Annotated in this window: 51 protein-coding genes and 1 pseudogene (1 of these 52 only partly in view); 47 read left to right on the top strand and 5 right to left on the bottom strand. The window is 31.0% G+C overall.

What is annotated here, in order from left to right; genetic code table 11:
• The 12 genes and pseudogenes from B3N22_RS22750 to B3N22_RS22695 form a co-directional block, all read left to right on the top strand.
• A protein-coding gene (locus tag B3N22_RS22750; RefSeq protein ID WP_286910863.1) for a hypothetical protein crosses the window boundary here: on the top strand, nt 1-110 show its 3' portion. It extends 19 nt beyond the left edge of the window; 110 of the gene's 129 nt are visible here — the last part of the coding sequence; the start codon falls outside the window, past its left edge; its stop codon occupies nt 108-110.
• A 118-nt stretch (nt 111-228) separates the two neighbouring features.
• Complete coding sequence (locus B3N22_RS22745) at nt 229-1,107, top strand: hypothetical protein (protein ID WP_286910861.1); 879 nt, start codon at nt 229-231, stop codon at nt 1,105-1,107.
• Nucleotides 1,107-3,002 (top strand): BREX-1 system phosphatase PglZ type A, encoded by a 1,896-nt coding sequence (gene pglZ / locus B3N22_RS22740; RefSeq protein WP_286910859.1) that lies wholly within the window; start codon nt 1,107-1,109, stop codon nt 3,000-3,002. Before B3N22_RS22745 ends, pglZ begins: the two co-directional genes overlap by 1 nt.
• Nucleotides 3,003-3,012: 10 nt before the next feature.
• Nucleotides 3,013-3,660 carry a PglZ domain-containing protein gene (locus B3N22_RS22735; RefSeq protein ID WP_286910857.1) on the top strand — a complete coding sequence of 216 codons (648 nt, stop codon included), beginning with the start codon at nt 3,013-3,015 and terminating at the stop codon, nt 3,658-3,660.
• A 23-nt stretch (nt 3,661-3,683) separates the two neighbouring features.
• Nucleotides 3,684-4,172 (top strand): hypothetical protein, encoded by a 489-nt coding sequence (locus tag B3N22_RS22730; RefSeq protein ID WP_286910856.1) that lies wholly within the window; start codon nt 3,684-3,686, stop codon nt 4,170-4,172.
• A 15-nt stretch (nt 4,173-4,187) separates the two neighbouring features.
• A complete protein-coding gene (gene brxL / locus B3N22_RS22725; RefSeq protein WP_286910853.1) occupies nt 4,188-6,218 on the top strand; it encodes a protease Lon-related BREX system protein BrxL in 2,031 nt (676 codons plus the stop codon).
• A gap of 71 nt (nt 6,219-6,289) precedes the next feature.
• Entirely contained in the window at nt 6,290-6,481 is a 192-nt protein-coding gene (locus tag B3N22_RS22720; protein ID WP_286910851.1) for a hypothetical protein, read from the top strand.
• Nucleotides 6,482-6,491: 10 nt separating this feature from the next.
• Nucleotides 6,492-9,785, top strand: coding sequence for a tetratricopeptide repeat protein (locus tag B3N22_RS22715; RefSeq protein WP_286910849.1), 3,294 nt, complete (start codon nt 6,492-6,494; stop codon nt 9,783-9,785).
• A gap of 42 nt (nt 9,786-9,827) precedes the next feature.
• The gene (locus B3N22_RS22710; protein ID WP_286910847.1) at nt 9,828-10,871 is read left to right on the top strand and encodes a M42 family metallopeptidase; all 1,044 of its coding nucleotides are present in this window, start codon (nt 9,828-9,830) and stop codon (nt 10,869-10,871) included.
• A 44-nt stretch (nt 10,872-10,915) separates the two neighbouring features.
• Complete coding sequence (locus B3N22_RS22705) at nt 10,916-11,683, top strand: hypothetical protein (RefSeq protein ID WP_286910845.1); 768 nt, start codon at nt 10,916-10,918, stop codon at nt 11,681-11,683.
• An 84-nt stretch (nt 11,684-11,767) separates the two neighbouring features.
• Nucleotides 11,768-12,028, top strand: a pseudogene (locus B3N22_RS22700) (M42 family metallopeptidase); the annotation flags it as partial.
• A 215-nt stretch (nt 12,029-12,243) separates the two neighbouring features.
• On the top strand, nt 12,244-13,002 hold the full coding sequence (locus B3N22_RS22695) for a PBECR4 domain-containing protein (RefSeq protein WP_238902301.1): 759 nt from the start codon (nt 12,244-12,246) through the stop codon (nt 13,000-13,002).
• A 129-nt stretch (nt 13,003-13,131) separates the two neighbouring features.
• On the opposite strand, the gene B3N22_RS22690 is transcribed toward B3N22_RS22695, so the two are convergent.
• From B3N22_RS22690 to B3N22_RS22680, 3 genes are read right to left on the bottom strand one after another with little or no spacing between them, the layout of a single operon-like run.
• Entirely contained in the window at nt 13,132-15,408 is a 2,277-nt protein-coding gene (locus tag B3N22_RS22690; RefSeq protein ID WP_286910842.1) for a xanthine dehydrogenase family protein molybdopterin-binding subunit, read from the bottom strand.
• A 1-nt stretch (nt 15,409) separates the two neighbouring features.
• A complete protein-coding gene (locus B3N22_RS22685) occupies nt 15,410-15,859 on the bottom strand; it encodes a (2Fe-2S)-binding protein (RefSeq protein ID WP_286910840.1) in 450 nt (149 codons plus the stop codon).
• A complete protein-coding gene (locus tag B3N22_RS22680; protein WP_286910838.1) occupies nt 15,853-16,647 on the bottom strand; it encodes an FAD binding domain-containing protein in 795 nt (264 codons plus the stop codon). Before B3N22_RS22680 ends, B3N22_RS22685 begins: the two co-directional genes overlap by 7 nt.
• Before the next feature lie 690 nt (nt 16,648-17,337).
• Here B3N22_RS22680 and B3N22_RS22675 point away from each other — a divergent pair.
• The 33 genes from B3N22_RS22675 (at nt 17,338) to B3N22_RS22515 (ending at nt 53,575) form a co-directional block, all read left to right on the top strand.
• A complete protein-coding gene (locus tag B3N22_RS22675; protein ID WP_286910836.1) occupies nt 17,338-18,447 on the top strand; it encodes a BMP family ABC transporter substrate-binding protein in 1,110 nt (369 codons plus the stop codon).
• A gap of 20 nt (nt 18,448-18,467) precedes the next feature.
• Entirely contained in the window at nt 18,468-20,003 is a 1,536-nt protein-coding gene (locus tag B3N22_RS22670; RefSeq protein WP_286910835.1) for an ABC transporter ATP-binding protein, read from the top strand.
• Nucleotides 19,984-21,069 carry an ABC transporter permease gene (locus tag B3N22_RS22665; protein ID WP_286910834.1) on the top strand — a complete coding sequence of 362 codons (1,086 nt, stop codon included), beginning with the start codon at nt 19,984-19,986 and terminating at the stop codon, nt 21,067-21,069. The genes B3N22_RS22670 and B3N22_RS22665 overlap by 20 nt, the downstream gene beginning before the upstream one ends.
• Nucleotides 21,070-21,999, top strand: coding sequence for an ABC transporter permease (locus B3N22_RS22660; protein ID WP_021803617.1), 930 nt, complete (start codon nt 21,070-21,072; stop codon nt 21,997-21,999). It abuts the gene before it with no gap.
• Between the two features lie 110 nt (nt 22,000-22,109).
• Entirely contained in the window at nt 22,110-24,251 is a 2,142-nt protein-coding gene (locus B3N22_RS22655) for a xanthine dehydrogenase family protein molybdopterin-binding subunit (protein WP_286910831.1), read from the top strand.
• On the top strand, nt 24,238-24,711 hold the full coding sequence (locus tag B3N22_RS22650; RefSeq protein WP_286910829.1) for a (2Fe-2S)-binding protein: 474 nt from the start codon (nt 24,238-24,240) through the stop codon (nt 24,709-24,711). Before B3N22_RS22655 ends, B3N22_RS22650 begins: the two co-directional genes overlap by 14 nt.
• The gene (locus tag B3N22_RS22645; RefSeq protein WP_286910827.1) at nt 24,705-25,571 is read left to right on the top strand and encodes an FAD binding domain-containing protein; all 867 of its coding nucleotides are present in this window, start codon (nt 24,705-24,707) and stop codon (nt 25,569-25,571) included. The genes B3N22_RS22650 and B3N22_RS22645 overlap by 7 nt, the downstream gene beginning before the upstream one ends.
• Before the next feature lie 278 nt (nt 25,572-25,849).
• On the top strand, nt 25,850-27,001 hold the full coding sequence (locus tag B3N22_RS22640) for a double-cubane-cluster-containing anaerobic reductase (RefSeq protein ID WP_286910825.1): 1,152 nt from the start codon (nt 25,850-25,852) through the stop codon (nt 26,999-27,001).
• An 8-nt stretch (nt 27,002-27,009) separates the two neighbouring features.
• Entirely contained in the window at nt 27,010-27,777 is a 768-nt protein-coding gene (locus tag B3N22_RS22635) for an acyl-CoA dehydratase activase (protein WP_286910823.1), read from the top strand.
• Between the two features lie 6 nt (nt 27,778-27,783).
• Nucleotides 27,784-28,815 carry a selenide, water dikinase SelD gene (gene selD / locus B3N22_RS22630; protein WP_286910821.1) on the top strand — a complete coding sequence of 344 codons (1,032 nt, stop codon included), beginning with the start codon at nt 27,784-27,786 and terminating at the stop codon, nt 28,813-28,815.
• Nucleotides 28,816-28,828: 13 nt separating this feature from the next.
• Nucleotides 28,829-29,428 (top strand): sulfurtransferase-like selenium metabolism protein YedF, encoded by a 600-nt coding sequence (gene yedF, locus B3N22_RS22625; protein ID WP_286910819.1) that lies wholly within the window; start codon nt 28,829-28,831, stop codon nt 29,426-29,428.
• Between the two features lie 11 nt (nt 29,429-29,439).
• Nucleotides 29,440-29,706: a putative Se/S carrier protein gene (locus tag B3N22_RS22620; RefSeq protein WP_286910817.1), complete on the top strand. Its 267-nt coding sequence runs from the start codon at nt 29,440-29,442 to the stop codon at nt 29,704-29,706.
• Nucleotides 29,696-30,415, top strand: a complete 720-nt coding sequence (gene yqeC / locus B3N22_RS22615; RefSeq protein ID WP_286910815.1) for a selenium cofactor biosynthesis protein YqeC — start codon at nt 29,696-29,698, stop codon at nt 30,413-30,415. Before B3N22_RS22620 ends, yqeC begins: the two co-directional genes overlap by 11 nt.
• Nucleotides 30,408-30,995 carry a molybdenum cofactor cytidylyltransferase gene (gene mocA, locus B3N22_RS22610; protein ID WP_286910813.1) on the top strand — a complete coding sequence of 196 codons (588 nt, stop codon included), beginning with the start codon at nt 30,408-30,410 and terminating at the stop codon, nt 30,993-30,995. Before yqeC ends, mocA begins: the two co-directional genes overlap by 8 nt.
• On the top strand, nt 30,995-31,789 hold the full coding sequence (gene yqeB / locus B3N22_RS22605; protein WP_286910811.1) for a selenium-dependent molybdenum cofactor biosynthesis protein YqeB: 795 nt from the start codon (nt 30,995-30,997) through the stop codon (nt 31,787-31,789). The genes mocA and yqeB overlap by 1 nt, the downstream gene beginning before the upstream one ends.
• 127 nt (nt 31,790-31,916) lie before the next feature.
• A complete protein-coding gene (locus tag B3N22_RS22600; RefSeq protein WP_286910809.1) occupies nt 31,917-32,717 on the top strand; it encodes an XdhC family protein in 801 nt (266 codons plus the stop codon).
• A 2-nt stretch (nt 32,718-32,719) separates the two neighbouring features.
• On the top strand, nt 32,720-33,208 hold the full coding sequence (locus B3N22_RS22595) for a MogA/MoaB family molybdenum cofactor biosynthesis protein (protein ID WP_286910807.1): 489 nt from the start codon (nt 32,720-32,722) through the stop codon (nt 33,206-33,208).
• A 12-nt stretch (nt 33,209-33,220) separates the two neighbouring features.
• Entirely contained in the window at nt 33,221-34,237 is a 1,017-nt protein-coding gene (locus B3N22_RS22590) for a molybdopterin-binding protein (protein WP_286910805.1), read from the top strand.
• 13 nt (nt 34,238-34,250) lie between these two features.
• Nucleotides 34,251-34,745 (top strand): cyclic pyranopterin monophosphate synthase MoaC, encoded by a 495-nt coding sequence (moaC, locus tag B3N22_RS22585; protein ID WP_286910803.1) that lies wholly within the window; start codon nt 34,251-34,253, stop codon nt 34,743-34,745.
• 17 nt (nt 34,746-34,762) lie between these two features.
• On the top strand, nt 34,763-36,508 hold the full coding sequence (locus B3N22_RS22580; RefSeq protein ID WP_286910801.1) for a sigma-54 interaction domain-containing protein: 1,746 nt from the start codon (nt 34,763-34,765) through the stop codon (nt 36,506-36,508).
• A gap of 382 nt (nt 36,509-36,890) precedes the next feature.
• A complete protein-coding gene (xdh, locus tag B3N22_RS22575) occupies nt 36,891-39,446 on the top strand; it encodes a selenium-dependent xanthine dehydrogenase (protein WP_286910799.1) in 2,556 nt (851 codons plus the stop codon).
• Between the two features lie 18 nt (nt 39,447-39,464).
• Complete coding sequence (locus B3N22_RS22570; protein ID WP_286910798.1) at nt 39,465-40,058, top strand: nucleotidyltransferase family protein; 594 nt, start codon at nt 39,465-39,467, stop codon at nt 40,056-40,058.
• Between the two features lie 17 nt (nt 40,059-40,075).
• Entirely contained in the window at nt 40,076-41,044 is a 969-nt protein-coding gene (gene moaA / locus B3N22_RS22565) for a GTP 3',8-cyclase MoaA (protein ID WP_286910796.1), read from the top strand.
• A 2-nt stretch (nt 41,045-41,046) separates the two neighbouring features.
• Complete coding sequence (locus B3N22_RS22560) at nt 41,047-41,475, top strand: MOSC domain-containing protein (RefSeq protein WP_286910794.1); 429 nt, start codon at nt 41,047-41,049, stop codon at nt 41,473-41,475.
• Between the two features lie 351 nt (nt 41,476-41,826).
• The gene (gene dpaL / locus B3N22_RS22555; protein ID WP_286910792.1) at nt 41,827-43,044 is read left to right on the top strand and encodes a diaminopropionate ammonia-lyase; all 1,218 of its coding nucleotides are present in this window, start codon (nt 41,827-41,829) and stop codon (nt 43,042-43,044) included.
• A gap of 18 nt (nt 43,045-43,062) precedes the next feature.
• The gene (locus tag B3N22_RS22550; protein WP_286910790.1) at nt 43,063-44,250 is read left to right on the top strand and encodes a YgeY family selenium metabolism-linked hydrolase; all 1,188 of its coding nucleotides are present in this window, start codon (nt 43,063-43,065) and stop codon (nt 44,248-44,250) included.
• A gap of 12 nt (nt 44,251-44,262) precedes the next feature.
• Nucleotides 44,263-45,852 (top strand): N-acyl-D-amino-acid deacylase family protein, encoded by a 1,590-nt coding sequence (locus B3N22_RS22545; RefSeq protein WP_286910788.1) that lies wholly within the window; start codon nt 44,263-44,265, stop codon nt 45,850-45,852.
• A 21-nt stretch (nt 45,853-45,873) separates the two neighbouring features.
• Nucleotides 45,874-47,199: a putative aminohydrolase SsnA gene (ssnA, locus tag B3N22_RS22540; protein WP_286910786.1), complete on the top strand. Its 1,326-nt coding sequence runs from the start codon at nt 45,874-45,876 to the stop codon at nt 47,197-47,199.
• 26 nt (nt 47,200-47,225) lie between these two features.
• On the top strand, nt 47,226-48,314 hold the full coding sequence (locus B3N22_RS22535) for a 4Fe-4S binding protein (protein WP_286910783.1): 1,089 nt from the start codon (nt 47,226-47,228) through the stop codon (nt 48,312-48,314).
• Between the two features lie 23 nt (nt 48,315-48,337).
• Nucleotides 48,338-49,726, top strand: coding sequence for a dihydropyrimidinase (gene hydA, locus B3N22_RS22530; protein ID WP_286910781.1), 1,389 nt, complete (start codon nt 48,338-48,340; stop codon nt 49,724-49,726).
• Between the two features lie 12 nt (nt 49,727-49,738).
• Nucleotides 49,739-52,291 carry a selenium-dependent xanthine dehydrogenase gene (gene xdh / locus B3N22_RS22525; protein WP_286910779.1) on the top strand — a complete coding sequence of 851 codons (2,553 nt, stop codon included), beginning with the start codon at nt 49,739-49,741 and terminating at the stop codon, nt 52,289-52,291.
• A 123-nt stretch (nt 52,292-52,414) separates the two neighbouring features.
• The gene (locus B3N22_RS22520) at nt 52,415-52,597 is read left to right on the top strand and encodes a hypothetical protein (RefSeq protein WP_021803588.1); all 183 of its coding nucleotides are present in this window, start codon (nt 52,415-52,417) and stop codon (nt 52,595-52,597) included.
• 123 nt (nt 52,598-52,720) lie between these two features.
• Nucleotides 52,721-53,575, top strand: coding sequence for a hypothetical protein (locus B3N22_RS22515; RefSeq protein ID WP_286910776.1), 855 nt, complete (start codon nt 52,721-52,723; stop codon nt 53,573-53,575).
• 81 nt (nt 53,576-53,656) lie between these two features.
• On the opposite strand, the gene B3N22_RS22510 is transcribed toward B3N22_RS22515, so the two are convergent.
• The gene (locus B3N22_RS22510) at nt 53,657-54,295 is read right to left on the bottom strand and encodes an isochorismatase family protein (RefSeq protein ID WP_286910774.1); all 639 of its coding nucleotides are present in this window, start codon (nt 54,293-54,295) and stop codon (nt 53,657-53,659) included.
• Between the two features lie 489 nt (nt 54,296-54,784).
• Between B3N22_RS22510 and B3N22_RS22505 the strand changes: the two genes are divergently transcribed.
• Both B3N22_RS22505 and B3N22_RS22500 read left to right on the top strand, forming a co-directional pair.
• On the top strand, nt 54,785-55,675 hold the full coding sequence (locus B3N22_RS22505; RefSeq protein WP_286910772.1) for a hypothetical protein: 891 nt from the start codon (nt 54,785-54,787) through the stop codon (nt 55,673-55,675).
• Nucleotides 55,676-55,972: 297 nt separating this feature from the next.
• A complete protein-coding gene (locus B3N22_RS22500) occupies nt 55,973-57,268 on the top strand; it encodes an acetyl-CoA hydrolase/transferase family protein (protein ID WP_073019090.1) in 1,296 nt (431 codons plus the stop codon).
• A 99-nt stretch (nt 57,269-57,367) separates the two neighbouring features.
• Here B3N22_RS22500 and B3N22_RS22495 read toward each other — a convergent pair whose 3' ends face one another.
• The gene (locus B3N22_RS22495; protein ID WP_286910769.1) at nt 57,368-57,532 is read right to left on the bottom strand and encodes a hypothetical protein; all 165 of its coding nucleotides are present in this window, start codon (nt 57,530-57,532) and stop codon (nt 57,368-57,370) included.
• Nucleotides 57,533-57,671: the final 139 nt, after the last annotated feature.

Genomic DNA, 57,671 nt, shown 5'->3' with positions numbered 1-57,671 from the left:
CAAAAATGACTTCTGATGGAATTAGTTATATTGAAGAAAAATTAGGTATAGACAAGACATTAACTGGTGCTGAAAAGTTTAAGCATGTTTCTATAAAGGCTGCTGAATGAAATGGGATCAGTTTAAGGATATTGCAGCTAAGACATTAAGTGAAATTATTAAAAGTCAGTTTTAAAATAGAATATTACCTCTATAAAATTTATAGGTAATACTTAAAGGTGGGGAAATATGTTTAAAATATCAGAAGAGACAATTGAAGTTATGAGGAGATTCTCAGAATCAATGAGTGACATTTCTAAAAATATAGGTAAAGGACTAAGTATTTTTGTTGAAAGATTGCAAAAAATTGATTTTCAGAGAATATCAGAAAATTTAAGTTTATTTGTTCAAGCATTTGAAAAACTTCCTGAAAGGGAAAGACAGGTAGTTGATGAATTAACTAAGTGTGCATGGTATATGAATAGTAATACCAGTTTACATATGACTGGTCAAATTCTAAATTTAAATAAAGATGATCCAAAATATATTGAAAATATAGACAATATAATGCTTGGCGATTTGAAAGAAGATGAAGAAAAAAATTATGATTGGATTTTGAATTCTTTTGAGAATAGAAAATCAATACTAGAAGATGCATTAGAAGACCATAAAATAGGTAGATATAATTGTTGTATACCAGTTTTTCTAAATCAGATAGACGGAATAACAAGAGACTTGTTTGGAATAAATAAGAGAAATAATTTTTTTAAAAAAGTCGAAGAGTGGAAAAGTGACAGTAAAGGTAAAAAAACTAGAACCGGGTTAATATATCCATATACAAAAGAGATAGCAAGTGAGTTAAGCAAGAATATTGAAAATGATGAGGGGTTTCTATATTCCTTCGTAATATATCCATTAGAAAAGTTATCTTGTTTATGTTATGACTCTGATGATATTGATAAGCATATAGATAGTGGCGTGATATACTGTAATTTTAGCAGACATGGAATTATACATGGTAGAGATATATCATATGGAACAGAAGTAAATAGTTATAAATGTATCTCAATACTTCTATATTTATGTACGTTAAAAGAAATGTTAATAGATAAAAATGAGGTGAGTTAGTGAATTTACAGGAAATAAGAAACTTTCTAAAAGAGTTATTTTCCAAACCTTTAGGTGATGGAAAGACTCGTCATATTGTATTTTGGTATGATGAAAGTGAAGACTTTATCGAAGATATAGATACCTTTGATTTAGAAGGTATTAAGGTAATTAAATTAACAGAAAACAATGCCTTTTGGGCAAAGTATCATATAGAAAAAGAGGATGCAATAAGCAATTTATTAGTTTACTCTAACATGAAAAAGCCAATTCCACATGAGGATTGGCTATATGATATTTTTTGCTATAGTGAAGAGTTCTCTACTGATAGAGCAACAGTAATAATGAGAGAGTTAAAGGTACAGGATTCTTCATTAAAAGAAGAATTTAATCTTTATAATATTTTCTTTAAAAACAAAGAAAGAATTAATAACTTTAAAAATCTTAATATCCAAGGTTATACAAAAGAGAAGGTCCATTTAGGAGTACTTTCTGTTTTAACTAAGATAAAGATGATGGATATGGAAGAGATTATAAAGGCTATCCTTAAAGACTACTTAGATGGAAGTAATAAAATATATGAAGATATAAAGAAGTTTGGTAGCGTTGATGCATTATGGAGTTTACTTCAAAAATATTATGGATACAACTTTGAAGAGAAAAGTTTAGAAAGATTCATGGCTATGTTACTAGTTACTAACATGAATGAAACTATTAAGTTTGAACTACCAAAAGTTTTTGCACCATTTATATCAAAGAAAGATACTAACTGTATTGTATTTATAAACCACTTTATGAATAATGAAAAAGATAGTGAAGCCTATGGAAAGATGCAAGAGTTAGTTGCAAAGAAGTTAAAGATTGCACAGTTATTAGAAAAGCATGATTCTGAAACTTTTATAAACTGTGATGAATTTGAAGTTATGGATAGATTAATTTTATCAAGAATAACTAATCTATTAAAAGATGGAGTTGAGGAATACGATAAGTACTTAAGTCTTTTATCATCACGTAGAACATTACATTATTACAAGAAGTATGTAAGTGAATATAAGGCTATAAAGTGGGCTATAAATCTTTTAAATAAAAAGAAGGAGTTAGGTGGAACTATTAAAACAGAAAACTCTTATAACATGGTGAAATCATATATTAAGGATTATTTCTATATAGATAAAGCCTATAGAAAGTTCTACTACCACTATGATAATTCAGAAATAAAAGATGAATTAAATGAGTTAAAGGATACTATAGAAAATGTATATAATAATTGGTTTTTACAAGAACTATCAATTAAGTGGAATAATGCTCTATTTAATCAAAATACTTGGAGAATAGATGGGTTAAAGTATCAGGATAGATTCTATAGAGAAAATATTAAATTTAAAAGTAAGGAAAGAGTATTTGTAATAATATCTGATGGACTAAGATATGAGAGTGCAGAAGAGTTAAACACCTTACTTACAAACGAAAGAAAAGGTAAAGCAGAATTAGATTATATGCAAGGGGTATTACCTTCTTATACTAAATTAGGAATGGCATCATTATTACCAAATAATAAAGTAGAAATTAATGATAAATATGATGTACTAGTTAACGGGGTCAATAGTAATGGTACTGATAATAGAAATACCATATTAAAGATGGAAAATGAAAAGTCTTTAGCAATTACTTATGATACTGTTATGGATATGAAGGATGCTGAAATTAGAAAAGCATTTACTGGATTAGAAATAATTTATATTTATCATAACACAATAGATGCTAGAGGGGACAATGCTAGTACAGAAAGAGAAGTTTTCAAAGCAACATCAGATACTTTCAAAGAAATACTCATATTAGTAAATAAACTAGTTAACAGAGTAAGTGCTGCAAATATTATAATTACAGCAGATCATGGATATNNGATATCTTTATAAAAGAAGTGCTATGGAAGAAAGCAACAAGTTATCAGGTATAAAACTTGAAGATGGTGAAGATAATAGAAGATTTTTACTAACTTCTGCTAAAGAACATGTTGAAGGAACTATTACATTTAGTATGGATTATTTATTAGGAGATGATTCTAATAAATATGTAATTACACCAAAAGGAACTTCAAGATTTAAAGTACAAGGAGCAGGTGCTAACTATGTTCATGGTGGAGCAATGCCACAGGAGGTAATAGTACCAGTAATAACATTTAAAAATGATAGAAGTACCTCATCAAAAAATGAAATTAGAAAAGTTAAGATATCATTAACAAGTATTACTAGAAAGATAACTAATATAATAACTTACTTAGAGTTCTTCCAAGATGAAAAGATTCAAGACAAGGTAATATCACAAAGAATTAAATGTTACTATGAGGATGAAGAAGGAAATAGAATTTCTAATGAAAATATAATTATTGGAGATTCAAGATCAGAAAATCCAGTTGAGAGAACTTATAGAGAGAAGTTCGTATTAAAGAGTATGCCATATGATAAAACAAAGCAATACTTCTTAGTAATACAAGATGATGAAGATGCAAATGGATTCTATGAAAGAATACCATTTAATATTGATATAGCAATAGTTGATGATTTTGGGTTTTAAAAGTTAAAGGGGATGTGAGTTATATGGAACATTTATTAATTACTTATAGTGCAGAATGTGCACAAAAGGGTCATATTGACCCTAATTTTACACAGCTTATTTATGGAAATAGCAATAAAAATGGTGATATTATAAAAAAAAGGATAAAGACAGGTGCAATAATTTTCTTCAATGCAAGAATTGGAGATAATAGATATATAACTGCATATTTTTATGTTGAAAAGGTATTAATTAAGGGAGTTCATGATAGTGAAATTGATGGATTAACCTGTGATGCCAAGACAGATGAGATAATTGTTATTGGGAATAGAAATAACTCTAAAGTTTTAACTGCACCATTATTATTTGATAAGAAATTACTTAAGCAACTAACTTCATATGAAGCAACAGAAGAGTATTTTAATAGTAAGAGCTCTGAATTAGAAGCAATTAAGGATAAAACACTTAATCCTAAAATAATTACTGAAGTAGAAAAGGAATTGTTGATTAAGTTATGTAAGAATAGAGGATAATGTGGTGGTGATAGAATGGATGAGTTAAGTATGAAACTTAACCAGCATTTTGCTGGTAAAGTTGTTAGAAAAGATTTAACACAAAAGTTAAAGCAAGGTGCAAACGTACCTATATATGTACTTGAGTATCTTTTGGGGATGTATTGTGCTACTGAAGATGAGGACAGTATTAATGCTGGTGTGGAAAGAGTAAAAAATATCTTATCTGATAACTTTGTTAGACCAGATGAAGCAGAAAAGATTAAATCTAAAATAAGAGAAATGAGTAGATATACTGTCATAGATAAATTAACAGTTAAACTTAATGAAAAGAAGGATGTTTATGAGGCAGAGTTTTCAAATTTAGGTTTAAAGAATGTTCAAATAGATGCTAAATACGTAAAAAATTTTGAAAAACTATTAGGTGGAGGTATCTGGTGTATTGTTAAAATACAATATTTCTATGAAGAGGGAGTAATAAATCAAAATCCATTTATCATAGAAAATGTTACACCTATACAAATGCCTAATATGGATATGGAAGAACTGATTGAAGGTAGAAAACAATTTAGCAAAGATGAATGGATAGATATTCTTATGAGAAGCATAGGTATGGAGCCGACACAGTTGGAGAATAAGGTTAAGTGGCATATGTTACTTAGAATGGTTCCATTATGTGAAAATAACTATAATATGTGCGAGCTAGGACCAAGAGGAACAGGAAAATCACATTTGTATAAAGAGATATCACCAAATTCTATTTTAGTATCAGGTGGGCAAACTACTGTTGCTAACTTATTTTATAATATGTCACAGAGAAAAATAGGATTAGTAGGAATGTGGGATACTGTAGCTTTTGATGAAGTTGCAGGGATAACCTTTAAAGATAAAGATGGTATTCAAATAATGAAAGACTATATGGCATCAGGATCTTTTGCAAGAGGTAAGGAAGAAAAGGCTGCATCTGCATCAATGGTCTTTGTAGGTAATATAAATCAAAGTGTAGATGTGCTTTTAAAAACATCACATCTTTTTGAACCATTCCCAGAGGCTATGGCTTATGATAGTGCTTTCTTTGATAGAATGCATTACTATTTACCAGGTTGGGAAGTACCTAAAATGAGACCAGAGTTTATAACAAATAGTTTTGGATTTATAACAGATTATCTTGCAGAGTATTTAAGAGATATGAGAAAAACAACTTATGGGGATGTAATTGATAAGTTCTTTAAACTCGGAAATAACTTAAATCAAAGAGATGTTATAGCAGTAAGAAAAACAGTATCAGGTTTAGTAAAACTGTTATATCCACATGGAGAATATTCAAAGGAAGATATTGAAGAAATCTTAAGATATGCTTTAGTTGGACGTAGAAGAGTTAAAGAACAATTAAAGAAAATAGGTGGAATGGAATTTTATGATGTACATTTCTCTTATATAGATAATGAAACTATGGAAGAAGAATTTATTTCAGTTCCAGAGCAAGGTTCAGGTTCACTAATACCAGAGGGAGCTTCAAAAGCAGGTCATATTTATACTATTGGATTAGGTGATTCAGGTATGATAGGTGTGTATAAATTAGAAGTTGAAGTTGTTGGTGGAACTGGTAAGTTTGAAAAGACCGGGCTAGGATATGATAGAGAGGCTAAGGAAAGCATTGAAACAGCATTTCGATTCTTTAAGGCTAACAGTAGAAGTATTAGTGCTTCAATATCTACTACTGCAAAAGATTATCTAATGCATATACAAGATGTTAATGGGGTAGGAATGACTTCAAGCTTGTCATTAGCAGCAATAATAGCAATGTGTTCAGGAGCATTAAATAAGCCAGTACAAAGTCAATTAGCAGTATTAGGTTCTGTAAGTATAGGTGGAACAATAAATAAAGTTGAAGGCTTGGCTAATACATTACAGGTGTGTTTTGATGCAGGAGCAAAAAAGATATTATTACCAATGGCAAATGCACCAGATATACCATTAGTACCTCCAGAATTATTTGCTAAATTTCAAATAATGTTCTATAGTGGCGCAGAAGATGCTGTATTTAAAGCATTAGGAGTTCAATAGAATAAAAGAGCATAGAATTTATCTTACATTAATAAAAAGTATAATAGAGAGTGTAAAGTGAGGTTATAAATATGAATCAAAATATTATTGAGATATTAAAAATAGTTGTACCAGTAGTAGGAACTATTTTAGCAGGAATGTTTGCGTATAATATCAAAAATAAAAACAGTATAAAGAATAAAAAGTCTAACAATATAAATAATAGTACAAACACTAATGTGCAAGGAAATAATTATGGGATAAATAACAAAATAGAAAAATAAGAGAGGTATTATGGGTATAAAAGAATTTTTTGAAAATATGACAGATAGATTAAAAGTATCTGCTCAAGTTAAAAATAAAGAATCCAATAATGTAGTTGACTCTCCATATTCAAATATTCAAGGAAATAATTTTGGAATTGAAACTGTTCATGGGGATAAAATAACTCAATTTAATACTTTTAATGTAGTAGCAAATAATGAAATTGTAGGACAAGAAATTGGAAGTGTAGATTTAGAAGTTGATATAAAGAGAATAAAAGAAATGCCGAATTATTCATATAGTTTAAAAGCAATTGAAGAATATAATAAATTATTAATAGTACATTATCCTAAGCATATAAGTAATGATGATTATATAAAAATATTAATAAATATATGTTATATATATATTAATAGAAATGAACTAGATAGTGTTAATGAATTTATAGTTAAATTAGATGAAGTATGTAGTGATTTAAACAAAGATGTTATAAAGGTTAAAAGTTTAATTTTATTTAATAGTCAAAAATATGAGTTAGCATTAGATATGATGAATAAATTAGAATGGACTATAGAAGAGGAATTTGAGTATGTATTATATAATTCATTAAAATGCCTTAATAATTTAACTACATATAAAGAATTTAAAGATATAGTGTTAGTGAAAGAGTTGATTGAAAAGAATACATATCATCTTGTAGCAATTGTGGCTAGAAGTTTAAATGAGTATGAAGATATGCATATATATTCAAATAAGGCTTTTGATAACAATAAAGATATGCATTCTAAATTTCAGTATGCTCATAGTTTATATGATTATGCAATTAAGAATTCTATAGATGAAAATAAAGTTTTACACGATAAAATCAATTATAAATATTTAGTGGATACAAAGTTATTATGTGAAGAAGTACTATCATTATCACATCAAGAAAGAGATATGAAATTATATAAAGATTGTATGATATTATATGTAAATACATTATCATTGCTTGGAAAAATAAATGAAGCAATGGAAAGTTTGAAAAGCATAAAATTTGTAGAAGATAACGATGAACTTTTAAATTTTGAAGAAAGATTAAAAGTTTTAAGTGGTCAACAGGATGATGGAAATAATATTTTAAGTGAATCAGATATATTTTTAAAAGATATACTTAAATTATGGGAAGAACAAAAATATAGTGAGACTATCTTGAAGATTGAATCAGTGTGTTGGAGTAAATACAGGAGCTATATTAATATACATTGTATTTTATTAGAATGTTATATAGAAAATAAAGACTATTCGAATTTTATTAATCATTTACGTAGACTAGATATAATTGAGGTTGAATCTAATCTATTGATAAAAGTTCAAGTTAAATATTATATATCAAAAGGAGATTATGAAAAGGCTGAAAATTATTTGTGGCAAAGTATAGAAAAATATAAGGATCCAGATTCATATTGCTGGTTATTAAGCTTATATGATGAGCAAGGGGAAGTAGAAAAATTTCAAAAGTTAATTGAAAGAATATTAAGTGAAGATAAATTTGTATTAGAACTAGAATATATAAGGATATACAGTTATTATTTTAGATTTTTATTTAAAAATAACTTATATTACAAAGCGTTAGAGGTATTAAATAATTTTTGTAATAAAGATAGATTTGGTAATGAGCAATACATTAAAGCGAGTATAAATATATTTTCTAGTTTAGGAAGATATTTTGATTCAGCATTAGAATTAGAGAAATTATATACTATTAATAATAATTATGAAACATTATTTAATGCCGCAAATGAATATTTTAGGTGTAATGAACTTGACAAGAGCTTGGATATATTAAATATATTGGAAAAAAGCGAAGTTAAATTTTTAGAAAGAGTATATATTATGAAAAGTAATATTTACATATTGAAGAATAATTTAAATGGTGCTTATGAGTACGCAGAAAAAGCAAAAGAGTTAGTTATTGATATACCGCGTTCAGAGGTTCATAATTTTTTTGTTGGTAGAAGTTTAAGATGTAATAAGATAGATAATGGAGTAGTTCATATAAATGAATTCAGAGAATCATATCCAAAGGTAGATGATTGGTTTAAGTGTGTTAAGAGTATAGAGATTGATGAAGATGGAAATGAGGAACTTTCAGAAGAAATTAAATCATTTTTAAAAGAACATTCACGAGGATTTAATGCCTTATTAGAGATGTTGAGAGAAGGACAAGTAGGGCTGTCTCTTATATCTAAATATAAAGGTTATACTATAAATGAGCTGATTAGATGGAAAGATATTTATAATATAAAAGTTAATATTAATAGTGGAAATATTGATGAAATGTCAAATGAAATTAATAGTATATCAGAAACTATTGTTTTAGATGCATTTACATTATATATACTATCTGATATTAATTCTCTTGAGTTACTTAGGGAGTTTAATGATATAAGGATATGTAATTCTACAATAGAATATTTAAATTATGTACTTTTGAAACAAGAGGATGATAAGGTAAGGGAGATACTTACGTTTATTAAAAATGAAATTAATATTAGAGTAATACCATTTAATAATCATTGTATAAATGATTTTGAGACTGAATTTAGGAGAGGTATAGATGATTTTATATTAGACTCTATATTATATGCTAGGGATAATAGATTTAGTTATTGTTATGGAGAAGTTTTTATAAAGCAGATATGTAATGGTATAGGTACAAATAGTATAAGCTTAGTTTCATTAATTAGGAAGTTAGGTGAAATTAAAGGATTTAAAGCGATAAGCAAGTTGATAAATGGCAATTTTACATTTATCAACTTTACATATAAGGATATGTATTATTTAGCAAGAGAAAGTAACTTCACTAAAAATAATAATTTAGACAACTTTTTTAAGATTAGTAAGGGGGGGGATATTCCTACATTCATAGGACAATATATAATGTTCATTTTGTCCCTATACTATTTAAACAGAGACTCATTTGATTTGTATTTTGAAATATATATAAAGGCTATGGAATCATTATATAGAAAATCAAATTATTATTTGTTTATAAATACTGATATTGCTAATGAAATTTATGGAAGTTGGAAATCAGTAGATAAAGATTTATACTTAATTGGTAATGACCAATATATGAAGGGCAAAATTATGAAGCTATCAGCAGAAATGGCTATAAATACTATATTTAGTCATTTTGAAAATGAAGAAGAATTTAAGTATTATTATGAATTAAGTATTAATATTGCAGATAACAAGTTAATTTATAGTGCTCTTACTAACAAAGATTTAAGAGGATTAATAAATAAAGATAAAATTAAAGAAATAATAAAAGATTTATAATGAAATAATAAAAAGATAAATGATTGTTTGGAGGAGAAAATGATGATTAATAATTTAAAGTTAGACAAGGAATTAATATTGAAAATAGCAAAAGAAATATTGGAATTTGATAGCCCTACAGGATTTTGTTTTGAAATAATTAATAAAATAGAGGAATTAATAAATAGTTATGGATATAAGTTTGAAAGAACTAATAAAGGATGTGGAATAATTACTATAGAAGGAGATAGTAATGATAAAACAGTTGGACTTTGCGCTCATGTAGATACGTTAGGTGCAATGGTAAGATCAATTACACCTCAAGGAACTTTAAAGTTTACTATATTAGGAGGGCCAATAGTAGCAACATTAGATAGTGAATACTGTAAGATAAGAACAAGAAATGGAAAAATTTATACAGGAACTTTTTTGAGTACAAGTCCTGCAGCACATGTTTTTGAAGATAGTAAATCAAAGCCTAGAGATGAAAAAAACATGGAAATTAGAATTGATGAAGTAGTAAAAAATAAACAGGATGTTTTAGATTTAGGAATTGATAACGGAGACTTTATATTTATTGACCCTAAAACAACAATTACGGAAAGTGGATTTATAAAATCAAGATTTATTGATGATAAAGGAAGTGTAGCAGCTTTAATCGCAATGTTAGAACTGATGAATAGAGAAAAAATAAAACCGAAGTTTACAACAAAAATATTAATTTCAGTATATGAAGAAGTTGGACATGGCTCAGCATATATACCAAGTGATATTACAGAATTAATAGCAGTTGATATGGGATGCATAGGTGATGATTTATCTTGCACAGAATATCAAGTAAGCATATGTCCAAAGGATTCAAGCGGGCCTTATGATTTTGGTATAACTACAGAATTAATAAACTTGGCAAAAGATAATAACATAGATTACGCTGTTGATATATATCCTATGTATGGTTCAGATGTAAGCGCTGCATTAAGAGCAGGAAATGATGTAAGAGGAGCGCTTATAGGACCAGGTGTACATGCGTCGCATGGTATGGAGAGAACTCATTATAAAGCATTAGAAAATACAGTTAAGTTATTATTAGCTTATTTAGTTGAATAAAAACTAGAGTAATCTTTGTTGGCTACATATAAGGAGTGAAAAAGATGGCTAGACCTAGAAAGTTAAAAGATCAAGATTTAGTGGAGATTTTGGAAAAATACATGAGTGAAACTCCGTATATCACTACTCTTAAATACACTGATTTAGCTAGATTTGCTAATGAAAATGGATATGAAAATGTGACACATCAAGATTTTTGTAGAAATAAACTGGTAAAAAATTTTGTTAGTGAGTTTAAGAAGCAAAATAAATTAACTACATATTCTAATTTGAAGTTAGATAAAATTAATAAATTAACTTTTAATGTAGAAGACATTGTTGAGAAATATGATAGAGATAAAAAGCAGTTAATAAATATTTTTAAAGTGTTTCAATCAAATTATTATAGAGCTTTTGATAAAATGGAAGAGTTATCAAAGGAATTAAGTAGCGCTAAGGAAAAGCTTAAGGAACAAGAAAAAAGTATAAAACTACTTAAAGAGCAAAAATTAAAACTTAGGAAAGAAATGGATGATATAGAAGATAAATATAGAACTTATAAAAAAGAAGATAAAAATAGATATATTCATGCTACAATAAAAGATTTAATAGCTGAAAGTAATATAACTATAAAATCTGAAGAAGATATTATTGATTTGCTAAAGAATTTTGGTATTAAAGGTGAAGATTTAGTGGATGAAGATTCAACGTTGAAAAAGTTATCGTCAACAAAAGTAGATTATGGAAAAATAAATAAGTCTTCCAAAGAAGAAAAAAATATATCATTTAAAGATATAAAAACGAAATTAGATATTCCTGATTTTTTGAAATAAGTTAAAAATGTTGGTTTGAAAAGTAATATGCATTTATACAACTTTTTTAAAAATGTAAAAATGAAATGGTTACACACAGCAGATTGTGCAAAAGATTCAGGTGGCCCTTATGATTATAATATGGTAACTGACTTAGTGAATTTGGCTAAAGGTAATCAGTTAAAATATGTAGTTGATATTTATCCTATGTATGGATCAGATGTTGGAGCAGCGCTTCATGGAGGAAACAATATAAGAGGGGCTTTAATTGGGCCTGGAGTTCATGCATCTCATGGAATGGAGAGAACTCATAGCGAAGCTTTAGAAAATACTATTAAACTTTTATATCTATATTTAACTAAATAAGTTGCATTTTTAATATATTGTAGTATAATATTAGTAAGAAGTAATATTCAATGTATATTAATTGAAATATAAATGAATAATATAAATGCAGGCTCACTAGCTGAGGAAATCGTAATGGCCGATTCGGGCACTCCCCTGTTAAAAAAATAATCGTGAACGGTAGCCATTAATAAAAACTCCTTAACGGGAGTTTTTATTGCGTCTAAGGAGAAAAGATGGATATAACTGATATACAAAAATGTGCTGATTTTTATAAAACAGAATATATGGAGAAGTTTTATATAATAACAACTTTTTGTGGGAATGGTTTTGTATTAGTAGCTGAAAAAAGAAATTTTCCTCATTTGATGGGAATTAAAAATCAGGTATACAAATCAAATGGTTACAAGAATCCAAGTAAACTATATGATGATATAATAAGTGGAGTGAGGGTGTCAAATAGGATAATAAGTAATACTATTTCAACTACATCAAAAATGTATAAGAAAGCTTTAAATTTTAATAAATCTACAGATATATTTTGGCATAATACAGGACCACTAGCTGTTAATTATAATGAAACTTTAAGTACGACTAAATTAAATAATGTTTCTCTTTTATTAGTAGATATAAGCTCAGGCTACATGACTGGGTGGATTGAAAATACAGATATATTATTAAATTCCGAAAGCAAACTAAAAAAGTACTGCTTTTGTACATGGATTGATGAGACTGGAGGCTCTCAATCTCAAAAAGAAAAGTACATGCCTTCTCAGAGTATAGAAATCATTAAAAATGTATTGGCATTTGACAAAAATTCAAAATTAGTTAATCAGAAAACTTACTCATACAGTAGTGATCAAAAAAGAGAGATTTTATTATCGATTGAACGTAATGGAAGCAATTTAATGTTAGATAATAAAAATGAAAGATATTATAAGGAGATTGCAGTAAGAGATTCTATTCACTGTAAGATTAATGGAATTACATACTAATATAAAAATTGTAATTAAAATTAAGATTAACATATTCATTTTAATTAATTTCTAATAATTAAATTTTGAAAATTAATTAAAAAAGTAGCAGACTGATTAAACAGTCTGCTACTTTTTTAATTGGAAGATTTATTTATTCATTCCCATAAAAACTTTTTCTGGTGTTATAGGAAGGTGCCTTACATTTACTCCAACAGCGTTATAAACTGCTGCTGCAATGGATGGCGCAGGTGTGTTTATAACTATTTCACCTATGGATTTTGCACCAAAAGGGCCAGTTGGCTCATAGCTTTCTTCAAAATCAACTATTATATTACCGATATCTTTTCTTGTTGGAATTTTGTATTGCATAAAGCTGTTGCTTTGAAGTCTTCCATTAGGATCATATTTAACATCTTCATATAAGGCTAGGCCTATTCCTTGAACTATCCCACCTTCAGCTTGGATTTTTGCAAGTTTTGGATTTATTATAGTTCCACAGTCAACTACTCCAACATAGTTTAATAAATCAACTTTTCCTGTTTCTTTATCTACTTCTACTTCTGCAAAACCAGCCATAAATGGTGGTGGAGTAACGTCACTTCCATGATTTCCAAATCCTATTAGATGTTTGCCCTTAGGACCAACAGTTAATTTCTCTGCTAAATCCTTAAGTGATATTAGCTTATCATGAGTTTTAGATTTAACTACATCTTCTGCTAATTGTAATTCATCTTTAGGAATATCTAATGCTTTTGAAGCTTCTTCTAGAATTTTAGTTTTTAAATCTTCAGAGGCTTTAACCACTGCCATACCTGTAACATAGGTTCCGCTTGATGCATAAGAACCTGGATCATAAGGAGTTATATCTGTATCTGCTGCAATAACTGTTATGTTTTCCATGGAGGTATCTAGTACTTCAGCTGCCATTTGTGTAAGGATTGTATCGCAGCCCATTCCTACATCTGTAGCACTTATTAAAAGAGTAAAGTCGCCTTCCTCATTTAATTTAACTTCAACAGAAGAAGTGTCTATATGAGCGATTCCTGAACCTTGCATAGTTATAGCCATGCCAACTGATCTTATCTTGGTAGGAGAAACTTCTCTAGATGGATATTTTTCATCCCAATTAATAAGAGCTTTACCCTTTTTAATACAATCTTCTAAGGATATACTTTGAATTGGTTTTCCGTAGGCCTTTGTAGTTTCTCCATATTTTACTAGGTTTTTTAATCTTAGTTCTATAGGATCTATATTTAATTTTGCTGAGAGCTCATTCATAGCAGATTCAACTGCAAAGGTTCCTTGAGTAGCACCGTAACCTCTAAAGGCAGCTCCTATAACTTTATTAGTATAGACTGCTTGGCCAAAGAATCTTGATGCTTTTACCTTGTTATATAAAGGAAGAGTTTTTTCAGCCACTAAACCTAAGGTTGTAAAACCATGTTCTCCATAAGCTCCTTGGTCAGATAAAGCATTTATATCTATGGCATTTATGGTTCCATCTTTTTCGGCACCTATAGTAACTTTGATTCTCATAGCATGTCTAGTATTAGTTGCCTCAAAATTTTCTTTTCTTTCATATATTATTTTAGATGGTTTTCCTGTTTTTAAGGTAACTAGGGCTGTATATATTTCAACTACAGAGGTTTGTTTACCACCAAAACCTCCACCTACCCTAGGTTTAATTATTCTAATTTTACTAGGGGATATCTCTAATGCTCTAGCCAATTGTCTTTTTATGTGGAAAGGAACCTGAGTTGAAGATGTTACTACTAATCTTCCCATATGGTCAAGATAACTAAAACTTCTGAAGGTTTCCATCATTGCATGAGCTTGTGCCTGAGGATAATATGTGCTTTCAACTACTACAGGGGAATTATTTATAGCCTCATCTACATTTTCTCCAAAGGAATCGTTTCTGGTACATACTATATTTCTATCCTTCTCCATTCCTGTTGGAAAGTTTAGATGAATATCTTCTTCTGGGTGAATTATTGAATGATGGTCTATAGCTTTTTCAAAATCTAAAACAGGCTCCAATACTTCATATTCAACCTTAATCATATTCATGGCCTTTATAGCAGTTTTCCCATCTACAGCAGCTATGATAGCTACTTCATCTCCAACATAACGAACTAGTTCATCTAGGATTAAGTTATCATAAGGGGATGGTTCAGGGAATGATTGACCTGCTAAAGTAAAGCGGGTTTTAGGTACATCTTTATGGGTGAATATACATTCCACTCCTTCAAGTTTTTCAGCTCTTGAAACGTCTATGGATTTTATCCTAGCAAAAGCATGAGGGCTTCTTAATATTTTAATAACTAAGGCATTTTGTAGTGCTAAATCCTCAGTATATACTGGTTTTCCTGTAACTAAAGCTAAACTATCTATTTTATTAAAGCTTTTTCCTACTGACTTCATATTACATTACCTCCAAGTATTTTTTTACTGCTCTAAGTTGCCCCATGTAGCCTGTACATCTACATAGGTTTCCAGTCAGATAATGAATTATTTCTTCTTCAGTAGGATTTTTTAGCTCATTTTTCATAGCGATTACTGTCATTATAAAACCAGGACTACAGAATCCACATTGTTCTGCACCTTCATTTGAAAGAATTTGTCCAAACTTTTTAGCTTCCTCTTGAGCTCCTTCTATAGTGACGATTTTTTTATCACAAGCTTTTAATGTAAGTAAGGTGCAAGATAATAAAGGAGAGCCATCGATCCAAACTGTACATAAACCACAGCAGCTTGTATCACAACCTTTTTTAGCTCCAAGATATCCATTTGCTCTAAGTGTATCTATAAGCATATCATCTGGTTCAACTTGTAATTTATGATTTTTACCATTTATATTTAAGTTTACTAACATTTTATTACCTCCATAATAGCTCTTTTTACTAGTACTTTGCTTATAGCTTGTCTGTATTCATAAGTAGCTCTCATATTGGTTCCAAATATAAGTTCAGAGCTCATTATATCTAGAGCTTTATTTAAAGAAGCCTCGCTAAAGCCTTCCTTTGATAAAAACTTTGACGCATCTATAGAGATTTTTGCAGTGGCAGGTCTAGCCCCTACAACTATTTTGAAATCATCATTAAGTTTAGATACAGTTACATTTAATATAGGATAATCACTTTTTGAATTTCTTAAAGATTTATAACTAGCTTTTCTATCATTTTTCTTTATATAAATTTTAGTTAATATGTCTTTTTCATAGGGTTTTATTAAAAAATCTTGAAGGCTTAGTCTTCCACCTTTATATAGCTCTACTTCTGTATCAAGGGCTAATAAGGCAGTTATAAAATCAGAAAAACCGTATTTTGAATAAACTGAAGCCCCTACAGTTACTATATTTCTAAATTGAACCCCAATAATATCTTTAACTGCTTCTTTTAATACTCCATTAAAGTAGCTGTTTAATGCTTCACTTGTTTCTATATCTCTAAATGTAGTTGAAGAACCTATTTCTATATAATCATCAGTTTCATTTATGTAATTAAGGTTAAGCTTTGAAAGGTCTATTCCTGTACCTATCCTTTTTGACCCCATTTTTAAAAAGGCACATCCTCCTAGAATGGTATTAGTCTTTCTAGCCACTAATTTATTGTAGGCATCTTCTAAGGTTTCAGGTTGAAAGAATTCTAACAAAGTAAACATATATTATACTCCTCCTAAAAAACTTTATATTAACACGAATGTTTTCAAACTATTTTATTATATCATATTCAATAAAGACGTACATATATTAATTTTTAATTGGGTATGTTCAGATTTATTATCCTGTTGTATAATAAAAAAGGTCTTGTTATCACTTTGATAAAAATATATTGAGGTTTTAGAAGGAAAAGAGTTGGGATTATAATTATCAATAAATACAATCTTTTATATCAAAATGATNNATCATTTTGATATAAAAGATTAATAAAAAATTTATTAGAAAAATAAATAATTAGAGAAATGGAATACTTTTAGTGGTAAAAATGCATAAATATAAGTAATAAGTACCCTATGTTAAACCATATTAATTCATATATTCCTTAAATTACATATTAGAAAAGTTGGCACGGGAATTGCTCTATATATTTATGCAGTTTAGTTAGAATCTTTATTTGATAAATGACTATTATTTTATGCCATTAAAAATTAATAACGAATATTATTATAAGCAAGTTCAATGAGGAACTTTAGAGCTTAGAAATTGATTTTTTATTGTATTTCTAAAACTCAAAGTCTCTTTTGAACTTGCTTTTTTATTTTTAATAATAATATTGTCATTTAGAAAGATAGGGAGGTAAAGGTAGCAATTGTTAATCAAAATTTTAAGTATTTAATTAAGGGGGAAAAAACATGAAAAAATTTCTTAAAATCTTTGCAACAGGTTTAGTTGCAGCATCATTAGCATTAACTGGTTGTAGCACATCTTCGGGGGATTCAGGAAAGAAAACTGAAGAAACAAAAAAGGATATAAAAGTAGGATTCTTATTATCAGGTCCAATTACAGATGGGGGATATAACTTCAATCACAACAAAGGTAGACTTTACCTTGAGGAGCAAACTGGAGTTGAAACAATTTATAAAGAATCTGTTAAAGAAGATTCAGCTGAAGTTCAAAAAGTAGTAGAAGATATGATTAGCCAAGGTGCTAACGTAATAGTTGGAGCAAGTTTTGGATTTATGGATGGTATGGTTGCATCTGCAAAAGCTCATCCAGATGTAAAGTTCTTACATGGTGGTGGACATCAAACAGCAGATAATTTATCTAACTACTTTGGTAGAGAGTATGAGGCTAGATACTTATCAGGTATAGCTGCTGGTATGAAATCTAAAACTAAAAAACTTGGTTTTGTAGGAGCATTCCCAATACCAGAAGTTATAAGAGGTATTAATGCATTTACTTTAGGAGCACAATCAGTAGATCCTAGCATAACTGTACAAGTTGTTTGGACAAATACTTGGTATGATCCAGCTAAAGAAAAAGAAGCTGCAAAAGCTCTTATTGCAAACGGTGCTGATGTTATAGGACAACATCAAAATACAGCAGGTGCACAACAAGCAGCAGAAGAAGCTGGTGTATTCTCAGTAGGTTATAACATAGACATGAGCGAAGCTGCTCCAAAAGCTAACTTAACTTCAGACATATTTAACTGGGGAGTTTATTACACAGCTCAAATAAAAGCAATTCAAGATGGTACATGGAAATCTGGAAGCTACTGGGGTGGAATTAAAGATGGTCTAGTTGATATAGCACCACTTACAAGTAATGTAGCAGAAGGAACTAAAGAGAAGATAGAAAAAGCTAAAGCAGCAGTAGTTTCAGGAGAAAACAAAATATTTGTTGGACCTTTAAAAGATCAAACTGGAGCAGAAAAAGTTGCAGCTGGAAAAACTATGACTGATGATGAAATCTTCTCTATGAACTGGTTTGTAAAAGGTGTAGATGGAACTATTCAAAAATAATTAATATGGAGTGATACTTTATGAATTCAGAGTTAATTGCTGTAAAAAGAATAACCAAGACATTTGGAAAAGTTGTAGCAAATAACAATGTTGATTTCAGCGTAAATGCCGGTGAAATACATGCACTTTTAGGTGAAAATGGGGCAGGTAAAAGTACACTTATGAATATGCTATCTGGAGTTTATACTCCAGATAGTGGTTCAATATTCATACATGGAAAAGAAGTTACTTTTACCTCACCTAAAGATGCTATAAAAGCAGGAGTTGGAATGATATATCAACATTTTAAGTTAGTAGAATCAATGACTGCTATACAAAATGTATTGTTAGGACAAGAGAATAAATTATTTGTTAGTCAAAAGAAGCTTTTAGATAAAATTAATGATATATGTAATAGGTTTGAGTTAGATATAGATGTTAATAAATATGTTCAGGATATGTCTGTTGGGGAAAGACAAAATCTTGAGATATTAAAGGTATTATATAGAGGTGCAGATATTCTTATATTAGATGAACCAACATCGGTTTTTACACCACAAGAAACTAAAAAGTTATTTAACATTATGAATAAAATGAAAAAAGAGGGTTGCGCTGTTATATTTATAACACATAAATTAGATGAAGTTATGGAGGTTTCAGATAGAATCACTATATTAAGAAAAGGTGAGACAATCTGTACTGTTGATAAGTTGAATACAAATCCTAAAAATCTTACTGAACTTATGGTGGGAAAAGAAGTGGATTTATTTATAGATAGGGTAGAATGTGAAGCTGGAGAAGTAGTTTTAAAGGTTTCAGATTTAAGTGTTTCAGGTAGCGACAAGATAAAGCTACTAAAGGATGTAAGTTTTGAGATAAAAGCTGGAGAAGTATTAGGTATAGCGGGTATAGCAGGTTGTGGTCAAAAGGAGCTTTGTGAAGCTATAACGGGAATATGTAAAATAGATGAAGGTGAAATAAACTTTAATGGAGAAAACTTAGCTGGGAAAACTTCCAAAGAATTTATGGAAAGAGGAATAGCTATGAGTTTTATTCCAGAGGATAGACTAGGAATGGGTTTAGTTGGAGCTATGGGAATAGTAGATAATCTATTATTAAAAGATTATAGAAAACAAAAGGGTATGTTTGTTAATAGAAAAAGTTTAGTAGATAAGGCTAAGGATATAGTAGAAAAGCTAGAGGTTAAAACACCAGGAATATATTATCCTATAAGATATCTATCAGGTGGAAACATTCAGAAGGTTTTACTTGGAAGAGAATTAAGCTTAAATCCTAAACTTATAGTTATGGCTTATCCAGTGAGAGGTTTAGATATAAATACTTGCTACACCATTTACAACTTAATAAATGAGGAAAAGAAAAAAGGCACCTCAATTTTATTTGTTGGAGAAGATTTAGATGTACTCATTAAACTTTGTGATAGGATTATGGTTTTAAATAGTGGAAATGTAACTGGAGTAATTGAGGCAGAAAAAGCTACTAAAGAAGAAATTGGTCTTATGATGGTATCAAGCGGAAATAAGGATGGTGATAAATATGCTAGTGAGGCTAGTTAAGAGAACAGAAGTAGATAATAAAAAAAGTATGCAGATAAGAGTACTAGCAGTAGTTTTAGCTTTAGTTATAGTAAGCTTATTACTTCTTTTTCTTAAATTAAATCCATTAAGTGTATATGGCACAATGCTAAAAGGCGCTTTTGGTTCTGCTTATGGAATAAGACAAACAATAATTCAAGCAATTCCTCTTTTGATTGCTGGCTTAGGAGTATCTATAGCCTTCAAAATGAAGTTTTGGAACATAGGGGGAGAAGGACAGATAATGATGGGAGCTTTTGGAGCTGCGCTAGTAGCTTTAAATTTTCAAAGCTTACCTAAACCATTATTATTGCTACTAATGCTTGTAGTAGGTGCTGTTTTAGGTGGAATATGTGTGTTAATTCCAACATATTTTAGAGTGAAATATAGAACTAACGAAACTATCACTACCTTAATGATGAATTATATAGTTTTGAAATTCATAACTTACTTACAGTATGGGCCATGGAGAGACAAAAATTCTTTAGGCTTTCCTAAGATTCCAAATTTCTCTGATAATGCTATTATGCCTAAACTTTTTGGGGTTCATATAGGATGGATTATAGCTATAATTTTGGCTGTTTTAGTATATATTTATATGAACTACACTAAAAAAGGATATGAGATTTCAGTAATCGGAGAAAGTGAAAATACGGCTAAATATGCAGGGATGGATATAAAGAAAACAATTCTTGGAGCGCTTTTCTTAAGTGGGGCAATCTGTGGAATTGCAGGAGTTATACAAGCTTCAGCAGTAAGTCAGACTTTATCTGTAGAGGTATCAGGTGGAGTAGGTAATACAGCAGTTATAATAGCTTGGCTTGGGAATTTAAGTTCAATAGGAATAAGCATAGTAGCTGTACTATTTGCAGCTTTAGTGTCCGGTGCAAGACTTATACAAACAGCCTATGGAATTCCTGAATCTGCAGCTTCATTATTGCAAGCAATTATACTTTTCTGTGTACTTGGAAGTGAGTTTTTTGTAAGATTTAAGCTTATATTTAATGGAGTATCTAAAAAAAGAGAAAAAGTTCAGGAGGTGGTATAAATGGATTGGATTACGAATTTTTTAGCAGCAGCAGTTATCGCAGGAACACCCCTTCTTTTTGGAACTTTAGGAGAAATAATAATAGAAAAAGTAGGAAATCTTAACCTAGGGGTTGAGGGGTTAATGCTTTTGGGTTCAGTTATGGGCTTTATGGTAGGACTGAGTACTGGAAATCCATTTATTGCTTTAATTGCAGCTATGATTGCAGGAGCACTAGGGGCATTAGTATATGCTTTTTTAACTGTTACTCTTAGAGCTAATCAAACTGTTTCAGGTTTAGCTTTAACCATATTTGGAACAGGATTATCAAGTTTACTTGGAACTAAACTTGTAGGGCAAGTAACTCCAGATAGTATAAAGGCATTTTTTAAACCTGTTGCCATTCCTTTATTATCAAAGATACCAGTTTTAGGTACAGCTTTATTCAACCAAGATCCCTTTATTTATTTAGGATATATATGTGCAATAGTCCTAGGATTATATTTATATAAAACCTCAAAAGGGTTAAATGTTATAGCTGTAGGAGAAAATCCAGCTGCTGCAGATGCTGCAAGTATAAATATTAATTTATATAAATATGTGCACATTCTTTTAGGTGGAGCTTTGTGTGGACTTGGAGGAGCCTATCTTTCACTTGTATATGTACCTGCATGGCAAGAGAATGTTACAGCAGGTCGTGGGTGGATAGCTGTGGCTTTAGTTATATTTGTAGGATGGAATCCATTTAAGGCTTTAATAGGAGCTTATTTCTTTGGAGGGTTAGATATATTAGGATTTAGAATAAGTAGTCCATTTATTAATCAATATTTGATTGCGGCTATTCCATATATAGCAACCTTTGTAGTTCTTGTAGTGGTTTCTATGAGAAATTCAAGAAAAAATTCTCCTCCTAAATCTTTAGGACAATCATATTTTAGAGAAGAGAGATAAAAGATCTTAGAAAAACAAATTAGTTTAGAGGTTGCTGCAAACAAATTTGCAGTAACCTTATTTTTAAATCAGTAAGTTAGAGTTGATTATGAAAAATAGGGGGTGATTATATGCTTATTGATGAAATAAGTAAACCTGTTAAGAGAATAGATGTTGAGGATAAGATTAAAGGAAAAACGGAATATTTGGCAGATATGCACTTTGAAGACGCTTTGTATGCAAAAACTTTAAGATCTACAAAGGCAAGAGCAGAAATATTATCAATAGATATTCCGAGGCTTCCAGAAGGGTATTATATAGTAGATAAAAATGATGTGCCTGCTAGAAATGGGGTTAAAATAATAAATTATGAAATGCCATTTTTTGCAGAGGATACAGTAAACTACATTGGGGAACCGCTTTTACTTTTGGTCGGACCTGATAAAGAGACTGTTGAGGAATTAATAACAGAGATAAAAGTTAATTATAAAGAGTTAAAAGGAGTTTTCTCCATAGATGAATCTGAAGCCCTAACCGAAGTTATATATGGAAAAGATAACTGTTTTATAGAATATAATTATGGAAAAGGTGACCTAGATAAAATTGAAAAAGAAGCAGCCTATGTATTTGAAAAAGAATATACAACTGGATATCAAGAGCACATATATTTAGAAACTCAAGGTATGGTTGGAACTTATGAAAATGGACGAGTTAAGGTTATAGGCTCTATGCAGTGTCCTTATTATGTTAAAGATGCAGTAGTAGATGCTTTAGGTTTTGATTATGATGATGTTCAGATAGTTCAAAGTAATACTGGTGGAGGTTTTGGAGGAAAGGAAGAATATCCTTCTTTAATAGGTGGGCAAGTTGCTATTGCTGCATTAAAGATTAAAAAGCCAGTTAAGCTTATATTTGATAGGGATGAAGATATTCAATGCACAACTAAAAGACATCCTTCACAAATTATTTTAAAAACTTTTTTAGATAAAAATCATAAGATAATAGGTGTAGATGCAGATGTTAAATTAGATGGTGGCGCTTACATGGGGATATCTAATATAGTTTTACAAAGAAGTATATTTGCAGCCATAGGTGTATATGATGTTGAAAATATAAAGGTTAGAGGAAGAGCTTTTGCTACTAATAATATTGTGACAGGAGCCTACAGAGGTTTTGGAGCACCGCAATCTTTTTTTGCTACAGAAATGCACATGGAATATATGGCAAAGGAATTAGGAATAAATTCTTTGGACTTTAAGAAAAAGAATTTATTGAAAAAAGGAGATCTATCTTCAACTGGTGGGGTATTTAGAGAGGATATTGTATTACCAAAAATAATTGAAACTATAGAAGAAATGTCTTCATATAGCGAGAAATATGAACAATATAAAAAGAGTGATAAATATAAGGGAGTAGGAATGTCTCTATTTTTCCATGGAGGTGGATTCACTGGAAATGGTGAAAGGGATATTATAAAGGCAAAGGTTAAGCTTAAAAAATATAAAGATGATAAAGTAGAAATTCTTATATCTAACGTTGAAATGGGACAGGGAGTAACTACTGGACTTAGGAAGATAGTTGCCCATGCTTTAGAGATACCATTAGAAGATATAATATATGCAAATCCAGATACTGATAGGGTTCCAAATTCAGGACCTACAGTTGCTTCAAGAACCACAATGATTATAGGAAAACTTCTTCAAAATGCGGCTATAAAGATGAAAAAAGAGTGGAAATCTGGAGAAGAGATAGAGATTATGGAAAAATATAAACATCCAGAAGGGTTTAATTGGGATGCAGAAGCTTTAGTTGGAGATGCATATAATACTTATTCATGGGGAGCTAACGTAGTAGAGGTTGAAGTTAATCCTATAACTTATGAAGTAGATATAAAGGGTGTTTGGGCTGTTTTTGATATAGGCAAGGCTATTGATGCAAAGATAATAGAAGGTCAGATAGAAGGTGGAGTTGCTCAAGGTTTAGGTTATGCAGGCATGGAGGTTATGAACTCTAAAGAAGGAAGATTAATTCAGAGAACCAACACTGATTACGTAATACCTACAGCGAAGGATCTACCTAAGATTCATAATAAGTTAGTTAACACACCTTATGATTACGGTCCTTTTGGAGCTAAAAGTGCAGGGGAACTTACTTTAATAGGAGCAGCATCTGCTTATGCAATTGCAGTACAAAATGCAATAGGAAAAACAGTGAGCCAGATTCCTGTAACCCCTGAGTTAATAATGGAGGTAATAAAAAATGACAAAAATTAAATTCAATCTAAATAATAAAGAGGTTAGTATTGAAAGCAATCCATTAAGACGACTTTTAGATGTTCTGAGAGAGGATTTTAAATTGATAGCGCCAAAAGAAGGTTGTGGACAAGGCGAATGTGGAGCCTGCTCTGTAATTATAGATGGAAATCTTATTAATTCTTGCTGTGTGCCTTTAGGTAATGTAAATGCAGCTAAAGTTATTACAATAGAAGGCCTCGTAGATACTAAAGAATTTAATATACTAAAGGAAGCATATGAGGATGCGGGAGCTGTTCAATGTGGTTTTTGTACTCCAGGAATGATAATGGCATCATATGCACTACTAACTAAAAATAGTAGACCAAATGAGGATGAAATCAGAGAAGGAATATCAGGGAATCTTTGTAGATGTACAGGATACGATAAAATAATCGAAGCTATTAAGTTAGCTTCAAAAAGAGGTGATACTGTATGGTAATAAGTAAAGAGGAGAACTCTAATATAATATTGTATTTACCAGAAAGTTTAAAAGAGGCTTTGGAGGTAATAAGTAGAGAAGAGACTATAATATTATCTGGTGGCACAGATCTTATGGTAAGAAGGAAAAGACCCTCAGGACTTATACCTAGGTTTGATAAAAATACCATCTTTGTTGCAAACCTAGCAGAATTAAAAAAAATATACACACTAAGAGATTATCTTCATATAGGAGCTGCATGTACATTTTCTGAAATTAGTAACTATGAGTTAATTCCTGATTACTTTAAAATTGTAATTAAGGATATAGCTTCACCAGCTATAAGGAATGTAGCAACTATAGGAGGGAATATCTGTAATGCTTCGCCAGCTGCTGATATACTTCCATTACTTTATGCTTTAGAAGCTGAATTAGTAGTTGGAAGTTTAAAAGGAGAGAGAATAATATTTATAGAAGATTTTATTGCAGGTCCAGGAAGAAACATATTAAGCGGCGATGAAATTCTTAAGGAAATAAGGATTCCAATGGCTAATTTTAATGAGTATTATTATAAAAAAGTTGGAACCAGGAAAGCAACAGCTATATCTAAATTATCTTTTATAGGTTTTTTAAATGTAGAAGATGATGTGATTAAGGATGTTAGAATAGCTTTTGGAGCAGTGGCACCTACAATAGTTAAGTCTAAAAAGATGGAGAATGAACTAATAGGTAAGAATATAGACAATTTAGATGAAATAAGCGAAGAGGTAATTGAGGAATATTCAGATTTAATAAATCCTATAGATGATCAAAGATCAAATAAAAACTACAGGAAACAGGTAGCAATAAATTTATTAAAGGATTTTCTAAAGTTAAAATAGGCTCTTCACGTATAGAGTGTATAATGATTAATAAATTGTACAATTATAATAAAGCCCTTTTAAATTTTAAATTTATAATATAAAGACGTCATTGTATAATTAAATTACAGTGGCGTTTTTGTGCAATAAAGTGAAACTTAGCTTCAGAGGGAGTTTTAATCTCCCACTGAAGCTAAGTTGAACTTATCTAGGGTCGTGCCACTGTTATCTCCCGCTTTAATAGAAGATGGGAGAGTTACAGTGGCTAGACATCAGAAAATATTAAGGAGTGTTGATGTATGGATATTAAAAAGGATTTGCCAGAGATTTTTGAAGATTTTTCTGAAGCAAGAAAAAATGGGTTCATAATAGCAAAAGAACTTAAGGAGAAGAACATTCCTTTAATAGGAACATTTTGTACATATATGCCCCAGGAAATAGCTATGGCGGCTGGAGCAGCAGTAGTTTCTCTTTGTTCAACCTCAGATGAAACTATAGGAGATGCGGAAATGGATCTTCCTAGAAATCTTTGCCCACTAATAAAAAGTAGCTATGGTTTTGGGAAAACAGATAAGTGTCCTTATTTTTATTTCTCTGATTTAATTGTAGGAGAGACAACCTGTGATGGAAAGAAAAAGATGTACGAGTATTTAGGTGAATTTAAAGCTGTTCATGTTATGCAGTTACCTAATACACAAGTTGGGGAAAAAAGTTATGAATTATGGAAAAGTGAGATAATAAAACTAAAGGATTTGTTAGAAGATAAATTAGAACTTAAAATTACAGAAGATAAGCTTAAAGAAGCTATAAACTTAAAAAATAGAGAAAGAGTAGCCTTAAAGAATTTTTATGAAATTGGTAAGTTAAATCCACCAGCTATTTCTGGAACGGATATATTGAAGGTTATATATGGAGCTACTTTTAAGTTTGATAAAGAACATTCTATAGAAGAGCTTTCTAGTTTAACTGAGAGAGTAAAAAGAGAATACTCACAAGGGAAAAGACTAGATAGTAGACCAAGAATATTAATAACAGGATGTCCTATAGGGGGAGCTGCTGAAAAGGTAGTAAAGGCTATTGAAGACAATGGTGGTTATGTAGTTGCTTTTGAAAATTGTACAGTTGCTAAGGCAAATGAACTTTTAGTAGATGAGGATAAGGATGTATTTGATGCCTTAACAGAAAAATATCTTGCAATAGGCTGCTCTTGTATGAGCCCTAATGAAAATAGAAAAACTTTATTAGGAAAGATGATTGAAGAGTATAAGGTAGATGGGGTAGTAGATGTAATACTTCAGGCTTGCCATACTTATGCCGTAGAAACTCTTTCAATAAAAAGATTTACAAATAACAATTATAAAGTTCCATATATGGCAGTAGAGACAGATTATTCACAGTCAGATATAGGACAGGTAAATACAAGAATGGCAGCATTTATAGAAATGTTATAGGTGAAAATATGTATTCAATAGGAATAGATTCAGGTTCTACCTCAACTAAAGGAATATTATATAATGGGAATATAGTTAAAAAGATAATAACTAAAACTACTTCAAGGCCTAGAGAAAGTATGATGAAGATATATTCAGATTTATCTTATGGACTTGAAGATAAACCTTATGTAGTGCTTACTGGTTATGGGAGAGAACTTGCGGATTTTGGAGATAAGAAGGTTACTGAAATTACCTGTCATGGAAAAGGTGCTAAATACCTTTGCGAAAATACAAAAACTGTAATAGATATTGGTGGTCAAGATAGCAAGGTTATAAAACTAGATAGAGATGGTAATCTTACAGATTTTTTGATGAATGATAAATGTGCAGCTGGGACTGGAAGATTTTTAGAGGTTATGGTAAAGACCTTAGATGAAGAATTGTCATCAATAGACTCTCTTACAAAAGGGGTTAAGCCGTATCCAATATCTAGTATGTGTACCGTATTTGCAGAATCAGAAGTTATAAGCCTAATTGCTAAAGAGGTTCCAAGAGAAGAAATACTATCAGGGATTTTATCCTCGATTGCAAAAAGAACAGCTACCTTCGCATCTAAATTAAATATTGAAGAAGGTGTGTTTTTCTCTGGGGGAGTTAGTAGAAGCGAAGAATTTAAGAGAAGATTAGAAGGATTTATAAATAAAGAAATAAGGGTATCTCCTTTATCCCAATATGCTGGCGCAATAGGAGCAGCGATAATTGGGTATGAGAAGCAATTTAAATTGAGGAAGTGAATTTGTATGAGCCAAAATAACGTGAAATTTACCTGTGGCGGTGGATGTACAGCTAAGTTAGGTCCAGGTATGCTTAAAAGTGTATTAGATAAGATTCCTAATAAGTTTGATGAGAATTTATTAATAGGCTTTGATAGCTCAGACGATGGAGCTGTATATAAATTGACAGATGACATAGCTATTATTCAGACCTTGGACTTTTTTACTCCAATAGTTGAAGATCCATATACCTTTGGCAAAATAGCTGCAGCTAATGCGTTAAGTGATGTATATGCAATGGGGGGAGAGGTAAAGGTAGCTCTTAATATTGTGGGATTTCCAGAAAAGATGGAGGCAGATATTCTAGGAGAAATACTTAGAGGAGGAGCTGAAAAAGTTCATGAAGCAGGAGGCGTTGTATCTGGTGGACACTCTATAAATGATCTAGAACCTAAATACGGCTTATCTGTAACTGGAGTAGTTCATCCTTCAAAGATTCTTCCTAATAATAATTGTAAGATAGGAGATAAACTTATACTTACTAAGCCTTTAGGGGTAGGAATAATAACAACGGCTCATAGGGTAGGAGAAGCTAGTGAAGAAGCTTATAATAAGGCCATAAAATCTATGGAAACTTTAAATAAATATGCGGCTGATAAGATGAAAAAATACAAAGTTAACGCATGTACTGATGTAACTGGCTTTGGATTTTTAGGACATTTAAATGAGATGATTAAAGATGAATATTCAATAAAGGTAAATGGAAACACCATTCCTTATATTGAGGAAGCTTATGATTATGCTAAAGAGTTTTTAATAACAGCAGGTGGACAAAGAAATAGAAGACATTTAAAGGATAAAGTATTGTTTAAAGATATTGAATTTGCATTAGAGGAAATTTTATTTGATCCACAGACTTCTGGAGGACTTTTGATAAGTTTATCTTCAGATGAGGCAGATGATTTATTAAGGGAATTACAAGAACTTGATTTAAAATCAGAAATTGTAGGAGAAGTTATTGAAAAACAAGAGTTTAATATAATAATTGAGAAATATTAAAGGAGAGAGAAATATGATAAAAGTTGATGCTAGAGGGGAACTATGCCCTATACCAGTAATAAAGGCTAAAAAAGCTTTAAAAGAAATTGAGAAAGATGGAGTTATTCAAGTAGTTGTAGATAACGAAATAGCTAAAGAAAATTTAGAGAAAATGGCTAAAGAGATGGGATACAAGTATGAGGGTGAAAAATTAGGTGAAGATCACTATGAGGTTAAGATAATAAAAGGAGAAGGAGAGGAAGAAGTTAAAGAAGTTCTTATAACTAAGGAAACTATAAGTTCAACAGCTGTAGTTATTTCTTCTGACAAGATGGGGGAAGGAAATGAAGAACTCGGGACTATTTTAATGAAAGCTTTTATTTATACCTTAACAGAAACAGAGACTCTTCCAACCTGTATTTTGCTCTATAATGGAGGAGCTAAACTTACAACTAAGACTTCAGCTGTATTAGAAGATCTGAAAAAGCTTGAAGAACAAGGGGTAGAAATATTAACCTGTGGAACATGTCTAAATTATTATGGATTAACTGAAGAATTAGCTGTTGGATCTGTAACTAACATGTACAGTATTGTAGAAAAAATGAATTCTTCAGATAAAATAATTAAACCATAAGAGGAATTAGAATGGATGTGGAGATATTTAGTTTAATAGCCTTTGATTCTACTCACAGTGCTATTAGAGCTGAAAAAGAGCTTATGAATAATATAAATGTAAGAATAATACCTGTTCCAAGAGAGATAACTTCAGGTTGTGGGCTTTCTATTAAACTGGATAACAATAATATAGATAAGGCTAGAGAGATTCTTATTAGCAAAAACATAAAAACCTCTGGTTATTATTTGATTAAGAAAATAGGATTAAGTAAGGTAGTAACTCGCTATGAAACTTAAGGAAGTTTTAGATATAAAGTTAGGTGATGTTGTAACTATTGTTGGAGCAGGTGGGAAAACTACCTTAATGTTTACATTAGGAGAAGAGTTAAGGAAAGATAATAGAGTTTTAATAACCACTACAACCAAAATATACATGCCTGAAACTAAGCAGTTTGATTTTCTAGAAATTGATTTCCATAAGTTTAATGAATATGTTATTGATAAGGGTATTTATATTTATGGAAAAAGTGTAGATTCTGAGAATAAGATAAAAGGTCTGAATTTAGAAATTTTAGAAAAGCAGCTTCATAAATTTGACTATGTATTAGTAGAAGGGGATGGCTCCAAAAAGAAACCTATTAAAGGGTGGAGAGAAGATGAGCCAGTTGTAAGTAGTAATACTACTAAAACTGTAGGGGTCTTAAGTATAGAGGTTGTTGGAAAAGAAATTAATGAGGAAAATATTCATAGAGTAGACAGGTTTTTAGATATAACTAATTCAAAATTGGATGATGTTATAGATTTAGAAATGATTACTTCTCTAGTTTTCCATGAAAAAGGACTATTTAAAGATGCAAAAGGTGAAAAAATACTTTTTATAAATAAGGTTGAAAGTCATAAAGACAAGATGCTGGCGGAATGTCTAAAAGAAAAGATAAAGAAAATAAATAATGGATATATAAATAAAATTATTTGTGGAAGCTTAAGAGGGGAAGTTTATGATTAATTGTATAGTTATGGCATCTGGATACGGAAGTAGAATAGGTACAAATAAGCTTCTTTTAGAGTATAGAGATAAAAAGCTCATTGAGCATATTATGGATAAGATTTTACAGATTAATTTTTATTCAAGGCTTGTAGTAGCAAAGGATAAGGAAGTTTTAGATATTGCATGTAAAAAAGGGTTTAAAGTAGTGGAAAATAAAAATTCTATTCTTGGGCAAAGTGAATCCATAAAACTAGGAATAGAGAATTCTCCAGTTGCAGAAGGATATATGTTTTTTACAGGAGATCAACCTTTATTAAGTAAGTTAACTATAAAGAAGATGATAGATGCTTTTAAAAATAATCCTCAGAATATAATAATTCCTAGATATAAAGATAGAAATGGTAGTCCAGTTATATTCTCTTCAATATTTATAGATGAACTTAAGGCTTTAAAGGGAGATAAGGGTGGAAGAGAAGTCATTAAAAGAAACAAGGATAGTTTAGTATTTGTTGAGGTTGAAAATGAATATGAGCTGATGGATATAGATACCTGGGAGGATTATGAAAAATTACAGTTACAAAGGAAGGATAATTTATAATGAAAGAAATAGTTATAGTTAGAGGGGGAGGAGATATAGCCTCTGGTGTAATTCAAAAGTTATATAGATGTGGATTTAAGGTTTTAGTATTGGAAATAGAAAACCCTACCTGCATTAGAAGAGCGGTAAGTTTTAGCGAGGCTTTATTTGAAGATGAAATAGAAGTTGAGGGTATAAAATCTGTTAGGGTAAGAAATTTAGAAGAAATAGAAGATGCTTGGAAAAATAATAAGGTACCTGTGATTGTAGATCCAAAAGGAAGTTATATAAACTTATTAAAACCTAAGGCAGTAGTAGATGGAATATTAGCGAAAAAGAATTTAGGAACCTACATTAATATGGCACCTATAACCATAGCTTTAGGCCCAGGTTTTGAAGCAGGAAAAGATGTTGATGTAGTAATAGAAACAAATAGAGGACATAATTTAGGAAGACTTATATTTAAGGGAGAAGCTCAAGCAGATACTGGTGCACCAGGTAATATAGGAGGATACACTAAAGAGAGAGTTATATATAGTCCTTGTGATGGGGTTATAAATAATGTGAGAGAGATTGGGGATATAGTAAAAAAAGAAGAACCTTTAGCATATGTAGGAGATTATATAGTTAGAGCTACTATAGATGGAGTTTTAAGAGGGATAATAAGAAATAGTAGCAAGGTATATGAAGGACTTAAAATTGCCGATATTGACCCAAGGCTTGAAGAGAGAAAAAACTGCTTCACTATTTCTGATAAGGCTAGAACTATAGGTGGAGGGGTATTAGAAGCTCTGATATACTTAATCAGACAATAATTGTTGATTTACAAATATATACCCAGTTGTTATAATAAATTATATAAAAATATAACATTTAATTAATAAAATATCATATAAACTGCTATAAACTTTCTAAAGTATTAAAATTGATAAGGAGGGGACTATGAGCAAGATTATTTTTGAAAAAGTTCTTGAAGCCTTAAATAAAGATGAAGAAGTAGCTTTAGTTATGCTTACAAACAGCATAGGTTCAGTACCAGGTGCAGAAGAGTCTATGATGGCTATATATAAAGATGGAAAAACTATTGGCACTGTGGGTGGTGGGAAGATAGAGTTTGACTTAATAAAAAGAAGTCTTAAAGCATTAGAAACAGGAGAGAGTTTTACATTTAAATACACCTTGAACGAAACTGGTGAGTTAAAAATGACTTGTGGTGGGGTATCAGAAGGGTTTGTAAGGATAGTAAAACCTAATGAAAAGTTAGTTATCTTTGGAGCAGGGCATGTATCTCAAAAGATAGCTTCTATAGCTAGTAGTTTAAGTTTTGATGTTTATATAGTAGATGATAGAGAAGAGTTTAAAAATGTTGAGACTTTTAAGGATGTAAAAAAATTCCTATGCTGTACTCCTAGTGAGGCCTTAAGTGAAATTAATTTAAATAATAGAAGCTATGTGATATTGGTTACCAGAGGGCATGTTACTGATTATGAAGCTCTTAAAGAAGTGATAAATAGAGATGTTGCATATATAGGCATGATGGGAAGTAAAAAGAAGGTTAAAGAAATAAAAGAGAAATTAAATAATGAAGATATAGATAAAGAGAAAATAAAAAAACTTTATGCTCCTATAGGACTTGATATATGTAATGGTACTCCAGAAGAAATAGCTATATCTATTATAAGTGAGATACTGGTGATTAAAAACAAAGGTACCTTGAAACATTTAAGTGAAAGGGAGGAATAGGTTTGTATTCAGTAGGAATAATAACAGCTAGTGATAAAGGCTCTAAAGGTGAACGAGTAGATAAAAGTGGGGATGTAATTAGAGAAATTGTAGAAGCAAATGGATATGAAGTCAATAGATATGTAGTAGTTCCAGATGAAAGAGAAGATCTAAAAAAAGAACTTACATATATGAGTGATGAACTGAGGCTAAACTTAATAGTTACAACTGGGGGAACAGGTTTTAGTAAAAGGGATGTAACACCAGAAGCTACTAAAGAAATAATTGAGAGAGAAGTACCAGGAATATCAGAGGCAATAAGAGCTTACAGCTTAACTATAACTAAGAGAGCTATGTTATCTAGAGGAGTATCAGGCATAAGAGGAAACACCTTAATAGTTAATCTACCTGGAAGTCCTAAGGCTGTAAGAGAATCCTTAGAATATATAATAACTGAGTTAGAACATGGAATAAAGATATTAATTGGTGAAGACTCTGAGTGTGCTAGATAAAGGGGTGAAATGATGAAAAAGATAAAAACTGAAGATGCAGTGGGAATGATTTTATTTCATGATATTACTAAAATAGTCCCAGGAGGATTTAAAGGTAGAGCTTTTAAAAAGGGACATTTAATAAAAGAAGAGGATATACAGGAACTGCTTTCATTAGGAAAAGATCATATATATGTGTGGGAAGATATTGAAGGGTTTTTACATGAAAATGATGCTGCTATAAGGCTTAAGAATTTAGCTTGCGGAGAAGGCATAGTGTTTGGAGAGATAAAAGAAGGAAAGATAGATTTTATAGCAGAACATGATGGACTTCTTAAAATAGATTCAGAGGAACTATTAAATTTAAATATGATAGATGAAATAATGATGGCTACTCTTCATGACAATACCTATGTAAAAAAGGGAGAAAAGCTTGGAGGAACAAGAGTAATACCTCTAGTTATAGATGAAAAGAAGATAATAGAAGCTGAGGATACCATAAAAAATAAAATAGTAAAAGTAGTTAAAGTTAATCCAAAGAAAGTAGGTATAGTAACTACAGGCAATGAAGTTTTTTATGGAAGAATAAAAGATGCTTTTGGACCTGTTATAAGAGGAAAAGCAGCAGAATATGGTTGCGAAGTATTGGGGCAAAAAATACTACCCGATGATTTAGATAAAATTAAGTCAGCTATTATGGAATTTATAAATGAAGGAGCAGAGCTCATAATGTGTACAGGAGGCATGTCTGTAGATCCTGACGATTTAACACCTTCAGCTATAAAGGCAACAGGTGCAGAGATTATAACCTATGGTTCTCCAGTTTTACCAGGAGCAATGTTTTTACTTGCTTATAATGGAGATATTCCTATAATGGGGCTCCCAGGATGTGTTATGCACTCTAAAAGAACGGTTTTAGATCTAGTTTTACCTAGAATTTTAGCAGGTGAAAGAATAACTAAAAGAGACATTGCTATCTATGGACAAGGTGGCTTATGTCTAAATTGCGAAGTATGTACCTTCCCTCATTGTAGTTTTGGAAAGTACTAAAAGGAGGTGTAAAATGGAAAAATTAACTCACTTTGATGAGCAAGGCAAAGCTAAAATGGTTGATGTAACGGAAAAGGATATAACTGAAAGAATAGCTAGAGCCTTTGGGAAAATACAAGTAAGTCCTGAAACTTTAAAGATAATTGAAGAAGGTAAAATAGGCAAGGGAGATGTGCTAGGAGTAGCTAGAGTAGCAGGTATTATGGGGAGTAAAAAAACTTCAGACTTAATTCCCATGTGCCATACTCTACTAATAAATGGCTGCAAGATTGAATTTAATATAAACAGGGAAAATAATGAAATTGAAATATATTCAGAAGTAAAAGTAAGTGGGAAAACAGGAGTAGAAATGGAGGCTTTAACAGCAGTATCCATAACTGCTCTTACTATATATGACATGTGTAAAGCCGTAGATAAAGGAATGATTATTAAAGATATTCACCTTTTAGAAAAAATAGGTGGAAAGAGCGGGCATTTTCTTTACGAAGATAATACTAATATTAAATAAGTTTGGGGGCTAGGGTTATGAAAGAATCATTATTAAAGCCTATTCAGAGTACTGTCTTAAAATATGCAGAAGTTATAGCAAACGTAATAAAAGTAGATGTGGAAATTGTAGATAGTAACTTAAATACTATAGCAGGGACTGGAATATTTACTAGCAATATAAATGGAGATAACAAAGGTGTAGTTTATAAACATGTTTTAGCTACAGGGAAACATCAAATTATAGAGAATCCTAGAGAAGCTGAAATATGTAGACTTTGTAATCAGAAAAATGAATGTTTAGAAATGATGGAGATATCAACACCTATAATATTTCAAAAAGAAATAATAGGGGTAATAGGTCTGGTTTGTACTACTATTGAACAAAAAAATTATCTATCTGATAATTTAGATTCCCATTTAGAGTTTTTGTATAAAATAAGTGAACTTATAAGTGCAAAGATATATGAATTTAAAGGGAATGAAAGAAATGTATCTTATATAAATTTACTTAAGCAAGTTGTGAATAGTGTAGATAACGGAGTTATAATTATAAATTCTGAAAGTAAAATAGTTGAAATGAATAGTAAAGCTATGAAAAAGTTAGAATTAACTCCCAGTGATATTAATGGAAATATACAGCTTAAGCTTTTAGAAGGAAATATATTAGAAGAAGAATTCTATAAAGTAAGGATAAACGGCAAAAAATATAATCTTGTAGGAAGCTTAATACCGCTAGAAGATACCTTAGAGGGCTATAATAAAATGCTTATTTTTAATATGCTAAAGGATGTAAATACAAAAGCCTATAAAATAACCAGTGATAATAAAATTGTAGGCTTAGAGGCTATAATTGGAGAAGGTAAATCCATGCAAGGCATAAAAGATAAAATAAGAAAAATAGCTAACACTAAATCAACTGTATTTGTTACTGGAGAAAGTGGAACTGGAAAGGAACTTATAGCTAGGGCAATTCATGCTGAAAGTGATAGAAGAAATAACCCCTTTATTGGTATAAACTGTGCAGCTATACCAGATACCTTACTAGAGAGTGAACTATTTGGATATGTTAAAGGGGCGTTTAGTGGCGCAAATCCTAATGGAAGAATAGGTAAATTTGAGCTAGCAAATAAGGGTGTGATATTTTTAGATGAAGTTGGAGACATGCCTCTATATCTTCAAGCTAAATTATTAAGGGTTCTTCAAGAGAGAACATTAGTAAGAATAGGCTCTAATGAATTAGTAAACTTGGATATTAGAGTAGTTGCAGCAACTAATAAAGATCTAAGACAAATGATTAAGGAGAATAAATTTAGAGAAGATTTATATTATAGATTAAATGTTATACCTATAGAAATACCAGCGCTTAGGGAAAGAAGAGAAGATTTTAAACTTATATTAAATACACTAATTGATAAATATAATAAAATTTTTGATAAGTATGTTCATACTGTTAATAAAGATGCTTATGAAAGTTTATTAAATTACAGTTGGCCAGGAAATATTCGTGAGCTTGAAAATGTAGTAGAACTTTTAATTAATCTATCTGATAGTAGAGGAATAATAGAAAAAGAAATGCTTCCACATACTATATTAGGTAATAACAAAGTTGAGACGTTTCATGAAGAGGAAGAAATAAGATTTCTTAAGGATATAGAAAGAGAATATATACTTAAAGCTTTAGATAAATATGGCTATGATACCAATGGGAAAAAGATGGTTGCAGAAAAGTTGGGAATAGGAATAGCTACTATATATAGAAAAATAGGCTCTTTTAAAGAATAGTTATCAATGTGAGAAGGTATTATCATTTTGATAATTAATTACTATAGTAGAATTTCTAAATCTAAAAAGTTAAAAGAAATTTAAGTGGTTTTTAGTTTCATAAAAATACTTTTAATAAAATCAATAATCTAAATCGTAAAAATACACCTATATTTTTAATATATCAACAATTTTGACACATTTGGCAAAGAATTTGCTAGAAAGGTAAAGTAAGAAATGTTTATAAAGAAAAACTTAATAGAGAAATAGAAACAAGTTCAATGACGAGCTTTCAAAATTTTAAGAAAAATAGAATTATTTTTCTTTTATTTGATATGAGAGTACTGAACTTGTTTTTTTTATTTTCCTTTTAAGTCTAAAGTAAAAATATAGGGGGCTAATTATGATTAGATTTATATTAAACGGAAGAGAAGTTTCTGCTGATGGAGAGTTGAAGTTAATTGATTATTTAAGAGATGAGGCAAGATTAACTTCAGTGAAAAATGGGTGTGCAAAAGGGACTTGTGGAGCATGCACTGTAGTTATTGAAGGAAAAAATATAAGAGCCTGTATCAAAAAGATAAAGGATATAGAAGGAAAAGAAGTAGTTACAGTTGAAGGTTTAACAGAGATTGAGAAAGAAGTTTATACAGATTCATTTTCAAATGCTGGAGCTGTTCAGTGTGGATTTTGTATTCCAGGAATGATAATGAGTGCTAAGGCGTTAATAGACAGCAATCCTAATCCTACAGAAGAAGATGTGAAAAAGGCAATAAAGAGTAATTTATGTAGATGCACTGGGTATGTAAAAATTGAAAAAGCAATTTTAATGGCAGCTGAAGCTTTTAGAAATCATAATAAAATTCATTTAGAGCAAGAAGCTAAAGTAGGAAGGCGAATGGTCAGAATTGATGCCAAAGAAAAGATTCTAGGCACAGCAAAATATCCAGATGATTATTACATAGAAGGAATGTTATATGGAAAAGCTCTTCGTTCAAGATATCCAAGAGCAAGGGTTTTAAGTATACATACAAGTGAAGCTAAAAAGCTTCAAGGTGTACATGCAGTTCTTACTGCCGAAGATATTCCAGCTAATAATTATCAAGGATATATATTTAAAGATTGGCCTACAATGGTAGCTATAGGAGAAGAGACTAGATATTTAGGGGATGCTATAGCTATAGTAGCAGCTGAAACAAAGGACATATTAGAAAAAGCGCTTTCATTAATAAAAGTTGAATATGAAGAATTACCAGCAATAACTAATGTTCATGATGCCTTAAAAGATGATGCCTACAAGATACATGAAAAAGGGAATATTTTAAGTAACACTTATGTAAAAAGAGGAAATCCAGATAAGGCAATTGAGGAATCAAAATATGTTGTAACAAAAAAATATAAGACTATGCCTATAGATCATGCCTTCTTAGAACCAGAAGCAACTATAGCTTTTTATGAAGGAGATGTATTGACTTTATATGTTTCTTCACAACATATTCATTCAGATCATGAAGGTATATGTCATGTATTAGGACTTCCAGAAGATAAGGTACATGTTATATCAGCATATGTTGGAGGGGGATTTGGAGGAAAAGAAGATTTGACAGTGCAACACCATGCAGCTCTTCTTACCTACTATACTAAAAAGCCAGTTAAAATAACTTTTAGTAGAGAGGAAAGTTTACTTGTACATCCAAAGAGACATGGAATGGAAGTTGAAGTAACTACAGCTTGTGATGAGGAAGGAAATTTGACAGCTTTAAAGGCTAAGGTTTTAGCGGATACAGGAGCTTACGCATCTCTTGGTTCCGTGGTACTAGAGAGAGCGTGCACTCATTTATGTGGACCATATAGAATACCTAATATTGAACTTAACGGATATGCAATATATACAAATAATCCGCCAGGAGGGGCATTTAGAGGTTTTGGAGTTCCTCAAACAACCTTTGGAAGTGAAACCAATATAAATATTCTTGCAGAGCAAGTAGGTCTAGATAAATGGGAATTTAGATATAAAAATGCTGTAAAACCAGGGGATACTCTTCCAACTGGACAATTGTGTGATGAGAGTACAGCGATAATAGAAACTTTAGAAGCAGTAAAAGATGAATATTACAGTGGAAAACATAAATACATAGGTATTGCTTGTGCTATGAAAAACACTGGTTGCGGAGTTGGAGTAATAGATACAGGGAGATGTAATATAGAAGTTAAAAATGGAAAGATAATTATAAAAACTTCAGCTCAATGTATAGGACAAGGACTGGCAACAGTTATGACACAAATTTGTGGAGAAACTACAGGAATATCTTTAGAATTAATTGAATATCATTCACCAGATACTATGGTTACTCCAGATTCAGGTCCTACTACAGCATCAAGACAAACCTTAATTACAGGAGAGGCAACTAGAAGAGTTTCTTTAAAATTAAAGGAAGCTCTAAAAACAAAAACATTAGAAGAACTTGAAGGAGAAGTATTTAAGTCAGATTTTACTGCAATTACAGATAAGTTAGCTTCAGAAAAGGAAAATCCAAAACAACATATAGCTTATGGATATGCAACCCAAATGGTAATTTTAGATGAAAAGGGGAAGGTTGAAAAAGTATTTGTAGCCCAAGATGTTGGAAGAGCAATAAATCCTACAAACGTGGAGGGACAGATAGAAGGTGGAGTTGTAATGGGCCTTGGATTTGCTCTTACAGAGAAATTTGAGACAGAAGATGGATATGTGAAATCGAAGTTTGGGACAATAGGTTTATGGAGATCTACAGATGTTCCTAAGATAGAATATAAACTTATAGAAAAGAAACTAGGAGACTTAGCATATGGTGCTAAAGGGGTTGGGGAACTGGTTTTAATACCAACTTTAGCGGCAACTTCAGAAGCATATAGAACCTTTGATGGAGAGCGAAGATATACTCTTCCACTAGATAATACTCCATATAAAAAGAAGTAAAAATGAAAGGGGTAAGAAATGAAAACTTCTGTTATTATTTTAGCTGCTGGTCAAGGAAAAAGGATGGGAACTGTAAAACAGCTACTTCCTTGGGGAGATACAACAGTATTAGGACAATCTATTGCTTGCTATAATGATATTAATATTGATAAACTTATTATAGTGGTTGGATATAAAGCAGATTTAATAAAAGAAATTTTTTCACAGTATAAGATAACTTGGGCATATAATGAAGATTTTGCTGGAGATATGGCAAGTTCTTTTAAAAAAGGCTTTGAAAAAATAGATAATGATACAGAAGTTTTATATCTTGCTTTAGGAGACACGCCAGCAATTAAGGCTGAAACATTACAACTTATGGAATCAGTTTATGATAAAAACAGATATAAGATCATAATACCAATGGTTAATGGTAGAAAAGGACATCCGGTATTGTTTTCTAAAGATATATTTAAAGATTTAGAAATGGTAGGGAGAAATTATAATTTAAAAGATGTAATTAAAAATCACGATGATGAGGTTTATTATTTACAAGTAGAAGATGAAAATATTATTTATGACATAGATACTATAGAAGAATATGAAACCTTATTAAGAAAGAATAATCTATAAAGGTGGCATTGATAAAATTGATAGATAAACAAGGAAGAAATATAGAATATTTAAGAATTTCATTAACTGATGTATGTAATTTAAGATGTGTTTACTGCATGCCAAAAGATAATATTACTTTTATGGATAAAGAAAAAATCTTAAAAGATGATGAAGTTATAAAGCTAGTCAAATTAATGGCTAAATGTGGCATAAAAAAAGTGAGATTAACAGGTGGAGAGCCACTTACTAGAAAGAACATACTTAAAATAATAGAAGATATACACAGAATACCTGGTATAGAAGAAATATATATAACAACCAATGCCCTTTTATTAGAAGGAAAAGAACGAGAGTTTAAAGAAGCAGGTTTAAAAGGAGTAAATATAAGTTTAGATACTTTAAAGGAAGAGAACTACAGAGACATTACTAGAGGTGGAGATTTAAAAGTTGTATTAAGAGTTATAGATAATTTATTAGACTTAGGTATTAAGGTTAAGGTTAATTCAGTAATAATTGGAGGAGTTAATGAAGATGAAATATTAAATTTAGCAGCTCTTACAATAAATAAAAAAATGGATGTAAGATTTATAGAACTTATGCCTATAGGAGCAGCTAAAGATTTAACCCCTATAACCAATAATAAAGTTAAAGAGCTTATAAAGCAGGGGCACGTACTTGAAGATGAAAAGGTAATAGGTATAAGTGGACCTGCAAAGTATGTACAACTAAAGAATGCCTTAGGTAAGGTTGGATTTATAAGTGCTATAAGCGATAATTTTTGTGAAAGTTGTAATAGGATAAGAGTAACTTCAGAAGGATTTTTAAAACAATGTCTACATTGGAATTATGGTATAGATTTAAAGACTTTAATCAGAAATGGAATGAATGACGAACAGTTATTGGAGATAATAAGAGACAAAATATATAATAAACCTATTAAACATAGCTTTGGAAAAGAAGAAAAGGATAAGGATAATAGATTTATGAATGAGATAGGAGGATAACCATGGGTAGAATAGTAGCGATATGTACAAGTGTGAAAAAGGGAACTAAAAAAGAAGAAGTTAAAGAGATAGAATTGGTTGAAGACTTTGGATTAAAGGGAGATGCTCATGGTGGAAAGTGGCATAGGCAGGTAAGTTTATTGGCCAAGGAAGAAATTGATTCATTTAATAAAAAAGGTGGTAAAGTAGTTTATGGAGACTTTGGTGAAAATTTAGTTACTGAAGGAATAGATTTAGCTAGTTTATCCGTAGGAGATAAAGTCATAATTGGAGACACTTTAATAGAAATAACTCAGTTAGGCAAAAAATGTCATGATAAATGTGAGATTTTTTATTCAGTAGGGGAGTGTATAATGCCTACCAAAGGGATTTTTGGCAAGGTGCTAAAAGGTGGAGCTATATCTTTAGGAGAAAAAATAGAATTATATTAGGATTTAATATAATAAGATAAAGATGTATTATCAAAATGATAATAAAATATCATTTTGAGAGTGGAAGGTTTATTTACTGAAAGTTTTAATGAATTCAAGATTATCCACAAGTATTTAATAAGTTGGTTGTTTTCAAGGCTTTAATGATTAATAGTAATAATTAATAGTGAATTGGCACAGTATTTGCTTATATAAATCATATGAGTATTTGAAAATAAAATTTAACTTTTAGATTAAAAACAAGTTCAATGAAGAGCTTTTAATTTCTAAATATATTTCTTTGGAATATATTTTTAATTAGGGATCACATTGGGCTTTTTTTAATTTAGTACTATTAAGGAGCGGAAACAAATGGACAACATTATAAAATGGAAATTTAATGAACTTAAAAATTGTGGTAAGGCTTCCACAGACTTTTTATCTAAAAAAGAAGTTTCTAAAGCTAAAAACTTTCATGGTAGTTTTCCTCAATATGAGAGGACTCCTGTAGCATCTTTAGATAATTTAGCTAAAGAAATTGGTCTTGGAGGAATATATCTAAAAGATGAATCTTATAGATTTGGATTAAATGCGTTTAAAGTATTAGGTGGTTCTTTTGCTATGGCTAAATACATAGCTAAAAAATTAGAAACAGATATATCAGAACTTGATTATGAAAAAATTATATCTGATGAAGTTAGAGATAAGCTTGGTGAAATAACTTTTGTAACAGCTACAGATGGAAATCATGGAAGAGGTGTAGCTTGGACAGCAAATAAGCTTAAACAAAAATCTGTAATTTATATGCCTATAGGATCATCTTTAACAAGACTGGCACATATACAAGCTGAAGGTGCAGAAGCCTCCATTACTGATATGAATTATGATGATGCAGTAAGGTTTGCAGCAAAGTATGCTGAAGAGAACAATGGTCTTATGGTACAAGATACAGCTTGGGAAGGTTATGAAGAAATTCCAACATGGATAATGCAAGGTTATGGAACTATGGCACTAGAAGCTTCAGAGCAGCTAAAAGAGATTAAGATAGAAAAACCAACACATGTTTTTGTTCAAGCAGGAGTAGGCTCATTAGCAGGAGCAGTTCAAGGTTTTTTTGCTTCTGAGTTTGGAGAAGATTGCCCAACAACTGTTATAGTTGAATCAAATTTGGCGGATTGTTTTTATAAGTCGGCAGTAGCTGGAGATGGAAAAGCTTATGCTGTGGGAGGAGATATGCAAACTATAATGGCAGGACTTGCTTGTGGAGAAGCTAATACAATAGGCTGGGAAGTTCTTAAAAGTTATAGCTCAGCATTTGTATCTTGCCCAGACTGGGTATCAGCAAATGGAATGAGGATATTAGGAAATCCATTAAAAGATGATAGAAAAGTGATTTCAGGAGAGTCTGGAGCAGTTACTACAGGACTATTATATGAAATAATGACTAATCTAGATTATAAGGAACTAAAAGAAGATTTAAAACTAGATGAGACTTCTAAGGTTTTACTATTTAGTACTGAAGGTGATACAGACCCAGCTATGTACAGAAAGATAGTATGGAAAGGTCTAAATAGTAAAGAAGAATTATAAAATAATTGAGGTGAAAGTATGTTATCAGAAGCAAGAAAAAATAAACTTACAGAAGTGTGTCAAGAACTAATAAGAAACAAAAGCTACTCTGGAGAAGAAAAAAATGTAGCAGAAGCTATTAAGACGGTTTTTGAAGAGTTGGGCTATGATGATTATTTTATAGATGAATATGGAAATATAATTGGACATATAAAGGGAAACGAAGAAGGAAAAATAATTTTATTTGATGGTCATATAGATACAGTTCCAGTACCAGATGAATCTAAATGGACTCATAATCCTTATGGTGCAGAAATTGTAGATGGTAAGATATATGGTCGTGGAACTTCAGACATGAAGGGACAGCTAAGTGCCATGATAGTTGCAGCGGTCTGCTTTGCTGAAGATATTAAAAAAGACTTTAAGGGAGATATATATGTAGCTGGGGTTGTACATGAGGAGATATTTGAAGGAATAGCTTCAAGAAAAATAAGTGAAGCTGTAAATCCTGATTATGTGGTAATAGGTGAATCTTCAGAGTTAAATCTTAAAATAGGACAAAGAGGACGCGCGGAGATAGTTATAGAAACCTTTGGAAAACCAGCTCATTCAGCTAATCCTGAAAAAGGTATAAATGCAGTATATAAAATGAGTAAAATTATAGAGAAAATTCAAGAACTTGAAACACCAATGCATCCAGTTCTAGGTAAGGGGATATTGGTGTTAACTGATATAAAATCTTCACCTTATCCAGGGGCATCAGTAGTTCCTGATTATTGCAAGGCAACCTTTGATAGAAGACTTTTAGTTGGAGAAACAAAGGAAAGTGTATTAGCACCCATAAAGGCTTTTGTAGAAGAATTAATGAAGGAAGATTCAGAACTTAAAGCTGAGGTTTCTTATGCTAAAGCTACTGAAAATTGTTATACAGGAAGTACTATTTCAGGGGAAAGATTTTTCCCAGGCTGGCTTTATGAAGAAAAGGATGAGTTTGTTCAAATAGCTTATGAAGGATTAAAAAGTGCAGGTTTAGATCCAGAAATAACTCAATACTCTTTCTGTACCAATGGAAGTCATTATGCAGGAGAAAAAGGAATAAGAACTATAGGATTTGGTCCATCGAAAGAAAACTTGGCTCATACTATAGATGAATATATAGAATTAGAACAATTATTTATTGGAGCTGAAGGATACTACGGAATATTGAATTCTCTATACAAAAAATAAGGGGTGTTAAAAATGAGAGTGTTAATTAAAGGGGGAACTATCGTTGATGGAACCTTGCAAAAAGGATATTTAGGAAACTTACTTATAGAGAATGACAAAATATTAGAGATAAGCAAAGAAGAAATAAAAGCAGAAGTAGATAAGATAATTGATGCAGCTGGAAGAGTAGTTTGTCCTGGATTTATAGACACTCATAGTCACTCAGATTTAAAAATATTAGATAATCCCTTTAATGAAATTAAGATAAGACAAGGAATAACTACAGAAGTATTAGGGCAGGATGGAATATCTATGGCTCCACTTCCTAAAGAATATATAAGCACTTGGAGAAAGAACTTAGCTGGACTTGATGGAGAAAGCGACAATATAGATTGGGAATATGAAACTACAGATAATTATCTTAAGCTTATGGAGAAAAACGGAGTAGGATTAAATGAACTTTATCTAGTGCCTCATGGAAATGTAAGAATGGAAGCCATGGGTTTAGAGGACAGATATTCAACAACAGAAGAAATAGAGAAAATGTGTGAAATAGTAAGAAGAGAAATGGAGGCAGGGGCGTATGGATTATCAACAGGGTTAATCTATATTCCTTGTGCATATTCCGAGACAAAAGAAATTATAGAAATGTGTAAGGTAGTCGCAGAATATGATGGGGTATTTGTAGTTCACCAAAGAAGCGAAGCTGATACTATTCTTAAATCCATGGAGGAAGTTATAAACATAGGAAGAGAATCTGGTGTTAAAGTTCACTTTTCACATTTTAAAGTATGCGGGAAAAACAACTGGCAGTATATTGATGGAGTTATTGAGCTTTTAGAGAAGGCTCAAAAGGAAGGAATAAAAGTTTCTTTCGACCAGTATCCATATGCAGCTGGAAGTACAATGCTTGGAGTAGTTTTACCTCCTTGGGCACATTCAGGTGGTACAGATAAACTTTTAGAGAGGTTAAAAGACGAAGAATTAAGAAAGAAAATGATCTATGATATAGAGCATGGCATAGATGGATGGGATAATTTCATAGACTTTGCAGGTCTTGATCAGATATTTGTAACCAGCGTTAGAACTAAAGAAAATGAACATCTAATAGGTAAAAATCTACTAGAGATAGGTGAGCTTAAAGGAAAAGATCCTTATAATGCAACTTTTGATTTATTGTACGAAGAAGAGAATGCAGTAGGAATGGTAGATTTCTATGGATTAGAGGAACATGTAATTAAATTCATGAAGAGAAAAGAGCAAAATGTTTGTACAGATGGGCTTTTATCCGGAAAACCACATCCTAGAGCTTATGGTTCTTTCCCAAAGGTTATAAATAGATATGTTAAGGAATTAAATATTCTTTCTATAGAAGAAGCTGTATATAAAATGACCTACAAAGCTGCAGAAGCTTTTAATATTAAAAATAGAGGAAGCTTAGAAGTTGGAAAATACGCTGATATAGTAATAGTAAATATGGATACGGTCAAGGATAAAGGAACATTTGTAGATCCTACACAATATCCAGAGGGAATTGATTATGTAATCATAAATGGTAATGTTGTTGTGGAAGAAGGACAATATAACAAGATTATTGCGGGGAAGGTAATAAGAAGAGATTAAGAAAGTAAGGGGGCTAATCCTTTGATTATAGGAAATGGAAGAGTAATAACTAGGGATGAGGAAAATCCATATATAGAAAATGGAGCAGTAGTTATAAGAGATAACACCATAATAGCTGTGGGAGACTATTCAGTACTTAAAGAAAAGTATAAAGAGGAAGAGTTTATAGATGCAAAAGGCAAGGTGATTATGCCAGGCCTTATTAATACACATATGCATATTTATAGTGCTTTTGCTAGAGGAATGGCAGGAAAAGGACCAGCACCTAAAAACTTCACTGATATTTTAGAGAATTTATGGTGGAGACTTGATAAAGGCTTAACTCTAGAAGATACAAAATATAGTGCTTATACTACTTACTTAGATTGTATAAAAAATGGAGTAACTACTGTTTTTGATCATCATGCAAGCCCTTATAGTGTTGAAGGAAGTTTATTTACAATAGGAGATGCAGCAAAAGAACTTGGAGTTAGAACTTGTCTTTGTTATGAAACTTCAGATAGAGATGGGGAAGAGATTCTTAAAGCTGGAATAAAGGAGAATATAAACTTTATAAAAAAATACAATAATGTCAATGAGGACATGTTAAAAGGAATGTTTGGAATGCATGCCGCATTTACTCTTTCAGACAAAAGTTTAGATATGTGTAGAGAAGCTATGGAAGGATTAGATGCAGGTTATCACATACATACCTCAGAAGGAATAGATGATTTATACGATTCCTTAAGAAATCATGGAAAAAGAGTTGTAGAAAGACTTATGGATTTTGATATTCTTTCAGATAAAACCATAGCTGTTCATTGTGTTCATGTTAATAGCAGAGAAATGGAGATTTTAAAGCAAACAAATACAAATGTAGTTCATAATCCAGAATCAAATATGGGGAATGCAGTAGGATGTTCACCAGTTTTAGAATTTATAAAAAGAGGGATCAGTGTGGGTCTTGGAACTGATGGATATACTAGCGACATGATGGAATCCATAAAGGTAGGAAATATAATTCATAAACATAATCTATGTGATCCTAATGTTGGCTTTAATGAAATATCCTCTATGGCATTTGATAATAACAGAAAAATAAGCACTAAGTATTTCAACAAAGAAGTTGGAGCTTTAAAAGAAGGAGCTTATGGGGATGTAATTATTGTAGATTATAATCCTCTTACTCCATTAAATGAAAATAATATAAATGGACACATTATATTTGGAATGTCAGGAAGATGTGTTACAGACACAATAATAAACGGAAAAGTAGTAATGAGAAATAGACTAATAAATACAGTGGATGAAGAAAAGATATTCTCAAAATCTAGAGAGCTAGCTCAAAAGTTATGGGAAAGAATCTAAAATAAATTAATTAAGGGGAGTTAATTATGGCAAATTTAAATATAGATATTTTAGGTATGAAATTTAATAATCCAGTTTTTACAGCAGCTGGCCCAGGTGCTAAAGATGGAGATATGTGTGTAGCAGCAGTAAAAGGAGGAGCTGGTGGATTAGTTACTAAAACTATATCAGTAGATGCCGCAGATGTTCCAAGACCTTGTATGGGAGCAACTAATAGCGGATTTTTAAATACTGAGCTTTGGTCAGAATTGCCTAAAGAACAATGGATAGAAAAAGAGTACTTAAAGGCTAAAGAAGCTGGAGTTCCTATGATAGTAAGTATGGGATACACAAAGGAGCAGATTGAGATAGTTGCTCCATTAGTTAAACCTTATGCAGATGCTGTTGAGCTTTCAACCCACTATGTTGGAACAGATGTAACACCTATAGTAAATGCACTAAAGGCAGCAAAAGCAGCATTAGATGTTCCCGTGTTTATGAAAATGAGTCCACATACGGATATTAAGGTAATAGCTAAAGCAGTAGAAGATGCAGGTGCAGATGGACTTGTTATGATTAATTCCTTTGGTCCATGTATGTCTATAGATATAAATACAGGACTACCTATAATGGGAAGTAAGTCTGGATATGGATGGTTATCAGGAACTGCTATAAGACCACTTGCTATTAGATGTATATTTGAAGCTTCTCAGGTTGTAAAAATTCCTATAATAGGAGTGGGCGGGGTATCAAATGGAAGAGATGCTGCTGAAATGTTAATGGCTGGAGCTTCAGCTGTTCAGGTATGTACAGAAGCTATATTAAAAGGTCCAAACATTTATGGAAAAATAGCTAAAGAGCTTAATGATTTCTTAGATGCAAAGGGCTATAAAGATGTAAATGAAATAGTTGGACTAGCTTCCAAGAAGATAAATGAAAGAAACTTTAGAACTCACACGGTTCCTCCAGTAGTAAATCATGATAAGTGTATAACCTGTGGAATATGTAAGAGAAGCTGTGTATATGATGCTATAGAAATTGATGGGAAGCTTACTATAGATGATGAAAAATGCTTTGGTTGTGGACTTTGTGTAACTAGATGTCCTAAAGAAGCATTATCAATTTCCTACGTTTAATTAGTTGAGAAAGGGGTATGGTTATGGGGACAGTATTAATTAATGGTAGAGTTGTTACTCCAGAGGAAACCATTGAATGTGATATAAGAATAGAGAATGAAGTAATTGAAAGCATGGGTAAGAATTTAATAAAGGAAAACGACAAGGTTATAGATGTAAAAGGTGCTTATATTCTTCCTGGAGCAATTGATACTCACACACATTTTGATTTGGATACAGGAACTACCTTTACAGCTGATAATTTTGAAACGGGAACTAAAGCTGCTATAGTTGGGGGAACCACAACCATACTAGATTTTGCAACACAAAATAAAGGGGAATCTCTAGAAGAGGCTTTGAATAATTGGCATAAAAAAGCTCAGAATAAGGCATACTGCGACTATGGTTTTCATATGGCAATAACTGATTGGAACGAAAAAGTTTCTAAAGATATGCAACTTATGATAGATGAAGGTGTAACCTCATTTAAGATGTATATGGCTTATAAAAATTTAATGGTTAAAGATAGAGAAATATATGAGGCCTTAGTTAGAAGTAAAGAAATAGGAGGACTTATAGGATTTCATTGTGAAAATGGAGATATTATAGATGCTTTAGTTGATAATGCTAAAAAAAATCATAAAACTAAACCTTATTACCATTTTAAAACTAGACCAGCGTGCTTAGAAAGTGAGGCTATTAATAGACTTGCTTCAATAGGAGAAGTAGCAAAAGCTCCAGTTTGGATTGTTCATTTAAGTACTGAAATGGGACTTAAGGAGGTTAAGAAGGCAAGAGCAAAAGGTGTAGAGGTAGTACTTGAAAGTTGTCCTCAATACCTCCTTTTAGATAACAGCTATTATGGAAAAGAAACAGATGAAAGCTTTGAAGCTGCAAAATATGTCATGTCTCCACCTCTTAGAGGAAAAAATGATAATGAAGCTCTTTGGGAAGGAATAAGAGATGGTGATATAGATTTTCTAGGAACAGATCATTGCTCCTTTAACTATAAAGGACAAAAAGATCTAGGAATAGATGATTTTAGTAAGATTCCAAATGGAGGTCCAGGAGTAGAACATAGAGTTTATCTAATGTATACCTATGGAGTTTGTGAAGGAAAGATATCTATAAATGATATGTGTAGATTAGTATCAACTAATGCTGCGAAAAACTTTGGGTTATATCCTAAAAAGGGAATAATACAAGTTGGAAGTGATGCAGATTTAGTTGTTCTTAATCCTAACACAGAAACTATAATAACAAAAGATAAACAAACCCAAAATGTCGATTATACTCCTTATGAGGGCTTTAAAAGAAAAGGTTCAATTGAGCATGTATTTTTAAGAGGAAATGAAGTTGTAAAAGACGAAAAATTTATAGATAATTCACCAATAGGTATATATCAGAGGAGAAATGTTAGGCGATTTAATTAAGGAGGCTAAGAGATGTATACATTTATTCTTAATAATAGGGAAGTTGAGGCTAAAGAAGATATAAATCTCTTAGAATTTTTAAGAGAACAGGAGGATTTAACCTCAGTAAAAAATGGCTGCTCAGAAGGTGCTTGTGGTGCATGTATGGTTCTTTTAGATGGAAAAGCCATGAGAGCATGTATACTAAAAACTTCAAAAATTCAAGGTAAACACGTAATTACAGTTGAAGGTTTATCAGAGAGAGAAAAAGAAGTTTTTGCGTATTGCTTTGGGGAAGCGGGGGCAGTTCAATGCGGATTTTGTATTCCTGGAATGGTTATAAGTGCAAAAGCTTTAATAGATACAAACAAAAACCCCACTAGTGAGGACATTAAGAAGGCGTTAAGAGGGAATATATGTAGATGTACAGGATATATCAAAATAGAGCAGGCAGTTAACATGGCTGCAAAAATCATAAGAGAAGGAACAGCGGTTCCAGAAACACACTTTAAGGGTGTTATGGGAGAAAACGTTCATAGGGTTGATGCCTTGGCTAAAACCTTAGGGACAGGTAAATATGTAGATGATATGAAAATTAATGGAATGCTTTATGGATCAGCTTTAAGAACAAAATATCCTAGAACGTTAGTTAAGAGCATAAATATAGAAGAAGCTAAAAGAATCCCAGGTGTAATAGCTGTATTAACATATAAGGATATCCCGGGAAATAGATATTTAGGTCATTTAGTTAAGGATTGGCCAGCCCTTATAGCTGAAGGAGAGGAAACCAGGTATATAGGTGATTCTATAGCATTAGTTGCCGCTGAAAATAAGAGAGCTCTTAAAGAAGGTTTAGAAGCAATAGTAGTAGAATATGAAGAAAGAATTCCTTTAAGTTCACCAGAAATGGCTTTAGAAATAAATGCACCCAAAATTCACGATAAAGGAAATGTACTTTTTAAACAGGTTTTAAATAGGGGAAATGCTGAAGAAGCCATAAAAAATTCTAAGTATGTTGTCACAAATAAGTATTCTGTTCCCTTTACTGAACATGCCTTTATGGAGCCAGAATGTGCTATAGGTATGCCATATGGGTTTGGAGTTAAGGTTTATACTGGAGGGCAAAACGTATTTGATGATCAACATGAAATAATGTCTCTTTTAGGACTTCCAGAAGAAGAGGTAAGAATAGTTAGTAAATATGTTGGGGGAGGTTTTGGTGGTAAAGAAGATATGAGTGTTCAACACCATGCAGCACTCTTAGCCTATATAACTAAAAAGCCAGTAAAGGTAATATTAAGCAGAAAAGAAAGCATAATGATTCATCCTAAAAGGCATGCTATGGAGATGGAGTTCACAACAGCTTGTGATGAAAATGGCATATTAACTGCTATGAAAGCGGTTGTTATATCTGATACAGGCGCTTATGCGTCACTTGGAGGACCAGTGCTTCAAAGAGCATGTACACATGCTGCTGGACCATATAATTATCACAACGTAGATATAATAGGAACAGCTGTGTATACTAACAACCCACCAGGAGGAGCTTTTAGAGGCTTTGGAGTTACTCAGACAGCTTTTGCAACAGAATGTAATTTAAATCAACTAGCAGAAATGGTTGGTATATCACCTTGGGAGATAAGGTATAAAAATGCTATAGAGCCAGGTCAAGTTCTACCAAATGGACAAATAGCTGACGAAGGAACTGCCTTGAAAGAAACTCTAGAAGCAGTAAAGCAAGCTTATGAAAGTAGTCCATATGCAGGAATAGCTTGTGCCCTTAAAAATAGTGGGGTAGGAGTTGGAGTGCCAGACGTCGGAAGAAGTAGGTTGACTATTATAGCTGGGAAAGTTCATGTAAGATGTGGGGCAGCTTGTATAGGGCAGGGAATTGGAACAGTTAATGCTCAAATAGTATGTGAAACCACTGGAATAACCTATGACAAAATAGTTGTAGAAGATCCAGACACTCATGTTACACCAAATTCAGGAACTACTACAGCATCAAGGCAGACTGTATTTGCAGGAGAAGCTACAAAGCAGGCAGCTATTAAACTAAAAAAGGACTTAGAAAATAAAACACTAGAAGAACTTGAAGGCAATGATTATTATGGAGAATACAAAGGAGTTACTGATCCTATAGGTTCGGATAAAGAAAATCCAGTAAGTCATGTAGCTTATGGATATGCAACACAAGTTGCCATAATAGATGAAAATGGAATTCTTAAAAAAGTAGTAGCTGCTCATGATGTAGGAAGAGCAGTAAATCCTAAAAATGTAGAAGGACAGATAGAAGGTGGAGTAGTTATGGGACTTGGTTATGCTTTAACTGAGGATTATCCCTTAAAGGATTCCATCCCAACCGCAAAATATGGAACATTAGGACTTTTTAGAGCTAATCAAGTTCCAGATATAGAATCTATAATAATTGAAAAAAATACTGATGAGGTTGCCTATGGAGCAAAAGGTATAGGTGAGATAGTTGTTATTCCTACAGCACCAGCAGTTCAAGGGGCCTACTATAAATTAGATGGAAAGTTTAGAACAAAGCTTCCACTTAGTGAAACCCCATATAGAAAAAAATAAAAACTCATGTTTTTACATCATTATTGAGATAAATATTGTTTAGACAAGTATCATAATGAGTTAAATTATAGAATAGATTAGTATAGACTGGTAAAACATTCTAATTAAAACAGGGGGTTTTTTATGAAAGTCTATATAGTACTAAGCATGGATACAAATGATGTAATTTCTGTAGATAAGGTTTTTAGGGATAAGGAAATAGCAGAGAAGTATGCAGATATTCAAAATTCAAGAAACAGGGCGTTAGATTATTTTATAAGAGAAAGAGCTTTAATGGAAAACATAGATGAGCCTGTTAGTGTGTAGATAAAAAAGAGGTGTAAAAATCAAACTTAAAGGATTTTTACACTTTTTTGTGTTTATGAATAGAAATTATTACCGATAACCTTATTAAGAGAATAATTAATTAAAAAAATACAGGAGGTAGATATGAAGATTTCAAGTTCATCTAATCTTAATTTATATGAAATAATTAAGGATAATAATAAGGTTGAATTAGTTTCTAATAAAAAGTTAGAATTGTCCCATACTAATGATAAAATTGAGATAAGTGATGAGGGAAGACAGCGTTTAGCTTCAGAAGTTGTAAACCATGCAGCTAAATATTTTGGAACTACTCAAATTAATGAATCGTTAAATAATATACTTGAGGATAAGTCTCCAGAAGTTAAGGAGGCGGTTTATAACATAATTCAATCTAATTTTATTAATAAAGGCAATGTCCCTAATGATAAGGAAAGGGCGGCTTTATTAGAAATGGGATTATCACAGGCTGAATTTATTGCTAATAATTATATGAATGATAATGAAGCTAAAGATTTTATGAGTACAATCAAACAGATTGCGGCAATTTCTAAAACGGGAGAAGTGGATGTTAAAACAGGAATAGTAAGTTATTATACTCCACCTGAAAGACCTGTTGGTGCCCCTAAGGATTATATAAATCCAGAAGAACTCATGAAAAGGTTTGAACCAGAAACATATAAAAAATTTGCAGATGCTGTTATTAATAAGGGCGATTGGGCTAGTATTCTTATAAATTTTGCAAAAAGAGCATCAACCAATTTGGATTGGTCTAAAAAGTTTAGGGAAGAAAGTAATAAAAAGATGGAAGTTCTTGAGAATAGTATTACTCAAAATAGATTTGAATCTGTATCTAAAAACAGTTTAGAAGATTTTTCAAAAGGAATGAAGTTATCAATATTAAATGCTGGTTTTACAAGTACAGATTTCATGTCAAAAAATATGGATGTTTTTATTAGAATAATTAAAGGTAATAAATAGCTTAAAGAGAGATTCTCAGGTTTTGAGAATCTCTCTTCTATTAACGAAGAGAAAATAAATTTAAGCAATAGCTAAATGAATTTACGAGAAAATCATTTCTTTAGTTTTGCTTGAATCAACCATATATTCGTAGGCTGCTATATGGCTATAATATAATTGTCCAAGCTTTTGACCTGTAGGAAGGTTCCAATCTTTTTGAAGTTCTGATGAAATAGCAAACCAGTTTGTAGTTTTTACTCCTGCTTGAGCCAGTCTACTTATAGCTGACTGCTCCACTAAAGGACACCAGGTTCCTGAGGCATCAATAGTAGCGTAAACATCATAACCATCTCTTACAGCAGAGATAGCAGGGAATGTTAAACATACGTCTGTAACTATTCCAGCCATTATTAATTTACTTCTTCCGGTAGCTTTAACTTTTCTTAAAAAGTTTTGATCTTCCCAAGCATTTATTATTGTTCTATCTATTACCTGCACATCAGGAAACATTTCAGTAATTTCTTTTAAGAATTCACCATTTGGGCCACTGCTTTTACTTGAAGTTAATATAACTGGAATATTAAATAGTTTTGCAGTTTCAGCTAAAGCGATAATATTATTTTTTAAAATATTTGTAGGTAAAGTTTTCACAGTTGAAAGTAACCCAACCTGATGGTCAATTAAAATTAAAGCAGAATTTTCTGGAGTTAAAGTTTCATAAAATCTAGTATTATCTTGCATAATTAGATTCCTCCTAAAAATATATTTTTAAATTAAACTACATTAATTAATATTCCCTTAGATGATTTTCATATGTTTTATAATTAATGACATTAAAGCTTGAACTTATAATGTTTTAACGATAATTACTAAAAATTAAGCGTTTATTTCAAAAACCCCATATTCACATTAATTTCATGGTAATATAAAGGTGAGAATAATTAAGTAAAATGGTACATATAGTTTTTTATTAGCGACTTAGAAAACTAAAGGGGAATTTATGAAAAATTTAATATTAATTTTAATGTTGATAGGCTTACTATTAGATTTTTATGCAGTCTTAAATCTATTTAGATTTAAGATAGGTTTTAATATTATTGGGAATAGGAGATATGTCAGTAGGACTAGTAGAGTGAAACTAAATAAGTATCTTGTAATCGGCGGAGTAGGAATTACTATAACTGCCATTGCATCGATTTTAAAGATATTTCTATGGTAAAGGGGAAGAATATGAAAAAGAAGTTTTCAAGATTATTTATAATTAATATTTTGTTTTATTTAAATAATTTTCTTTATTTAATATTTAGTTCAGAGGTGAAAAAAGGTATTTTGTATGATTTTTGGATAATATCACCTGTTATATTGCTTGTATTATCTTTTAATTTTATGGAATATTCCTATAAGAATAAATTAGGCATAAAAAATAAATCTATTATAGATTTTGTTATAAGGCTTTTAGCTTGTATTGCTGTTTTTTATAGTAAGGAAAGCCAAATAATATTTTTTAGTGTAACAAATTTAATAATGCTTATTACAAACATATTAGTAGAAGTTGATATAATGAAAGAGATTAGAAATAATAATTACTATAAGGATATAAAAGAAGCTAATTTGTATGAAAATGAAAAGTTAGATAAGTTAATAAAGAGATATTATTATTATAAAAATATGGATTTAGATAAATGTGATATAGATAATAGATATGAAGTTGATAAAATGTTTAGGCTTGAAAAGATGGAGAAAATAGCTAATAAAATTACATTTTGGTTATTATATACGCCTATAATTTTTTTAGATGATTTTCAAATCAGAGGTAAATTTGTTATAGGGGTAATACTCTTAATATCATTTTTTATATATTTATATTTATCACGGGAAAAGTTTAGATATTTCTATAAGGATAATATAAAATTAAATCGGAAAAATATAATAAATAGTATACTTCTTTTTGTAGGTATAACGGTAGTATATATTATAAAAGGATTCATTTATGAAGGTAATTTTATAGATTTAAGTTTAAAATATGAACTATGGATTATTATTTCTTTTGGGGCTATAGCATCAAGTTTATCAACTTATGAGAGTCAAGAAGTATTAAATAGGTATTCAATAAAAGATTAGCAAATGAGCTATCGCAAATATGCGGTAGCTCATTTATTTTAGATATATTCCTAAATAAATGTTAAAAAAATAACCACAAATATAATATTATAAATTTAAAAATTATAATTACAAAAGAAAAAGTCTTTGTATCTCCGTAATGCTCTTGAATTCATAGATTTGTATAAATAAAAAATTGAATATTTAGAAAAATATTAGCAATTTAATGTTAAAAAATTAACATTATTTCTGAAAAAAGTGATATAATTAAATAGTAATAATATAGAAGAATTTTATATAGGACAAGGAGGTTCTTTTATGGAATGGAAAAAAAATTTCGAAAGTAAGATAGTTACTGCAGATGAAGCTTCTAGAAAAATAAAATCAGGGGATAGGGTTGTTTTAGGCAATGCTTGTGCAGCTCCCAAAGATGTTGTTAAGGCCATGGTTTTAAACAAGGAAAATTATAGAAATGTTGAAATCATGAATATGCTTTTGCTAGAAGAATGTGAATATGTAAAACCTGAAATGGAGCCATATTTCCGTCACAATTCTTTGTTTGTTGGAGGTGGAGTTAGAGAGGCTGTTATGTCTGGAAGGGCAGATTATACGCCATGTTTTTTTTCTGAAATGCCTAAATTATTTAGAAGTATAAGGGTAGATGTAGCTATAATTAATGTTAGTGCACCTGATGAACATGGATATTGTAGTTTTGGGGTATCTGTTGACTATATTAAGGCAGCAGCAGAAGAAGCAAAAATTGTTATAGCAGAAGTAAACGATAAGATGCCAAGAACTATCGGAGATTCTTTTATACATGTTTCAAAGATAGATTATATAGTAAAGACCTCAAATGATATAGTTGAACTTACACCTCCAAAGATTGGGGAGCTCGAAAGAGCTATTGGTGAAAACTGCGCAAAGTTAGTAGACGATGAATCAACTCTTCAATTAGGAATAGGGGCTATACCAGATGCTGTTTTATTATTCCTTAAAGATAAAAAGAATTTAGGGCTTCATTCGGAAATGATTTCTGATGGAGTTGTTGAGTTAATTGAATCAGGTGTTATTACAAATGAGGCTAAAACTTTGCATAGAGGTAGATCTGTAATTACATTTCTTATGGGAACAAAAAAGCTTTATGATTATGTAGATAATAATCCTAATATCATAGTATATCCAGTTGACTATGTTAATGATCCACGTGTTATAGCTCAAAATGATAAGATGGTTTCTATTAATTCTTGTATCCAAGTGGATCTTATGGGACAAGTAGCTGCAGACACAATAGGATTAACTCAGTTTAGCGGAGTTGGTGGACAAGTTGATTTTATAAGAGGAGCTGCTATGAGCAAAGGTGGTAAATCTATAATAGCAATGCCTTCAACAGCTGGACATGGGAAATTTTCAAGGATAGTTCCTATGTTAGATGAAGGAGCGGCGGTAACTACATCTAGAAATGATATACATTACGTTGTTACTGAATTCGGGATAGCAGAATTAAAAGGAAAAACCTTAAGGGATAGAGCAAGAAACTTAATAAATGTTGCCCATCCTAATTTTAAAGAAGAATTGATAAGTGAATGGGAAAGAAGATTTAAAATGAAGTTTTAGAAATACGTATGTAGACATCCTATAGAAATATGGGATGTCTATATTTTATTATAGGATATTGAATTTATACTAAATGACTATCATTAATAGAATATGTAATTAAGATTTTTCCTCAAGAATACAGATTATTTTTCTTAATGCTAATACTATTGAGCCTAAAGAAAAAAGCATAGCAGACATTAAAATTCCATTTGAACCATTAACAAGTGACAGCAAAGATGATATGAACGCAAAAACTGCTGCATAAAATAAGAAAGTTTTCATAGAACTCCTCCTAAAAAATAAAAAATAAATTAATAAAGATATCATACCATATTTTTACTTGTTATAAATATGATGCATTTAATTGGTACATAAAATAAAGTTTTAAATATACTTGAACTATTATTATATTTGTTATATA

The sequence above is a fragment of the Clostridium sp. UBA1652 genome (genome assembly GCF_002320975.1).
Classification (GTDB): domain Bacteria; phylum Bacillota; class Clostridia; order Clostridiales; family Clostridiaceae; genus Clostridium_T; species Clostridium_T intestinale.
This window is presented reverse-complemented; position numbering and strand designations above follow the sequence as displayed.

Excerpts from the sequence above, each read along its gene's own strand:
- B3N22_RS22650 (WP_286910829.1), top strand. The coding sequence starts at position 24,238 with ATGACAAAAATTAAATTCAATCTAAATAATAAAGAGGTTAGTATTGAA.
- B3N22_RS22495 (WP_286910769.1), bottom strand. The coding sequence starts at position 57,532 with ATGAAAACTTTCTTATTTTATGCAGCAGTTTTTGCGTTCATATCATCT.
- B3N22_RS22570 (WP_286910798.1), top strand. The coding sequence starts at position 39,465 with ATGAAAACTTCTGTTATTATTTTAGCTGCTGGTCAAGGAAAAAGGATG.
- B3N22_RS22690 (WP_286910842.1), bottom strand. The coding sequence starts at position 15,408 with ATGAAGTCAGTAGGAAAAAGCTTTAATAAAATAGATAGTTTAGCTTTA.
- brxL (WP_286910853.1), top strand. The coding sequence starts at position 4,188 with ATGGATGAGTTAAGTATGAAACTTAACCAGCATTTTGCTGGTAAAGTT.
- B3N22_RS22635 (WP_286910823.1), top strand. The coding sequence starts at position 27,010 with ATGTATTCAATAGGAATAGATTCAGGTTCTACCTCAACTAAAGGAATA.
- B3N22_RS22685 (WP_286910840.1), bottom strand. The coding sequence starts at position 15,859 with ATGTTAGTAAACTTAAATATAAATGGTAAAAATCATAAATTACAAGTT.
- selD (WP_286910821.1), top strand. The coding sequence starts at position 27,784 with ATGAGCCAAAATAACGTGAAATTTACCTGTGGCGGTGGATGTACAGCT.
- B3N22_RS22695 (WP_238902301.1), top strand. The coding sequence starts at position 12,244 with ATGGATATAACTGATATACAAAAATGTGCTGATTTTTATAAAACAGAA.
- B3N22_RS22500 (WP_073019090.1), top strand. The coding sequence starts at position 55,973 with ATGGAATGGAAAAAAAATTTCGAAAGTAAGATAGTTACTGCAGATGAA.
- B3N22_RS22535 (WP_286910783.1), top strand. The coding sequence starts at position 47,226 with ATGGCAAATTTAAATATAGATATTTTAGGTATGAAATTTAATAATCCA.
- B3N22_RS22675 (WP_286910836.1), top strand. The coding sequence starts at position 17,338 with ATGAAAAAATTTCTTAAAATCTTTGCAACAGGTTTAGTTGCAGCATCA.
- B3N22_RS22680 (WP_286910838.1), bottom strand. The coding sequence starts at position 16,647 with ATGTTTACTTTGTTAGAATTCTTTCAACCTGAAACCTTAGAAGATGCC.
- yedF (WP_286910819.1), top strand. The coding sequence starts at position 28,829 with ATGATAAAAGTTGATGCTAGAGGGGAACTATGCCCTATACCAGTAATA.
- B3N22_RS22735 (WP_286910857.1), top strand. The coding sequence starts at position 3,013 with ATGGAAGAAAGCAACAAGTTATCAGGTATAAAACTTGAAGATGGTGAA.
- dpaL (WP_286910792.1), top strand. The coding sequence starts at position 41,827 with ATGGACAACATTATAAAATGGAAATTTAATGAACTTAAAAATTGTGGT.
- B3N22_RS22545 (WP_286910788.1), top strand. The coding sequence starts at position 44,263 with ATGAGAGTGTTAATTAAAGGGGGAACTATCGTTGATGGAACCTTGCAA.
- B3N22_RS22665 (WP_286910834.1), top strand. The coding sequence starts at position 19,984 with ATGCTAGTGAGGCTAGTTAAGAGAACAGAAGTAGATAATAAAAAAAGT.
- moaC (WP_286910803.1), top strand. The coding sequence starts at position 34,251 with ATGGAAAAATTAACTCACTTTGATGAGCAAGGCAAAGCTAAAATGGTT.
- B3N22_RS22710 (WP_286910847.1), top strand. The coding sequence starts at position 9,828 with ATGATTAATAATTTAAAGTTAGACAAGGAATTAATATTGAAAATAGCA.
- B3N22_RS22670 (WP_286910835.1), top strand. The coding sequence starts at position 18,468 with ATGAATTCAGAGTTAATTGCTGTAAAAAGAATAACCAAGACATTTGGA.
- B3N22_RS22715 (WP_286910849.1), top strand. The coding sequence starts at position 6,492 with ATGGGTATAAAAGAATTTTTTGAAAATATGACAGATAGATTAAAAGTA.
- B3N22_RS22550 (WP_286910790.1), top strand. The coding sequence starts at position 43,063 with ATGTTATCAGAAGCAAGAAAAAATAAACTTACAGAAGTGTGTCAAGAA.
- B3N22_RS22655 (WP_286910831.1), top strand. The coding sequence starts at position 22,110 with ATGCTTATTGATGAAATAAGTAAACCTGTTAAGAGAATAGATGTTGAG.
- B3N22_RS22620 (WP_286910817.1), top strand. The coding sequence starts at position 29,440 with ATGGATGTGGAGATATTTAGTTTAATAGCCTTTGATTCTACTCACAGT.
- hydA (WP_286910781.1), top strand. The coding sequence starts at position 48,338 with ATGGGGACAGTATTAATTAATGGTAGAGTTGTTACTCCAGAGGAAACC.
- B3N22_RS22730 (WP_286910856.1), top strand. The coding sequence starts at position 3,684 with ATGGAACATTTATTAATTACTTATAGTGCAGAATGTGCACAAAAGGGT.
- xdh (WP_286910779.1), top strand. The coding sequence starts at position 49,739 with ATGTATACATTTATTCTTAATAATAGGGAAGTTGAGGCTAAAGAAGAT.
- B3N22_RS22560 (WP_286910794.1), top strand. The coding sequence starts at position 41,047 with ATGGGTAGAATAGTAGCGATATGTACAAGTGTGAAAAAGGGAACTAAA.
- yqeB (WP_286910811.1), top strand. The coding sequence starts at position 30,995 with ATGAAAGAAATAGTTATAGTTAGAGGGGGAGGAGATATAGCCTCTGGT.
- xdh (WP_286910799.1), top strand. The coding sequence starts at position 36,891 with ATGATTAGATTTATATTAAACGGAAGAGAAGTTTCTGCTGATGGAGAG.
- B3N22_RS22745 (WP_286910861.1), top strand. The coding sequence starts at position 229 with ATGTTTAAAATATCAGAAGAGACAATTGAAGTTATGAGGAGATTCTCA.
- B3N22_RS22580 (WP_286910801.1), top strand. The coding sequence starts at position 34,763 with ATGAAAGAATCATTATTAAAGCCTATTCAGAGTACTGTCTTAAAATAT.
- B3N22_RS22640 (WP_286910825.1), top strand. The coding sequence starts at position 25,850 with ATGGATATTAAAAAGGATTTGCCAGAGATTTTTGAAGATTTTTCTGAA.
- B3N22_RS22510 (WP_286910774.1), bottom strand. The coding sequence starts at position 54,295 with ATGCAAGATAATACTAGATTTTATGAAACTTTAACTCCAGAAAATTCT.
- mocA (WP_286910813.1), top strand. The coding sequence starts at position 30,408 with ATGATTAATTGTATAGTTATGGCATCTGGATACGGAAGTAGAATAGGT.
- B3N22_RS22515 (WP_286910776.1), top strand. The coding sequence starts at position 52,721 with ATGAAGATTTCAAGTTCATCTAATCTTAATTTATATGAAATAATTAAG.
- B3N22_RS22660 (WP_021803617.1), top strand. The coding sequence starts at position 21,070 with ATGGATTGGATTACGAATTTTTTAGCAGCAGCAGTTATCGCAGGAACA.
- B3N22_RS22705 (WP_286910845.1), top strand. The coding sequence starts at position 10,916 with ATGGCTAGACCTAGAAAGTTAAAAGATCAAGATTTAGTGGAGATTTTG.
- B3N22_RS22590 (WP_286910805.1), top strand. The coding sequence starts at position 33,221 with ATGAAAAAGATAAAAACTGAAGATGCAGTGGGAATGATTTTATTTCAT.
- B3N22_RS22505 (WP_286910772.1), top strand. The coding sequence starts at position 54,785 with ATGAAAAAGAAGTTTTCAAGATTATTTATAATTAATATTTTGTTTTAT.
- B3N22_RS22720 (WP_286910851.1), top strand. The coding sequence starts at position 6,290 with ATGAATCAAAATATTATTGAGATATTAAAAATAGTTGTACCAGTAGTA.
- B3N22_RS22600 (WP_286910809.1), top strand. The coding sequence starts at position 31,917 with ATGAGCAAGATTATTTTTGAAAAAGTTCTTGAAGCCTTAAATAAAGAT.
- yqeC (WP_286910815.1), top strand. The coding sequence starts at position 29,696 with ATGAAACTTAAGGAAGTTTTAGATATAAAGTTAGGTGATGTTGTAACT.
- B3N22_RS22520 (WP_021803588.1), top strand. The coding sequence starts at position 52,415 with ATGAAAGTCTATATAGTACTAAGCATGGATACAAATGATGTAATTTCT.
- B3N22_RS22645 (WP_286910827.1), top strand. The coding sequence starts at position 24,705 with ATGGTAATAAGTAAAGAGGAGAACTCTAATATAATATTGTATTTACCA.